This is a genomic window from Williamsia sp. Y853 (assembly GCF_056786495.1).
In genome coordinates this window covers 56822-112866 of the sequence record NZ_JBXCJC010000005.1, presented here as the reverse complement: position 1 = coordinate 112866, position 56045 = coordinate 56822, and the positions used below count along the sequence as shown (strand labels likewise).

Here is a 56045-nt window from a genome sequence, read left to right as displayed (position 1 = left end):
GTGACCCGACAATTCTGCCGGACAACGAACTCGCGGCACACATAGGTGGGTTGAACGCCGGAGCGCAACGACGGTTCGCGGCGGCCGATGCACTGCTCACCGCATTCAACGGAGAGCCACCAGAAGATGATGCCCGAGCGCAGGCCGCGCTGGCCGAAGTGATCTCGCAGGTATTCGACGACAAGCTGCCGGTATTGCCGGTGATCGAGCAGGGCCCCGACCCGGTTGCAGTGAGCCTCGCCGCCGGAGTCCGTGTGCTGCAGGAGAATCGTGAGGTATCCGACGGCCGAGACGTGCGGCCCTGGCTCACCCGGATCGCCCGGGTGCGACCCGCAGTGGCCCGCTACACCGAGACCTTGCTCCTACGAGAAGCATTGGGGCAGCGGGTACCGCTGCGCGTGGGACAACTACCGGACGGCGCCTTCGGCACCTGGATCGGCCTCCCGTTCGGCAAAGATACTCTGCCTCCGGATGTTTCAGTGACCGGGTTTGTTGTCGAGACGACTGCGGATGCGGTACCGGGACGGCTTGCCGGGTTTGTCGTCGACGAATGGACCGACGTGGTGCCCCGACGAGTATCCGTGCGCGACCAGGCCACCGGAGAGCCGACCGGTGCGCTGCAGGAAGTCGGCACCGCCGGACTCGCGGTCAATGCCAACGGCCCCAACGCCCGTGCGCCGCAAGTCCTGTTGCTCGCGGTGAGTCCGGACGACGCGCCGTGGTCGCCGGAAAAGGTGATCGATCTGCTGCGCGATACCTACGCGCTCGCACAGGAACGCGCGGTCACCCTGGAACGGCTTCCGCTGGCCGGCCGGCTGCTTCCGGCCGCCTACGTGCAGGACTGGTCGCTGCAGGGCGAACCGGTGCTGGACGTCGCCCGGCTGGTGATGAACGCGGGCGTCAAAGAAGCCATACTGACCCACGTCGCAGAAAAGAGCTGAGATGGCCGATCTGATCGCAACGAAGGCCTGGACCGCGACGATGGCGCCGCTGCTTCTGCGACCACCATCCTGGACTCGGCTCGAACCGCAGTCATTCTCGGGTGATCCCGGGCCGGGTTTGTCTGCGGCCGTGAGTGATCCGCTGTGGTTGTTGACGCGACAGTGGCAGTTCGGCGAGTTCGCGGGCGAGGATGCGGGAACCCCGCTGGCCGTACGCGTGGACGCGACAATTGCACCGGTGACGCGGTGGCAACCCGGCGATTGGACGGCAACCGAACCACAAGCCGTGCGGGACCTGACCAACGAACCGCTGGACGTGTCGGTCGAACGCGAGCCGATCGCCGGCCGCCCGGGCCTGCGAGTTCTTGCCCAAGCAGGTGCAGCCCTGCTCACCGCCCTGCGCGACGCCGGGCTGTCCGCAAGCGCCGACAGTCTGATTCGTGAGGCGCCCCTGCCGTTCGGTGACAAGACGGGTCCCGGCTGGACCGGCCCCGGCCTCCTCCTGCGTGGACGGGCCGTCGACGCCGAAATTGCCGCCGTCGCACTCGAACAAGCAAGTCCGAACCTGCCCGCCTGGCTCGACGGACCGCAGCGCACGGAGATCCTCGAGGTCACCAACCGATGGCGGCAGTGGTACCGCAGCGAGATCGCACCCTCCACCGACGCGTCGTCCTGGGTCGGCCGTCGACTCGAACACCGTTACAGCGTGGGCATTTCGACCGGTACAGCCCTGCGCGCCCCGGAAGCCGCCGGCGGCACCGCCGACTGGTGGACATTTGACAGCGACCCCACCGACCTCGGCCCACGCACCGACCCACAGTCGTTCACCCACCGCTCGGTGGCAACTCCACTGCGGTTCCCTGGCATGCCCGCCGACCGATTCTGGGAATTCGAAGACGCCCAGATCGACATCGGCGCACTCGAATCCGACCCGCACGACCTGGCCCGCCTGCTCGTCGCCGAATGCGCACTCATTTTCGGCTGCGACTGGCTCGTCGTTCCGATCGACCTGCCCACCAGGTCGCTGGCCACAGTCACAACAGTGACCTACCGCAACACCTTTGGCGAAACGTATCTCGCGGCGAACGCGCCGGACCGCGATCGGATCCTTCCCGAGGATCCATGGCGGATGTTCACGATCACCGGACCGGACAAGGCTTGGGAGAACCGCAGCGGTACACCCGGGTTCGACGGTCTGTTCGTCCCGCCCGCCTCGATCAGCTGCCTAGAGGGGCCGGCTGTCGAAGAGGTCCTTTTCCTGCGTGACGAAGCCGCCAACCTGGTCTGGGGTGTAGAGCGGATCGTCGAAGATCTCGCGGGCGACCCCCACCTCCGAGAAGCCGACCACCATACCGTCGAACCCCCTCTCTCCGGGCGTATCCCCGATGCCGAACTCGACTATCTGCTGCAGACGTCGGTCCCCGAATGGTGGATTCCTTATGTCGCCCGCATCGAAGTCGACGGACCGGTCCGACTGGCCCTTGTTCGTTCCGCGCTGCTGCGATTCGGTGAAGGTCTACCGCCCGATGGTGTGCCGATACGCGGAATCGGTCGTCTGCTCAACGAACCCGGTCACGCTGTACTCGATGATGCCGAGGTGCCCCGCGAAGGTGTACGAGTACAGCGAGTGCCCGTTCTCGCACGCCGGTCTGACGGGTCCTATGACAACTGGACTGCTCGCCGAGTTTCTGTGGGACGCGGCGAAGGGCGCAGTGGGCTTGAATACGACTCAGCCATTCCACGACGAAATGTGTGACCCCGGAACGGTTTACAGGGTCCTCGTGGCGAACATTGTTTCTTCCAGCTGCCAGCTGTGTCCGTCGTCCACTGAAACTTCGCCAGTCCATGTGAACGAGCGGGCGGTGATCTCGGTGAATCGCCACCGCAGCAACGGATCTTCATCGCGGCTGATGAGTTCGATGCTGCCGCAATCGTCGTTGTGTCCGATGAACTTTCGCACTCGCGAGTTGATTGGCTCTACCCAGGTGGATCGCCACGCATCGATCGCTGGATCGTAGAACCGGATCGTGGAACCGTGGAACGCACGGACACGCCCAGTCATCACCGGCGTCCCGGTTCCAGGCACGATCCATACATCCTGAATCGCTCGACCGCCCAGCACCCAACCGAAGTGCAGCTCCCCGTCGAGGGTGTCCAGCTCAGTCGCCGCCGAGACCCACCGCAAGTGCCACGAGCCGATAAATTGCCCGAACGTTTGCAGCTTGTCAGCGAGATCTTCCTCGGGCGCAGGCGCATACAGGTTCGTTCTCAACGCATCCACATTTGTCAACATGCTGACAGAGTGTCATGGTGGTGACGAATTGTCACCCGATTGACATACTTTTGTGTACCATCGCCTGGTGGACCGGGCCGAGATGTACCGACTATTGATCGCCGACGTGTACGAATTGGCCGGTACATCTCGTCGCACCAGCGAGTCGATCGCGCGGGACGCGAACCAGACGGTTGCCCGGTGGCATGCCTTGAGCGTGTTGTCCGAACCGGCCACCGCGGCCGGCGCGGCCCGGCGTCTGGGACTGTCTCGTCAGAGCGTGCACCGGGTCTGCGGCGACCTGATCCGAGACGGCCTCGTGGAGACCGTGGACAATCCCGACCACCAGACTTCGCCGCTCCTTCGGCTCACGTCCGAAGGTCGCCGGGTGCTTGAGCAATTGGTCGAGCGGGCAGACACTGATCGGGCGCGCCTCCTTGACCGCGCAGCTATCACGGCTGGACAACTCGCCAGTGCACGCGCTGTGATCCAGGCTGCAATTTCGGCCCTCGACGAAACCTGAGATCACCGACCCAACGAGTCGCACCATCAGAGCGCAAAGGTCCTGTGAGCGGACCCACTATCCGGTTGCGCTCAGAGCGTCTGCACCGCGACCGATATTTCCGCCAGGAGTTCGGCTTTACGGGCATCGTTCGCGAACGAACCTGTGACCGAATTTCTTGCCAACGTCGCGAGATCTTCAGCATTGAGGTCGAGCGCGTCGCGGACCCCGTTCAGGTTGTCGTCGACGTATCCGCCGAAATAGGCGGGATCGTCAGAGTTGACGGACACATTGAGGCCCTTGCGGAGCATTGTCCGCAGCGGATGGTCGGACAGCTGATCAACCGCTTTCAAGCTGACATTGGACAGCGGGCATACGGTCAACGGAACACGTTCCTGCACCAGGCGTTTGACGAGCCTCTCGTCCTCGAGGCACCTTATTCCATGGTCGATGCGTTCGACGCCGAGCAGGTCCAAAGCCTCCCAAATGTATGCAGGCGGGCCCTCTTCACCTGCATGCGCGACGAGGTGCAAACCTTCGGCGCGCGCCTTCGCGTACACATCCACGAACTTCGACGGCGGGTATCCGACCTCCGCGGAGTCGAGTCCGATCCCGAGCATCGGAGTTCCGAGCGCAAGCACGTCGTCGAGGACGGTCATGGCCGACGCCGCACTATGGTCACGCAGCATCGAAACGATCAGGCCGGTGCTGACACCGTGATTTTCAATGGAGCTACTGAGCGCCGAGGTGACTCCCTCCATCACTTCTTCGAGTGCAACACCCCGAACCAGGTGGGCCTGTGGGTCAAGGAACACCTCCGCATGTCGTACACCGGCGAGCGCTGCTCGCGCCAGGTAGGCATTCGTCATCTCGGCGAAGTCGGCCGCGGTCCGCAACGTCGACATGTTGGCGTAATACAGATCAAGAAATGACTGCAGATCCGCAAACTGGAACCGGCTCCTCAGTTCATCGACGTCGGCGTAGGGCAGGGTGATCTTGTTTCGTTCGGCGAGACTGAAGATGGTCTCGGGCTCGAGGGTTCCCTCGAGGTGGAGGTGAAGTTCGGCAACCGGTAGGGACGTCATTTGCGGTCCAATCATGTTGTGCAGGTGTCGAAGTGGCTCAGTGAGCGAAGTCCAGGGCGTTCGGTCATCGCATTCCTACTCGGACCCGACGAACGGTCCACACTACCATTCGTGGTGTCGCCGGCCGGCCGGCCGGCTCGCACATGGACTGCTCCCCGATACGTCGCCTACTAACACGACGAATTCTGTCGAAAGGGGCGTTCTCGCCCTGTCAGTGTCACGGGGCACTCGGCGACCCAGACGGGGCCTCTATGCTGGCCTTGTGTTCTTCATCTTCGGTTACGGCATCAAGCGGCAACACATCGGCCCGGGTCAAACCCGAACGTGCCCGCACTGCCACAACACCACGCAATGGACACGCATCCAGCAATTCAAACAATTCACGCTGTTTTTTCTTCCGATCGCACGTTGGAAGCGTCGTCAACTCGAGCAATGTGGCATCTGCGGCACCATCACCGAGGTTTGAGCGCCTGGCCCGCGCTCTGCACGACCGACAGAGTCGAACGCGTACACGGCGCTCTCCTGTACAACTTGACCATGACAAGCCGCCGCGTATTCCCGCTCGCGCGCATCACGGGCCATGTCGCGTGGTGGATCTTTGTGGTCGCAACACTGTTCGCCGGCGGCATCAGCTGGACGGGCGCAAGCAATCGCTTGAACGGCAGCTTTATTGACGCCTCTTTCACCGCGCGATCAAGTCGGTGGACCGCCTACACCCCGCTGACCGACTCGCCGGTGGGCATTGCCAACTTCAGCGCTTCGGCGCCATATGACCGATGGACCGATCCGGAGTTCTGGTCGATGGTTGCGTTTGTTGTGGTGCTCATCGCCGCTGTGGCCGAAGCAATTTCGGCTCGTCGGTTGCTACCGGGGCTAGTTACGGTAGCCGCCCCGTGTGTGGCGTTGGGGCTACTGCTGCTGGCTACCCCAGGCATCCTCGACAGCGTCGAACTCGACACCATGTCCGCGATGGGTGTTGTGCTGGTCGCGATCGCGGCCCGAGAAGTATGGGCACGCCAATTCGCGCCCCGCCCACCGCTACCCGACTGAACGAGTTGTCTCAAGCTTCATCTGGCAGGGGCATCTCAACTCGATAGACGAATGACCGTCGGATAGTCGATTGCGGCCCAGAAATTTACGTCACCACCGAAGGATCGCAGTTCTGGTCAAATGTCCAGGCATCGGTAAGCTTGCGCGATGGATCTGGTCACGCTTGTTCTGGCGTCACCTCGGGGGCGTTCTTTCTGCGCCGCCATCGCGTACTTGTGCAGCTCAGATCAGCGAGTTGCGCCCAGACGCCGACCCCAGACTGCGGCGGACGTTCGCGAAGTCATCGAGGCGGTTGATCTTCAAGCGATCCCCAAACTGTCCGAACTCGAGTTGATCGAGGCTCTGGAGTTCGCCGCGAACTGCGCTCACTACTGGCAAGAACCAGACGATGAAGATGTGATCTTCGCCCGCCCGGAAATAACTGCCGCTCTACGCCCGGTAGCCGCCACTGTCTTGGCCGCGGCGCATACCGCTTGGTGGGGGGATGCTCCCCACTTAGTCAAGGAGTGCTGTCATGGCCGCTGCGCAGGGTGCTGCCCCGAAGTCGCCCCGTCCCATGCGCGCCGATGCCCGGCGAAACCGCGACGCCATCCTCAACGCCGCCCGCAAACATTCGATGACGAGGGTGTTCTCGCATCTCTCGATGGCATAGCCCTGCGCGCCGGTGTGGGCAATGCAACGCTCTATCGCAACTTCCCCACCCGCGATGATCTGCTCGCGGCCGTCATGGAGACGAACACGGAAGCAGCGCTCAACGAGCCAGAGGAGCTGTCTCGATCGTCCACTCCACGCGAGGCACTTGCCGAATGGCTGTTCCGTCTGACGTGGCAGATGCGCATCTGCCACGACCTGCCGTACTGCATTTCCACAGCCCGCGAAGACCCGTCATCATCGATGAACGGGGCCTGCAATCCCCTATTCACCCAGACAAGCACCCTTCTCGATGCAGCGAAATCCGCCGGCGATGCGGTCGAGTCCATCACTGCGGACGAGGTGTTCGAGTTGATCACCGCACTGTCATGGGGTGTGGATCGCTTCCGTGACGACACCGAAGCCGCACGCCGCCGCGTTGCCATTGCGACAGCGGGCATCTTCACCCGACCTGGATAGTGGCGATGTTGCCTAACTGGGCCGGTGCGTAACGTGTGTTACGGTCACACATAACGCATGTTACGTATCACCGGGACGGGATCATCTATGACCGACGGGCCGACACAAGCTGTAGTCGACCGGATCTCCGCCGCTGTGTGGGCTGTGGCGGCCGACTGCGGCTTGGAGAACGTTTCGCTGCGTGCGGTCGCTGTCCGCGCAGACTGCACCACCGGCCTGATTATGCACCACTTCGGCTCGCGCACAGACGTTTTGGTTCACGCCTGTCGGACGATGTACAGCCGCGTCGTCACACGCGCCGACGCAATCCAGGAAGGCCGCAAGCCGAGCATCGACGTGCTTGTGGACGTCCTATCGGCCGTGCTGCCACTGGATCACGACCGGGTCGACGAGGTCCGCGTGTGGGCAGGCTTCGCCGCGACCGCCCTGGCGGAGCCGCAACTCAAAGAGGTCCACATCAACCACCACCGCCAGTGGGTCACGCGCATCACCGCCCTGGTCCAGGACCTGCGTTCAGACGCCACCGAAAACGACGTCGAAGATATCGCGAAGTCGCTGTCCGCCACCGTCAATGGTCTCGCCTTGACGGCCATCTTGGACACCGAGACATATCCGCCGCGAACGCAGCTACGCCTACTCACAATGTGTGCCGCCGAGGCGCTCAACTCGCTGACAACAACGGACTGATCCACATCCGAAAAGCCCGGCGAAGCAGAACCATTCCGCGTTTCGCCCTCCGATCGAAAAACGAGTTCAACGATGATTGACCCCCACTTCGTCCTGTTCGGCGCGCTGCTGAGCCTGGTCGGCTGTTCCTTCTACATCCGCGCAGTGCTGACAGGCTCGGCCAGTCCGAACAGGGTCTCGTGGTTCCTCTGGGCTGCAATGCCCGTCATCGCTTTCCTCGCGCAGATCGACGAAGGTGTCGGACTATCCTCAGTCCTCACCCTGTCCGTCGGCCTGGGACCGGCGTTCGTCTTTGCCTCGTCGTTTGTCAACCGGGAAAGCTACTGGCGCATCACGACGTTGGACGTAGTCTGCGGCGCGATCTCGGTGGCCGCCATCGCGGCATGGCTCCTACTGGACAGCGCCACGATGGCGCTCGTCATGGTCGTGATCGCAGATTCTGTCGCCGCACTGCCCACCATCGTGAAGAGCTGGAGGTCACCGCACACCGAGAGGTCGGACTACTACGTGCTCGCCGGACTCAACGGAGGGATCGCGTTGCTGACTCTGGACTCGTGGCGCATTGTCGACTGGCTGTTCCCCGTCTACGTTGTCGCCGTGACCACCACCATCGCTGCCACCATCGCGATCCGGCGCCGAGCGAACGCCACTCCGGTTGCTGTCACCAACTGACCGGCCCCGGGAGCACTCGCGGCAACAACACGATCAAAGGCGACCGGTCACCGTGGACCGAAGACTTCTACTCGTTCCACATCACATCCCCCGCTGCCGAGTGAATAGACCCTCGAGGAGGTGAGAGACAGAATCGGATAGTCCAGCGGCACACGCACCGAAGGCTGCTCGAGCTATTTCGGGATCGAAATGCTCACCGCGCCCGTACATTCTGCGGGGTATCCCACCCCGCGCCGGTCCCGTCCACGTGCTGCACGTCGGCTTCCCATGGCAAGCGGTACTCGCCCGCTACCAGATCCTGCATGAACGTGTAAGGACAATCTGTGGCCCCGCCGTCGACTGCTGTGTACCCGCGGTGCCCGAGTTGGTAGATGTTGTTCTCGACACCCCACCCCCGGCGCGCCTCATCTGCCCGGGCGGGGACGACCTCGGCGGTGACGACACGATCTGGCGATCCGTCACCCCGCACCAGCACGGTGCCATCGATGTCACACACCATCGCCTCACCCTGCGACCAGATGTTGTTCTCGTCCGGGCCGGCGAGCGCCACCGAGGCCGTATAGGCGAGGTTGTGAAAGGCGTTGGTCTGATTGGTGATTCGCCATGACTGCTGAATCGGGTAGGTGTATCCCGCCGTGCGCAGGATGACGTTGGCGCCCTTGTACGCTGCCTCCCGGGCCATCTCGGGCAACATTCCGTCGTGGCAGATGATGAGCGCGATCCGGGAACCGGACGGGCCGTCGCAGACCGGGATCCCTAGATCTCCGGGCGCCCATGGCTCGGCGGGCACCCACGGATGCATCTTCCGGTAGTAGAGAACCTCCTCGCCGTTGTCGTCGATGATGATGCCGCTGTTCCACGGCGCACCGGACGGGTTGCGTTCCATGATCGAAAAACACCCCCAGACCCCGGCCTGACGGCAGGCATCGGCGAGCAGCGCCATCTCGGGTCCGTCTCGGTCACAGAGCATCTCGTTGTCGAGCCAGGTGTCCGGGTCAAGACCGTTGATGCTGTACTCCGGCATCACGACCAGGTCGAGCGTCGGCATGCCCTTCTTCGCACCCTTGACGACACTGGCGAGTCGTTCGGCGGTCGTCTTCAGGTCTGCCGGGGTCTTGATGATCGGCACCCGGGCCTGCACCAGTCCCAGGACCAGCGCCCCGGGCGTCGGATTGAGTCCATCGAGTCCACTCATGGTTGTTAGTTCCTTACTGTCGCGGTGGAGAGCGACGACAGTTGTGGCCATCGCCCTCCGAATGGTCTGACACTCACGAAAGTTGCTGCAGCATCGCCCAGATGCGGGCATCTGCGCGGTGGTCAGCCTTCGGCGGACCATGGACTAGCGCAGCATCGACCGCAACGGCCTGGGCGCGAGCGGCGTCGTCGGTGCGTTCGACAAACGCGTGCAGATGATCGTCGAGCCTATTCATCTGTGCAAGTGCGGCTTCGGTGATCTCGACAGCGGTCACCGACCGGGAACGGACCGCTGCCGAGACCGCGGTGGCCGTCATTCGGGTCAGGTCGACGTCGGCCGGGAGCGTCATACAGCGACCTCGATCTCCGCCGCGACATCGTCATTCACCTTGGCAGGAGCAGCCGTCGGCACGAACTTGTCGATGATCAGATAAGCAATTGCGGCACAGACCATTCCGACGATCGCTTCGCTGAACTGCGGAGCCCAGTGATGCACGGCGTAGGCGCAAACGGCGCCGATGATCCACGCCGCGAAGGGTTGTACGCGGAACGCGGTGATGCCCCGTGTGGCGGCCCGGCGGGTGATGAGCTGATCCACGATCAGCACCGCACCGATCGACGGCACGAAGATGCCGAGCAGATTGAGCCAGGTCGAGAAGTGACTCCACACACCAGCCAAAGCGATGACCAGGCCGATTGCGCCGAGGATGAGCGTGAGCACCCGCATTTTCGAACCGGTGAGCTGGCTCCACCCCACTGCGCCGTTGTACAGGCAGTGTGAGCACACCGAACCGAGGTTGACGAACACGAAGAACACCGCGAGCGCAGTCAGGACAGCGCCATGATCGACGAGGATGGGCATGAAGTCGCCACCGTCGGTTGCCGGGTTGAGTGCTCCCCCCGCGGCCACGATCACCGCCCCGGTCACCATCGCGATGAGGTTGGCGACCGGAAAGGCGCTGAAGGTGGCGATCACGGCTTCTCTGCCGCCGCGTGACCACCGCGTGAAGTCCGCCGCCATGGTGCCCGAGTCGATGAAGGTGGCCACGACGATCGTCACTGCCGCACCGATCGAGAGAACGGTCGCGTCACTGGCACCGCCCTCATAGGAGGTGATCGCACCCCACCCGTTGCTCCGGGCTACCAGGACGATCGACACGACGCCTAGTGCGATGAACAGTGGTGCGGCAATCATGCCGATGACGGTCAATGCGCGGATCCCGATGAAGGTCACACCGATGTACAGCAGCCCGCCGATCAACGCGACCAACGTTTCGTTCCAGCCCAGCGACGTGTTCAGGGTGGCGCCAGTCAAGCCGGTCTGGAAAGCGAACCAGCCGATGACGACGGTCGCGAGAAAGCCGGTGACAATTTTGGATCCGTGATGCCCGAACGTCTCAGCAGCGCTGAGTGCGAAGTTCTTCCCGGTTTTGCCTGCGATGAATGACAGTGCGCCGACGTATCCGAACAGGACGAGGTTGCCGATGATAATCGCCGCGATGCCCTTCCAGAACCCGAGGCCATAGACGATGGTGCCACCGAAGATGGCACAGGTGAGGACCATTGGGAACCCGAACCACACCGCGGAGACCGACAGCGTCGATCGACGGTGCGAGTCAGGAACTGGCGAGTTCTCGAACTCTGAGTCGAGATGCAGTGTGCCGTGGTCGGGCTCTGCATTGGATTTGGCGGAGGTTGTCATGAAGCACCTTCTGGCATGGTTGCCGGCAACTGTGAATGTGCCGTGATGGATTCCCTGGGCACCGATGACGAGGGAGAAGTGAATGAGTAGCCCGCATCGACGAGGGCTGTTCTCAATTCAGCGAGTAGTGTTGGCGCGCTGGGTGAATCGCTGTGTACGCATACCGATCGGATGCCATGATCGCTTGGCCTGGCCAGTTGCGCCAGCGTGCGGGCGATCACTTGATCGACACCACCTATGCGATCAGCCGTTCGTTCATACATCTGCACCTGGCCATCGCGATAGGGCCGGTCGGCGAAAGTCTCGCTGACTGTACCCAGACCGAGTTCTGCCGCCCGGGAATGCAATTCGGAACCGGGCAGCACATAAACGAGCAGTGACGGATTGAGTTCGGTAATCGCAGCGCACACCGCATCGGCCAGATGCGGATCACGATTGACCATCATGTAAAGCGACCCATGGAGTTTCACATGCTGCATGGTGCAGCCGCGGACCCGAACAAACGAGTCCAGCGCACCGACCTGGTACAGGCACAGGTCATACGCCTCCTGAGGCGTCGTCGGGATCTCGCGACGCCCGAACCCGATTCGATCCGGGAGACCGACATGGGCACCGATCGCAACTCCATGGCCTGCTGCCAGATCAACACTCCGCCGCATGACCGCGGGGTCGCCGCCGTGAGCACCGCACGCGATGTTCGCCGAGGTGATCATGGGCATCATCTCGGTGTCGGCGCCGTAGTCGTAGACGCCAAAACTCTCACCGAGGTCACAGTTGAGGTCCAGGACCGGCATTGATCATCCCTCCACGTCTGCGGTCAGAGCCGCAGGTCGCCGAGGGTTCACTGCCAGTTCCCACGCACGCGCGAACCTCAGCAGACTGCGCTCGGACAAGGGGCGGCCGAGTACTTCGAGTCCGACGGGAAGTCCACCGTCGGTGAAGCCTGCGGGGATGCTCATGGCGGGCAGCGACGTCTGTGAGGCGATGACGGTGTTGGTCGGGAAATCCAGTGCAGTCCAGCGCTTTGCTGCAAGCTCTTCGCGGGTGGGTGCCGGTACCTGGACCGTCGGGTAGATCAGGAAATCTACATCGGCATCGGCCATCATCGAGATCAATGTGCGTCGCCATTCGTCTTGACGCAGACGGCGCGGGAAGTAATCGGGATCCTCCTCGGGCACAGATGGACCATCGGCGATGTCGGCGATCAGGTCGGTGAGTGGATGGAATCCACCGTCAACGATCTCGCGGAGCTTGGTGACGGGCGCACCCGGCCGTGCCTGCAGAAACTCTTCGATGTCGGTTTTCGACTGGATCGTGTACAGCGAAGTACCTGCCACCCACGCCGGCAGATCACCGAGTTCCAAACCGTCGACCACGGCAACCCCCCGCTGATTGAGCTGGGTGATGGCGTCTCGCACAACCGAATTGGTGAGACCTTGATCTACACCCTCACCAAAACCGTCCGTGAGCACGCCGACCCGGAACGACGAGATGGAGTCGGCGTCGACGTCGGCGATCGCCTCGCGGTAGTTCCCGACATCCGAGGTTGTGGTGGCGATGGAGGTGTAGGCATCGGCCGGGTCGTACCCGACGATGACGTCAAGGATCGCGGCAAGGTCGGGCACATTGCGCGCCATGGGTCCTGGTGTGTCCTGGAAGTGCAACAGCGGGGAGAAACCAGTGCGCGGGATGAGCCCGGTGGTAACGCGGAGACCGAACAGATTGGTGAACGAGGACGGCAGGCGAATCGATCCACCGGTATCTTCCCCGATCCCGACGAGGCAGAGGTTTGCGGTCACGGCTGCGGCCGTCCCAGCACTCGATCCCCCGGTCTCGCGATCGAGATCGTAGGGGTTCTTGGTGTGCTCGGTCCGTGACGAGAACGAGAACCACCCCGCGGCAAAGTCGCACATCGCCGTTTTACCGAGGATCACCGCGCCGGCCTTACGGAGCCGATCGATGACCGTGGCGTCGGCCTCGGGGATGTACTCAGCGAATGCCTTGTTACCGAACGAGGTTGGGATACCTTTCGTTTCCCCTTGGTCTTTGACCAGAATCGGCACACCGTGCAATGGGCCGACCAGAGTACCGGTGCGTGCGTACTGGTCATCGATCCGTGCGGCGTCCTCGAGTGCCGCCGGGTTCAGTGTGACCACCGAATTGATCTGCGGTCCGTCGGGGTTATCGGCTGCGTCGAGGGCCGCGATCCGGTCGAGGTACCACGCGGTGAGACCGGCACTGGTCGCATCGCCCGTCTCGATCATTCCGTGGAACGAACTCACTGACAGCTCTTGGTATTTCACCTGTTTCTCCTTGCCCGTACCGGCATCTGTTCCCAGTGCTCCGACGATGGTTTCTGCCGTGTGTTCGAGGTGATCTCGGGTGGCATCGAGGAGTGCGTCGAGGTCGCGAGCAAGCATCAGTTGATACATACGCTCGTGCTGGCGGTCGGCTTCCTCGAAGTTGTGCATGGCTGTCGCATAGATCGCCATATAGGGCTGGATACGATCCCAGATGTTGTGGATGAGCTCCATCAGGTAGCGACTGTTGCCACCGGCATAGAAGGTCTGATGAAACTTGCGATTCAGCTCGCGCCACTCGTGAGGGGTGATGTCCGGATCGGTCATCTGATCGAGAACCGAACGCAGGGCCGCGATTCCGTCGTCGTCGAGTTCGTCTAGCGCCCACTCCGTGGCAAGGGACTCGAGTGCCAACCGGATGGTGAAGAGTCTCCTGATCTCGCTCGGCGTCAGCGTGGTGATCGTGACAGCTCGGCGATCGAACGCCACCAGACCCTCAAAGTTCAGCCGTTTCAGAGCTTCTCGTGCCGGCATGGTCGAAACCCCGACCGATTGGGCGAGTGAGCGGATGGACACACGTGTCCCCGGAGCTATTCGGCCTTCAACTATGTTGCGGCGGATCTGTTGATAGACGCTTTCCGCCAACGTCGTCGGCGGCAAGACCTCGACTGCCATGTGATATCAACTCCATCCCTGATCCAACTGTGATCACACATGAAGGTTTCCGGTTGCCGATGACGGCTACGTTGTTGATTTGTTGCGGCTGTATGACGTCATCGCGGTCTCGTTACGTCCTGATGACGAGGTCTCAAAAGAGGGAGAATGACTACGCAGTGCGTAGGTCTTCTCGGGCGGGAACCGAAGAATCATGGTCAGCCCTGAACTCGTGCTGGACGAGTTTCTCGGACGTATCCACCACCCAACCCTTGCAAATCGGTGAAGCTGCCGCCGAGACCATCGGGTACGCAGGAACTTCCCGACGTCGCCATCTGGCCGGGATACACGCCTACGAGTGCGACGAACACCGAACAGCACTGTGTGGGTCGCATGGCTGAGCTCAACGCCGTTACGTTCGGATATGAGCCTTGTCTCCATGCGGGCCGAACAGATGGAGTATCTCGATCACCTGATCGTCAGCAGGCCCAAACCAGTGCGGCTCATTGGTATCGAACTCCGCTACTTCACCGGGGCCTAGTAGAACTTCATTGGCGCCGAGAATGAGCCGCACGCTTCCCGCGAGAACGTAAAGCCATTCGTATCCGGCATGAGTGACCAGCTTCTGAGGGCGAGGACCGATCACCTGCTTGAAGACCTGCACGCGCCCCGGATAACGCGTCAATGGAACCACGGCGCTCCCGTTACCACTGCGCCGCGGCGTGAGATGGACTCGGGGATCGCCGGTGGCAGGTGCACCGACAAGTTGGTCGAGAGCCACTCGATGCGTTCGAGCCAGCGGCACAAGCAGATCGAGAGTTGGGCGGCGCTTCCCGGACTCCAACCGCGACAACGCGCTGACAGATAGACCAGTGGCGTCGGCCAGCGCCTCGAGCGTCATACCGCGATCACGACGAAGTGAGCGCAAACGCGGCCCTATGTCGGCGAGCATCTGTGCAAGTTCGGCGTCCATAGCGTCCATTTTTGCACTTTTCGCAAATTCTCTATCGGGTTCGGCGGAGCGACTGCGACTATTCGCCCGACGAAACAGCCCACGACGATAGGAATCGATCATGAGTCCGCCAATCCGGCAATCCAAAACCAGCACGGCGCCGATCGATTACGCGGGCAACACCCAACGCCGCTGGGGAGTGCTCGCAATCTGCGCCGTTGGCATTTTCGTGGTCGGTCTCGACACAACGATTGTGAATGTTGCCCTGCCGTCAATAGGCGAGGATTTCGACGTCGGAACCAGTGGTCTCGAATGGGTCGTCAACGCGTACACACTTGTACTCGCGAGTTTGTTGATTTCATCCGGTGCGATGGCCGACCGTTTCGGGCGGAGACGGATCTTCCAACTCGGGCTAGTCGTTTTCGGTGTGGCTTCGGCGGCCTGTGCACTCGCGCCGTCTATCGGCGTTCTGGTCGCAGCACGTGTAGTTCAAGGGATCGGTGGATCGATGCTGAGCCCGGTCGCACTCGCCATCGTGGTCAACGTGATGACCGAACCCAAGGAGCGGGCCAAGGCGATCGGCGTGTGGGCTGCGGTATTCGGAATCAGTATGGCCGCAGGGCCGGTCACCGGCGGCCTCCTCATCGAGAATTTCGGTTGGCGGTCCGTGTTGTGGATCAACGTGCCGGTGATCGTTGTAGTCCTGGCCCTTAGCAGAGCATTTGTTCCGGAATCGCGTGCCCCACAGCCGAGAAGACTCGACGTACCTGGTCAACTGTTGCTGACCATAGTGATCGGCGGGATGGTTGCGCTCCTCATCGAAGGACCACAAATCGGGTGGACATCACCGGGTTCACTGGCCGGATACCTCCTCACGGCCGTGGCGTTGGCGGCTTTCACGCGGATCGAGTCACGGCGTAGCGAACCGCTCATCGATCCCCAACTATTCCGGCACACAGCGTTCTCTGCCGCCGTTGCAGGCGCCGTGGTGGTGTTCGTGTCTCTCAATGCGACATTGCTTCTCGGCACTCTCTACCTACAACACGCGCGAGAAATGACCCCAATGGCCGCGGGCGCCATCACTCTCCCGATGGCGATCGGCGCAACCGTCTGCGCGCCGTTGTCCGGGATGCTCGTCGGTCGTGTCGGCGCGCGAAGGCCACTGTTGATCGCCGGTGGTTTCACCACCCTCGGCGGCCTGTGTCTGGTCTCGCTCGACAACACCACGAGCACAACGACATTGCTCGTCGCCTACCTGTTTCTCGGCATAGGATTCGGCTTCTCGAATGCACCCATCACCACTACCGCTGTCAACGGCCTACCGTCTTCGCGCGCGGGTCTAGCTGGTGGAATAACCTCCAGCGCCCGCCAATTGGGAGCAGCGCTAGGCATCGCATTGGCCGGCGCAATGATAGCCGGCAGTGCACCGACTGACCTGGCACAAGCATCTCGGTTGGGGTGGATGCTCGTCGTGGTGTGCGGACTACTGCTCCTCCTGATTGCCCGCATTTCACCAACATCCGGCACGCAGAACTGACCAGCCGTCGACCGCGCCGATCCGGGTGAACCACGTGTCCCCAGACGCTCACACTCGTCGTCCAACGAGAACCACTCGTGTCACCCAAATCCTTACAGGGCATGGGTTATGAACTCCGGATCGACGCCAATCCATCGCACTGTTGATGGTGACCAGGCTCGCGACGCCCAGCAGGTCACCGAATACCGGTCACAGCCAGCAACATCTGTTCCCAGTGCCGCAGCGGTAACAAGTGCCCTTCGTCCTTGTAGAGGACCAGTTTGGCATTCGACAACTGCTTTGCGAGCCATTCACCGTTGTTCTGAGGCGCCATTTCGTCTCGGTCGCCGTACCAAAGGTGGACCGGTGCAAAGACGTCGGCGGGGTCGAAACCCCATGGACCGACGAATGCAACGTTGTCCCAGGCAATCGCCATGGGGCCCTGCCGCAATGCCTCTTGAAAGGAAACGAAGATCGCTTGTCTCGCTGCGGGATCGGCGACCACCTCAGGATCACTGGCTCCCCACATCCAGTCGATCCACGGCGCCTTCTGGTCATCCCGTACCGACATCATGGCATCGAGGAACTTCTCGTTGCCGGCCAGGAACTGTTCGGCTGCACGGGTAGGTTCGGCAGGCAGGTAAGAAAGCGCAGAGAGGTCGTTCTCGGTTAGAGCATCCATCGCACCAGGCATCTGCTGCACGGGCCCGAGTCCACCCGACACACCGACCCGGGTCACACGATCGGGCATCGCGGCTGCCGTCGCCAAGGCGAACGGTCCGCCCCCCGACCAACCCAAGGTGGCGAACCGGTCCACTCCGAGTTCGTCAACGATGGCCTCGACGTCCGCTGCAACCCGCCCGAGGCTGCTCGCAGCGGCATCGGACCGGCCGTAGCCTGGGCGGTCGAAGCTGATCACGCGTATGCCCATCCGGTGGGCGCGGTCGGCTCCGAAATCGACCTCTAGCCGCGATCCAGGTGTGCCGTGGAAGTGCACAACAGGCGCACCCGTCGTATCCCCGGTGTCTCGAACCATGACCGAACGGCCACCGACTACGACTTCGAACTCCATCATGGTGGCAGCGTACGGTGCGTACCGGGCGCAGCAGAGAGTTGCTCAGCTTGTCGAACCGATAGCCGAGTCCGAAATCCGTTCTTCTCCAGGTGAAGTGAATGAGCGCCGGACACGTCAGATTCGATCCGCGCCTGCAGCGGGCGTTGTTCACTTGACCTTTGATTCGGCGACCATCAATATAGATCTATGTCGAAACAGAGGTTGCCAGTCACCGATGTCGCCAGCGAGGAGTGCTGCTCACCGTTGATTCGCGAACCGTTGTCCGCACCGTGGGCGGGTGATCTGGCGCGGATGTTCAAGGCGCTTGGCGATCCGGTGCGCCTGCGGTTGCTCAGTTTGGTCGCCAGCCACGCCGGCGGTGAAGCCTGCGTCTGTGACATTTCAGATTCGTTCGACTTGTCCCAGCCGACGATCTCCCATCACCTCAAGGTGCTGCGTGAGGCCGGCTTGCTCGATTGTCAAAGGCGCGGAACCTGGGTGTACTACTGGGTGATTCCAGCTGCCCTGCAGCAACTCTCATCAGTGCTCAGCGCAGCTGACCCCACCTGTGACGACGCCCCGCTGGTCACCGCGTGAGTACCGCCGCAAGTACCGCCGAGCATCCGGCAGTCGTCGGAAAACTATCCACTCTCGACCGTTTCCTACCGGTCTGGATCGGCGTGGCGATGGTTGCCGGCCTCCTGCTCGGACGATTGATCCCCGGCCTGAACGACACTCTGTCGGCAATCTCTGTCGACGGCGTTTCCCTACCCATCGCGATCGGGCTGCTGATCATGATGTACCCGGTGCTGGCGAAGGTCCGGTACGACCGCCTCGACACCGTCACCGGCGACAAGAAGCTGCTCATCGGGTCGCTGGTACTCAACTGGGTGCTGGGGCCTGCTCTGATGTTTGCCCTGGCGTGGATCTTCCTGGCTGACCTTCCGGAGTACCGGACCGGTCTGATCATCGTGGGTCTTGCCCGCTGCATCGCGATGGTCATCATCTGGAACGACCTCGCCTGCGGCGATCGCGAAGCGGCTGCGGTCCTGGTGGCCATCAATTCGGTGTTCCAGGTGATCATGTTCGCCGTCCTCGGCTGGTTCTACCTGTCAGTGTTGCCGGGCTGGCTTGGCCTCGAGCAGACCGAAATCGACGCCTCTCCATGGCAGATCGCCAAGTCCGTCCTGATCTTCCTCGGCATCCCTCTGGTCGCCGGATTCTTGTCGCGCTATTTCGGTGAGCGTTCCAAGGGTCGCGACTGGTATGAAGCGAAGTTCATCCCAAAGATCAGTCCGTGGGCGCTCTACGGTTTGCTGTTCACCATCGTCATTCTCTTTGCGCTACAGGGTGATCAGATCACCTCCCAGCCCCTCGACGTGGTCCGCATCGCGATTCCGCTTCTGATTTACTTCGCGGTGATGTGGGGCGGTGGGTACGGCCTCGGCGCGGCAATGGGGTTGGGCTACGAACGCACCACCACCCTCGCGTTCACCGCGGCCGGAAACAACTTCGAACTCGCCATCGCCGTCGCCATCGCCACCTACGGTGCCACGTCCGGCCAAGCACTCGCCGGCGTCGTCGGTCCGCTCATCGAAGTACCGGTCCTGGTCGGCCTTGTCTATGTATCTCTAGCCCTGCGTAAACGGTTCACCCCACAACCATCGGTGACGGCAGCGACAAAGGGGTCTTGATGTCCGAATATCCCGGGCGGGTACACGTCAGGTCTGCCGGGTCTGCACCGACACACGAGATCAATCCCACCGTCGTCCACGCGATGGCCGAGATCGGTCTCGATCTCGGTGCGGAGTATCCCAAACCGCTCACCGACGATGTGGTCGCTGCCGCTGATGTAGTGGTGTCAATGGGTTGCGGCGACGCATGCATCAGCCGACTCCTCACCGAGTTGACCTCCACCATTTCCGCCTGACTACCCGCCTCCGACTCACGAAGGGCCTTCATGTCCACCACTCCCAGCGTGCTGTTTGTCTGCGTCCACAACGCCGGACGATCGCAGATGGCTGCCGGTTTCCTCTCTCACCTCGCCGGCGACACCATCGAGGTCCGCTCTGCGGGCAGCGCGCCGGCCGCGACGATCAATTCCGCCGCAGTCGAAGCGATGGCCGAAGAGGGCATTGACATTTCGGCCCAATCACCGAAGATTTTGACTCCCGCTGCAGTGGAAAGCTCGGATGTCGTCATCACCATGGGATGCGGCGACGCATGCCCGGTCTTTCCTGGCATCAGCTACCGCGACTGGGCACTGCCTGATCCAGCAGGCAAGGGCGTCGAGGCAGTACGCCCGATCCGGGACCAGATCAAGATTCTCGTCAAAGACCTGATCGCCGAACTCGTTCAAGCACGATCAGATACCAGCCGATGAGCACACCAAGCGTGTTGTTCGTGTGCGTGAAGAACGGCGGCAAATCGCAGATGGCTGCCGGTCTTATGCGCAAGGCAGCCGCAGACGCAGTCGAAGTCCACTCGGCGGGAACCCGGCCCGGCGGCTCGCTCAACGCATTGTCGGCACAATCACTGATCGAGGTCGGCGTCGACATCACCGCCGAACAGCCCAAACCTATTGATCCCGCCCTGCTGGCCCGGATGGACTATGTGATCACTTTGGGCCGCGAAGCCACCGTCGACCGGATTGATGGTCCGAGGTTCGAGAACTGGGACACCGACGAGCCTTTCGAGCGCGGTATTGACGGTATCGAGCGGATGCGTCTGGTCAGAGATGATATCGCTGCCCGCGTCGACGAACTCGTAGCGAGACTGCGTCGCTGATCCGTTGAGCGCAAGCAACATCGAGGTTCCAATCTCCACCACCTCGACCGATGTGGTCGTCGTCGGTGGCGGTCAAGCTGGATTGGCCGCCGGGTATTACCTGCGCCGAACCAGGCGCGACTTCGTCATCCTCGATGACCAACCTCGGCCCGGTGGTTCATGGCAACAGTATTGGCCGTCGTTGCATCTGTTCTCCCCCGCCGAGTACGCACGGCTGCCAGGCTGGCCGATGCCGCCCTGGCCCGACGGCTTTCCACCAGCATCACACGTCGTGAACTACCTCACCACGTACGAAAAAAGGTACGCGCTGCCCGTGCAGCGTCCTGTCACCGTGACCGGCGTCCACCGCACCGCCAACGGATACCGTGTGGACAGTGCCACCGAATCCTGGACCGCCGCAGCGATTATCAACACCACCGGAACATGGTCACGACCGTTTTGGCCCAGCTATCCCGGAATGCGCGACTACCGGGGTACTCAACTGCATGCCAGCAACTACCGCACCCCCACTCCGTTCGCCGGCCAACGCGTGGGCATCGTCGGCGGCGGCAATTCCGCCGCACAGATTCTCGCCGAAGTCTCCACCGTGGCCGACACCGTGTGGTTCACCGCGCATCCACCAAAGTTCCTACCCGACGACGTCGATGGACGGGTCTTGTTCAAAGTCGCCACCGAGCGAGCCCGTACCCTCGCCGCCGGCGGCACCGATTCCGGTGGCGTCGCCGGGCTCGGCGACATTGTCATGGTCCCGCCGGTCAAAGAAGCCCGCGATCGCGGCGTGCTACACGCACGGCCGATCTTCACCACCCTGACCGCTGACGGGGTCAGCGACGGTACCAGCACCGAAAAACTCGATGCGATCATCTGGTGCACCGGCTTTCGTCCCGCACTGCGTCATCTCCAGCCGATGCATCTGCGCTCGGACGGCTCAGCAGGCATCACACTGGATGGCAATCACGCGCACGGCGAGCCGTCGTTGGTGTTCCTGGGCTATGGCGATTGGACCGGCCCGGGGTCTGCCACGCTCATCGGAGTGGGACGCACCGCCCGCGCCGCCGTCATCGACCTGGTACACGATGTCCTCAAGTGACCATCGTCGGTGGTACGAACAGATACCGAAACGGTCACGACCACGCTATATCGATGACTGTCAATGTTGCTTATATTGATAACTGTCGATACAGTGGGCCGCAAGTACTGATCCTCGTCAATGGAAGGTTTCCCATGAGTTCCGAGTACCCCGTCGCAGTGGTAGGAGCCGGCCCCATCGGCCTGGCCGCCGCCGCACATCTGACCGAAACCGGTTCTGACGTCATCGTTCTCGAACGTGGACAGTCCGCCGGCAGCGCTGTCGCGGAGTGGAACCACGTGCGTCTGTTCTCCCCGTGGTCCGAAGTCACCGATCCCGCCGCAGCCCGCCTGCTCGCTCCCACCGGATGGACCCCACCCGAGGGTGAAACCTATGCGACTGGCCGGGAATGGGCTCGCGACTACCTCGAGCCACTCGCCGCGGCCCTTGGTGAGCGTGTCCGGTTCGATTCCGAGGTCATCGGCGTCGCCCGCCGCGGTCGCGACCGTGTCGTAGACGCCGGCCGCGATACCGAACCCCTTTCGGTCCACGTCCGCCACTCCGACGGCAGCGAGGAACGCATCCTGGCCCGTGCGGTCATCGACGCCTCGGGAACGTGGGGTTCACCCAATCCACTGGGCAGCGAAGGACTTCCAGCAATCGGCGAACGTGATGCGGCCGACCGGATCAGCTACCGCGTCCCCGACCTCACCGATGAGGCGACCCGGGCCCGGTACGCGGGCAAGCACACCGTCATTGCCGGCAGCGGGCACTCAGCCCTGACCGCCATCATCACCTTCGCCGAGCTGGCCGCCGAACATCCGGGCACCACGTTGACCTGGGCAGTACGCCGGCCCGTCACCGAATCTGTCTTCGGTGGCGGCGCCTCCGATGAACTCGCGGCGCGCGGAGCGCTGGGTCTGCGGGCCAAGAAGGCCGTCGATGACGGATACCTGCAGATCGTGTCCGGATTCCGGACCGAAGCCGTTGATCGTCAGGGTGAGCAGCTCACCCTTGTCGGGGACACCGGGGCCCGTATCGACGGCGTTGATCAGGTGATCGCCCTGACCGGTTTCCGGCCCGACCTGTCCTGGCTGTCCGAGGTGCGGCTCGATCTTGATCCCACGCTGCAGGCACCCAAGTTCTTGGCGGAGTTGATCGATCCGAACATGCATTCCTGTGGAACCGTCTACCCCCACGGCGTCGATGAGCTCACCCAACCCGAACCTGGCCTCTACCTGGTCGGAATGAAAAGCTATGGCCGTGCACCGACGTTCCTGGCGATGACCGGCTACGAGCAAGTGCGTAGCATCGCTGCAGAACTCGCCGGAGACCACGACGGCGCGCGCAAGGTCGAGCTGACCCTGCCCGACACCGGAGTCTGCGGCGGCGCCGGACTGTTCGACGATCCGAACGCCGAAAGCTCTGCCGGCGGCGGCTGCTGCGCCGCGCCCTCCGCCGAGCCGGAACTGATCAGCCTGAGCTCGCCCACCTCGAGTGACTGAGTCGATCACCGATCCAGCGTCACTACGGGAAATACCTCACCCCGGGCGACGCCGGGTCCTGTCGGTTCTGTGTGTCACCGAGATCACCAGCTGGGGCATTCTCTACTACGCGTTTCCTGTTCTGTCCCCATCGATTTCGGCCGATACCGGGTGGTCGACAAGTGCCGTCGTGGCCGCGTTTTCGATCAGCCAACTCATCGCGGCCCTGGTCGGTATCCCGGTTGGACGGATCCTCGACCGGCACGGCCCGCGCTGGGTCATGACCGCTGGCTCGGCCATCGCCGTCCCCGCGGTGGTCATCATCGCCACCGCCGAACACCTGGCCACCTTCTATTTCGGTTGGATCATCGCCGGAATAGCCATGGGCGCAGTGTTGTACCCACCGGCGTTTGCAGCATTGACCCGATGGTGGGGCTCCGAACGTGTCCGCGCGCTCATGATCCTCACCCTCGCCGCAGGATTGGCCAGCACCGTTTTCGCGCCGCTGACCGCACTATTGGTCGATCACTTTGATTGGCGGCGAACCTATGTCATCCTTGCCGCAATCCTGCTCGCCATCACGGTCCCAGCCCACTACCGCGGCCTCCGCGGCAGCTGGCCCCTCATCCCACACCAAGATCCCGCCACCTCCCCCGCCGACACAAATGACACCACCCGCAGCCGGCCGTTCATCGCACTCACCGTCGCCCTGAGCCTGGCCGCATTCGTCGCGTTCGCCGGGGTCTTCAACCTGGTACCGCTACTCCTCGAGCACGGTGCCGATCCCACCGTCGCTGCCACCGCACTCGGCCTCGGCGGTGTCGGACAAGTCCTGGGCAGAGTCGGATACCTTCCGTTGCAACGCCTCACCGGAACCAAGGGACGAACCGTCGGCGTCATCGCGGCCGTCGCGACCACCACGATCGCCCTGGGATCTACCACCTCGGTATTCGCGCTGGTACTGGTTGCCGTCGGCGCTGGACTCGCGCGCGGCATCTTCACTCTCATCCAGGCCACCGCCATCACCGACCGGTGGGGGCCGGCGCGCTACGGGCACCTCAACGGCGTCATGTCCGCGCCCATTGTCATCACCATGGCCTTCGCACCATGGGCAGGGGCACTACTTGCAGACTGGACAGGAAGCTACTCAGGCGCTTACCTCATCCTCGGCATTCTCGCCCTGGCAGCCGCCGCTCTCTCCGCAGCAAGCATGCCCCGCCGATCCAACGACCAAGTCACCGCGAAATAGACCAACAATCGTGCACACTCGCCGTCAACTCGGCTTCGCGCGATACTCGCCACCAGGCTCGTCGACAACCCCACCGCGACATTCACCGACGACCGCACAGTCGCCTGGTGACAGGCGAAGATTCAAACCATCCACGCCTATCGCTAACTGCCCTCCTCGGCAGTGTCGAACTTCAAGCGAGCTCGTTCGATGTCCGGCATGTGCGCAGTAGCCCATTGAAGGATCACGTCGACCGGTGGCCGGAGCGTCTTTCCCAGCGGGGTAATCCGGTACTCAACCGCGACCGGACGTGACCTGAGTAGGTTCCTTTCGATGATTCCGTTCCGCTCGAGCTTGCGCAATGTGGCGGTGAGCGACTTCTGAGTCACGGTCGGGATTGCCCGCCGCAGTTCGTTGAAACGGCAGGGGCGCTCACAGAGTTCGTTGAGGACCGCCAACGACCACTTGTCGAGCACCTGATCCAGCAATTCGCGGTGTGGTGCGCTGACCGTGAGCTCGGCCGGCGTCCTATGGGTTTCGGTCATGAAACCTAGTCTCCTTGAAGTGTCCTTGATATACCAGGTATCAGTTATATACCCACTCGAATTCATTTGAAGGAGACCATCTTGTCCGTCAACTACTCCACCCCCGAAGGCATGATGCAACCCACGCCCTACCACCACGTCGCGGTGGGTACGGGGTCGCGCCACGTCCACGTCAGTGGCCAGATTGCGCGATTGGCCGATGGAACACCTGTGGCCCCAGACGACCTGGCCGGACAGGTCGCGCAGGCTCTGCGCAACACTTCGACCGGTCTGGCCAGCGCAGGTGCCACGTTCGCCGATGTACTCAGACTGACGTTCTATGTCACCGACTGGACGCCGGAAAAGATCACCCAGCTCATGGTCGGCATCGAACGCGTGGCTGCTGACATCGGACTGCCACTTCCGATGCCACCCGCCTCATTGATCGGCGTCGACTACCTCTTCGAACCCGACGTACTCGTGGAAGTCGAGGCCACAGCGATCCTCGACTGACCGGGTTCACCCCGCGCTCTACGCGCGGGGTGAACCAACCGGACGCTTCCCCTCGAAGGACAGTTGGCTCCCGCACCGCTCACTTGTCGGGCGGCTACTTTTCGATTTCGACGACGAAGCAATACGACAATGGTTCGGAGCCGGCATGCTCGCCAATGTCGTCACCGCACTTAACCTCTCCGAGGTTGACGAGCCGTGGGCACGAACTATGAGCGGTGCGTGATCGGGAGACCGACTCGGTCTTGACTCAAGGCTAACTGCGTTTTTCGCGGTGGCGTTGGCGCAGATGCGTTCGTTATCACCCGGCTGCAACCCTCACTCGTGAAATCAGTTTTGGAGGATGTGGCTCACCAAGGCAATTCGCCCGCCTCGTGCTGGAACGTCCCGGTAGGGCCTTCCGGTCCGAGTGTCGCCCAACGCACGACGACCCGTGCGCTCTCGTCAGCAGGCCGGCCGATCCCGAAGGCGGCGGTCAAGTCCGTTGCGGTGGGTCCCGGCTCGACGGCATTGAACTTGATGCCCGGCTGCGACTTGGCGTACTGCACTGTCAGCATGGTCGCGGCAGATTTGGACGCCGAGTAAAGCGCGAGAGGCAGGTTGAACTCCGCCCGCTCGGGGTTGTTCACCGCCCAGAACGATCCAGCGCTGCTGGATACGGTGACCACGGTGGGATTGGACGACTTGCGAAGTAGCGGCAAGGCCGCCTCGGTTACTCGCACGATGCCGACCGCGTTCGTGTCGAACGATCGTAGCGCCGCAGGTCCGTCGAGCTCGGTCTCCAGGATGCCCGCATTGTTCACCAGAACGTCAAGGCTGCCTTCGGCCTCGTCGATCACCGCCAGTGCGCTGCGCACCGAGCTTTCGTCAGTCACATCGAGCTGAACGAATCGTGCGCCGATCGATTCCGCCGCCTTTTCTCCTCGCTCGACATCACGCGCGCCGATGTAGACGACGTGTCCGAGGTCGAGAAGCTGCTTGGCGGTTTCGAACCCAATGCCCTTGTTGGCGCCGGTAATCAAAGTGACGGTCATGATTTTCCCTTTTTCGAGATCAGTTGCGTGGGGTGGTCAGGCGGCGAGCTGGGTGCTCAAGGCGTCGGCATCGTGCAGCGCCGACATGTGCAGAAACTTCCCGTCTCGGATTGTGTAGATCGCGAACTCGGCAAGTTCGATGGACTTTCCGGTGGGTGCGACACCGAGCCATTCCTTCACAGGTGTGCCCGTGTTGGTCAGACGTGCAGCCGGCCGATCGCCATAGGCAACGAGTTCTTGTACCTCCCACTGGAAGTCAGGAACCGCGTCAACTATTCCGTTCAGGTCGGCGACGAGAGCGTCTCGGGAGCCCGGTTCGCTCTGCAACGTGACGTGATCGTGAACGAACTCGTGCATGCGGTCGAACCGATGAGCGTTGAGCGCCTCGATATAGCTCGTATAGAACTCGCGGGAGTCAAAAGACATTGGATTCCTTTCTGGGCGAGGCAAAGCCGGGCAACCCGCCCGAGCCGACTCTCCGAAAGTTATGCGCGGACAAGTCCTTCGACCAGAGTCCCGTCGTGCCCAGGGTGTGACAGGACCCCCTCTGACTGTGTCGCAGCGACCTATGCTGATCCGTATGAGTGAAACGACAAATGCTCTCGGTGCGTACCTGCGTGCTCGACGCGAGTTGGTGACGCCGCAGCAGGCGGGTATTCCCGACGGCGGTGTGCGACGCGTGCCAGGGCTGCGGCGTGAGGAAGTCGCCATGCTTGCCGGCATCAGCGCCGACTACTACCTGCGACTGGAACGAGGACGCGACCGCAACCCCTCACTACAAGTGCTCGAGTCGATCGCACGCGTACTGCAACTCGACGACGAGCATCTGGCCCACCTGATGACGCTGGTGGCGGAGGTTCCCCGTCGCCGCAAGCGCCGCAAGCGTTCGGTGACGCCGCCGGCCGGTGCACTCAAACTGCTGCATTCACTGGTGCAGCCCGCATTCATCGAGGATCGGTACTTCGACATCGTCGCCGCGAACAGCCTTGCGCAAGCCCTCTCGCCCGGTCTGAGCGTCGGAGGAAATCAGTTGCGAGGCATGTTCCTCGACCCCGCCGAGCAGGCCCTCTACCCGGAATGGGAGGCCGTCACAGAATGCTTCATCGCGAACCTGCGGCAGGCCGTCGGCAACGACGTCGATGATTCTCGGTTCATCGAGCTCACCGGCGAGCTGTCGCTGGCGAGCCCAAGGTTCCGACAGCTCTGGGCTCGGCACGAAGTCCGGGGACAGCGTGGGGTGCCCGTCCGGTTCGATCACCCCCAGGTCGGTGAGATGACGCTCAACCGTGAACGGCTCGCCATCAGCGGAACCGAGGACCTCATGCTGGTCGTATATCACCCGGACACCGGTTCCACTGCTGCGGAGAAGCTTTCACTACTGGCTTCAGCCGGGCTGCCCGCTTCGGGGGCGGTACACACTGTAACGAGCCAGCTGTGACGACCATAGGGATCATCGGCGCAGGAGAAGTCGGAAGCCAGATCGCCCGCGCCGCAATCGCTCACGGCTACACGATCGTCATCGCCAATTCGCGTGGACCGGAAACGCTCGCGAGCCTTGTCGCCGATCTGGGACCAGCGGCCCGCGCCGCACGCGCGGATGAAGCCGCAGCAGCAGGCGATTTCGCCGTCATTGACGTGCCGCTCACGCTGGTGAACAACATGCCCGTCGACGCACTCGCCGGAAAGATCGTGCTGGACACGAACAACTACATGGCCTGGCGCGACGGCCACTTCCCCGTCATCGATTCCGGCCAGAAGACGATTCACGAGCTGCGGCAGGAACAACTGCCCACATCGAAAGTCGCGAAAGCCTTCACCCACATCCAAGCACCGAGCCTGTTGAAGTTCGCACGCCCCACCGGCGCCCCCGACCGTATGGCATTGGCCGTCTCCAGCGACTACCCCGAAGCCATTGAGCTCGTCGCGCGGCTGTACGACGAGTTCGGCTTCGACACTGTTGACAACAGCCCACTGCGCGAATCCTGGCGATCCGCACCCGGAACACCCATGTGGAACTTTCACGACACAGGGCAGACCCGCGAAGAGCTCGTGCTCAATCTGGCCCGAGCGCAGCACGTCAACAACTCGTGACGCCGGCGGTCATCCAGGGAGCATCAAAACATCTGTTGTTGAGTGTATTTCAACACTTGTGACATCCACAGCCTCAACGCAGGTCGCTCATGTCGAGTACGAAGCGATACCGAACGTCGCCGCTTTCGAGACGTTGAAGAGCGGTCTGCACCGCGGCCGATGGCATCACCTCGATGTCGGCGGTGAGGTCGTGCTCACCGCAAAAGTCGAGCATGTCCTGGGTATACCGGTGTCCCCCGCTGCCGGCCGAACTCAGCGACTTGCGACCACCGAGAAGTTCGAGCGTGTCTACTGAGATGGGTCCCAGGAAACCAACCGAGCACAACGTTCCGTCCAGCGCGAGGCATCTGAGGTAGGGAGCAAGTTCGTGCGTGACGGGTATGCAGTCGATGATCAGGTCGAGCGTCCCGAGTTGTGCATCCATGGCGCTCTGGTCGGTAGACAAGACTGTGGAATCCGCACCCAGCGCCTTGGCCTGATCTGCTTTCTCTGCCGACGTCGTGAACACCGTCACCTCTGCGCCGAGTGCGTGCGCGAACTTCACAGCGAGGTGACCGAGACCGCCGATTCCAGCGACGCCCACGCGCACTCCCGGTCCGACGTCCCAGCGCCGCAACGGTTCCCAGACCGTGATCCCCGCACACATCAGCGGCGCGACCGCAGCGGGATCGAGACCGGGCGGGCGGTGGTAGACGAAGTGATCGTCGACGACGTACTCACTCGAAAATGCCCCGAGTGTCGTCGTTCCATCGATGCGATCGCGTCCGCCGTAGGTAAGTGTCGGGAACTCGCGACAAAAGTTCTCTTGACCTGCCCCGCACATATCGCACCGACCGCAGGAGTCGACAATGTTGCCGACAGCCACGGGGTCGTCTATCGCGAACCCGGTGACGGCATCGCCGACAGCGGTCACCACGCCGACAAACTCGTGGCCGGGCGTGACAGGGAAACTACCCGCCGGGTCCTTCATCGCGTGCAGATCGCTGTGGCACACCCCGCAGTGCGTTACCTGCACCGCGACGTCATGTGCACGTAGATCGCGCCGCTCAAAGTCCCACCGTTCCAGTGTCGATCCGGCGGAAAGTGCTCGATATCCGGTTGTCGGCCTCATGTGTCTCCTTCACCCTTCATTTTCCAACCAACTAGTTGGATACTGACTGTAGACGATGTGGGACGAGATGCAACCAACTGGTTGGTTTGCCGATATGCTGGGCCGATGGGAGACGCAGCGGCCACAAAAGTGCGGATACTGGCAGCAGGAACGACCGAGTTCGCTCAGTACGGCATCGCCGGAGCCCGGGTGGACCGGATCGCAGCACGTGCTTCAATCAACAAAGCCCAGATCTATAGCTATTTCGGCAGCAAGGAGCAACTGTTCGACGCAGTTTTCGACCATCGGGTCGACGTCGACGTTTCCACCGTCCCCTTGGACGCAACCGATCTCCCCGGCTATGTGACAGCGCTGTACGACATGTACCTCGGTGACCCGGACTTGGTCCGCTTGCTGACGTGGGCACGATTGGAGCGCACTCCGACCGGCGCCCTGTTCGGCCAACGAGGTGACCACGATCGAGACAACCTCGCAGCGCTCGCGGACGCACAAGAACGCGGTCTAGTGGTCAATGACATTGCGCCACAGGATATGTGGGCAATGATCATCTCCCTCGCCGCGACCTGGGCGCAGGCCGCGATCGTTCATGTCGCCGACGCGGACGAACCGGCTGCGGTCCACGAACGACGGAAAGCCGCCCTCGCCGCCGCGGCTCGGCGTGCTTTCTGCCTACCGTGACCGTCCGCCTCGCACAGCAGCTGACCGCATCGCGCTAACTTCGGGGTTCTCGGTGTTCCCGGCCACACGGCACGGCAAGAGGTTTCCGTTCTCGACCAACTGGCTATGCCTACCGGCGACGAACACCTGAAAGCACGGCCGATCCTCACCGAGAGTGACCAGCAGTGCTTTCGGGCCTGCAACCAGGAGACGTGAATGACGGCCGACGCCGATTCGGGAACACAAGCAACAGGCGATGAGCCCGCATCAAAACTGAAGCGAAAGATCACCGGCCCTCTGCTCTTCTTCTTCATCTTGGGCGACGTGCTCGGGGCGGGCATCTACGCACTGATGGGGGTGCTCTCTGAAGAGGTCGGTGGCGCACTCTGGGCACCGCTCCTCGTCGCACTCCTGCTCGCACTACTCACCGCGGGTTCTTACGCCGAATTGGTGACCAAATATCCGCGGGCAGGCGGCGCCGCCATCTTCGCCGAGCGGGCATTCAAACGACCGATCGTGTCGTTCCTCGTGGGCTATTGCATGCTGGCCGCTGGGGTGACCAGTGCGGCCGGACTTGCCCTCGCGTTCTCCGGCGAATATCTCAGTACGTTCATCGATGTGCCGGCCGTCCCGGCCGCCATAGTATTTCTTGCGCTGGTGGCCTGCCTCAACGCCAGGGGTATCAGCGAGTCGGTGAAGAGCAACGTCGCGATGACGATCATCGAGCTCAGCGGACTGGTCATCGTCATCGTCGTCGTCGCGATCATGCTCGGCGACGGAAACGGGGACATATCCAGGGTGGGCGACTTCCCGGACGGATCAACCCCCGCAATGGCCGTCCTCAGCGGGGCCATCATCGCCTACTACTCGTTCGTCGGGTTCGAGACCTCCGCCAACGTCGCCGAGGAGATCCGCAACCCGAGCCGGGTGTATCCGTTGGCACTCTTCGGCTCGTTGGCCACGGCCGGAGTTGTCTATGTCCTGGTCGGGCTCGCGAGCTCGATCGCCCTGCCGGCGAGTGACCTATCCGCTTCGTCTGGTCCTCTACTCGCCGTGGTCGGGGAATCCGGCGTCGGCATCCCGGACTGGGTTTTCAGCCTGATCGCGCTCATAGCAGTGGCCAACGGCGCTCTGCTCACGATGATTATGGCGAGCCGATTGGCTTTCGGCATGGCCGAACACAAGCTTCTGCCGGGCGTGCTGGGAAAGGTGTTGCCCAACCGCGGCACTCCATGGGTGGCAATCGCCGCGACAACGCTGGTCGCCATGTTGCTCACGCTCACCGGCGACCTGTCGACATTGGCCGAGACAGTGGTGTTGTTGCTGCTCTTCGTCTTCATCTCGACAAATATCGCCGTACTGGTCCTCCGGCGTGATCGAGTGGAACACAAACACTTTCGTATCCCTACGGTCGTGCCGGTACTCGGGGTGGCGTCATGCGTGCTACTGCTCACCCAGCAGAGCGGTGAAGTATGGCTGTTCGGCGGCATTCTCCTTGCGGTGGGCGTGGTACTGCACTACGCCGCAACGTGGGTACGTCACCGCGCGTCCTAACCTTTTCGCCGAAGGCCCCTACCCAATTCTGCGGATGGCAAACGTTGCCGCATTGCCGAACTTCCGGCAGTGTCGAGGTATGAGCGACAACACGAAGGTCACAGTTGAACGCACCATCGAGGCGCCCGTCGACGCAGTTTTCGATGTCCTCTCCAACCCCGAGCGACACCAGGAACTCGACGGCTCCGGGTTCATCCGCGGCGTGGAGCACGCCGATCGGATCCAGAAGGTCGGCGAGGTGTTCACGATGAACATGCAAGGCGACCACATGGGTGGCGAGTACAAAACCGACAACCACGTGTCCGGTTACGCCAAGGACAAGCTCCTGGCCTGGAAGACCGCCCCCGCGGGCACCGAACCTCCCGGGTGGGAATGGTTGTGGGAGTTGGAGTCTCAGGGTCCCAATGAGACGTTGGTTCGCCACACCTACGACTGGTCGAAGGTCACCGACAAGAAACTGCTCGAACAGTTGAAGTTCCCGCTCGTCACCAAAGATCAACTGGAAGCTACGCTCGGCCGGCTTGCCGCGGCGTCTGCTTCCTGATCAACCTGTCGACTCCACCGGCATCGCGAGTCCACCACGGCCCTTGACGTGATCGGATGAAACGCGGTGCCGGCGGAGGGACGCTGCCACAGTGAAAGATCGTCGGGATTCTGGCGATTGCTGACGACGTGACCGTCACCAGCCGTCGTTATGCCGGCTCTCTCATCACACCGAAATGGCGCACCTTCCCGGAAAGGCCGGGAAGCACTTGCACGGGCGACCAGGTGCGCAGCCCGTCGCTGCTGTCGGAATAGAGATATTTTCCTTCGCGATAGGCGTCGAGATATAGCCGCCAGGAACCGTTTGGCAACTGAACCACGGCTGGGCCCTCCACCAGCGAGCCCCAATTACCAGGTGGGACAAATGAATAGGGTCCCGTCACCGACGGCGCGACCGCATGCTCGACGACCTTCTTCGTCTCGTTCTTCGTAAACGCATGATAGGCCGATCCCACCTTGACCACGGTGGTGTCGATGTGGTCCGCACCGATTCCGGCGAGCGGAGTAGGCAGGCCCCACAACCGCAGCGATGGTTCCAGCGCCGTCATCAGATACGGCACAAATCCCCCACCGGTCGACATCGACAGGATGACGTTGACGCGGCCCCCGTCCACAAACCATTCAGGCGCCCAGGCTTTCGTGGTAAACGGCGACAACGACGGTCCGTCCTCGAATCCGGCCGACCCCGAGGAGCCCGGCGGGCTCGCAGGACCTGTACCAGCACCGGTGCCTGGCATGAAGGCGCAACAAAACGGGACCGGGTAGGACGCCAGGAACGTCCAGTTGCTGCGGTCACTGCTGCGCGCGAAGCCGATATTCGCCCCGTCGGCCGTTGTGTAGGTGAGGTAATACAACCCGTCTGTATGCCGAAAGATGCTCGGGTCACGTACAACCCCGGACGGGGGCCGATAGGCCGAAAACCGGACGGGTTCGAATTGAGTGGCGTCCCCCGATTCGTACACGTCCATGTCCCGGTCGCTGGTGTTGCTGAACGCCACCATCGTGTATCGCCAGGCGGGCGGTGCGGCACCACTGCTCCCCGGGACAGCGACCAGCAAACCCGCGACCGCGAGCATCACCATCGACATGGCCGAATAGCAGGTTCGTCTGGTCGGCATCATTGATGCGTCTTTCCGATGAAACCAAATCCTGCGAGAACAGCCACTGAATACCTCTCCCCCACTGCGTGATTCACAAACCCCAACAAGCACTCGATCGGCAGACGTTCACGACCGAAATTTCAAGAGCCGTCCACTGTCAGTTCCGAACCTTGAAACGAAACCATCTGCTCATCGAGGTACCGGCCCCTGCACGTCTGACACCGGCAGGACGATCATCTCGACGAGGCCATCACCGAGGTCCGACAGAGCCTTCTGCACATCGGTGAGCGACTGTGCGGGAGTCAAGATCTCGAGGCGGACCCGCGGCGTCATCGTCACCCTGCGGGATTGCCCCCGGACCTTATGGTCGACCGGGGTCGCTGAGGTGATGAACACCTCTGACACCACGGCGCGACGGGCTCCGGCGGCGAGTACCTCCTGCTCCGCACCTTCGGTACCCGCAGAAGTGATGACTGCGGTAACGAGATAGAGCCCCTCACCGGTAACGACCGGTCGCGCTGCGACGGGGGTGGCGGCGGGGTCACCGGTGGGGATCGGCAGAACCGGGTCATCGGTGTACGCCGACATCCCCTGCTGGACCTCATCGAGGTGTTCTTCGTCGTCGGGGTTCACGCGAAGTCCGATCGTCTTCTCGATCGCGATTGCGATCACGAGAGTGAGCACAAACGCGTAGGCGATGACCGAGGCAAGGGCGATGACCTGTTCGCCCAGCAACCCCCACCCTCCGCCGTGGAAGACGCCGTCACGGCCGATCGAATTGATCGCTTTCTCACCGAAGAATCCGACGAGGAGAGTACCCAGGATGCCGCCGATGAAATGAACTGCGAGAACGTCGAGTGCATCGTCGAGACGGGCGAGGTCCTTGAGTCCGAGCGCGCTTTGACAGATTATTGCGGCGAGAACCCCGATGATGACAGCCGCGTATGTGTCTACGTAACCGGCTGCGGGAGTAATGGTCGCCAGGCCCGCCACCGCGCCGGTCACCCCGCCGAGCACGGTCGCATGCCCCTCGCGGAAGCGCTCGATCACCAGCCACACCACCATCGCACCTGCCGCCGCCACCTGAGTGTTGACCAACGCCTGAGCCGCAACTCCGTTGGCCTGCAGACTATCTCCGGCATTGAACCCGAACCAACCGAACCAAAGAATGCCCGCACCGACGATGACGAGTGGGATCGAGTGTGGCAACGGCGCCCTGTCGGGCCACACCTTGCGTCGTCCGAGAACGATCAGCAGCGCCAGCGCGGCCGCGCCTGCTGTTGAGTGAACGACAATTCCGCCGGCCCAGTCCTGAGCTCCGCGCTCTGTCAACCATCCCGTCGGCGCCCACAACCAATGGGTGACCGGTGCGTACACGATCACCGACCAGATCGCGATCAACACCGCCCAGCCGAAAGGCTTGAGCCGGCTGGCGACAGCACCGGTGGCCAATATGGGGGTGATGATCGCGAACATCAACTGATACGCGAAGAATGCCAGTGTCGGTATCGCGACCGTCCCGGTCACCGCATGGAGGTTCGGGTCAGGTGCCTCGGCGATGTCCTTGAGTGCGACAAAGCTGAAGTCGGCGATGAATCCATTGGCCCGATCGTTGCCGTACGCGAAGGTGTAACCGAAGAAGAACCAGGTCAGAGTAATGACCCCGAGCGCCACCATGTTGTGCTGGAGCATTGCCAGGGTGTTGCGTCGGCTGACCATGCCGGCGTAGAAGAATGCGAGACCCGGTGTCATGAACAACACAAGGGCCGCACATACCAGTACCCACGCGGTGTCGCCGCTGTTGATCGTTGCCGTTTCGGCCAGCGTCGTCGATGTCATCGGACTTACCTCCGTGTGCCTACTGTGGATCGGCTTTCGTGGGAACCTCTGGTTCGCGGGGGAAGATACGGATACGCCGGAATTGTTCGTGCGGTATCAGGAAGAGCCACGTCGCGTGCATGATGACCGTGAAACCCGCTCAGGGCGCTGCGAACCCGGCAATTCGCCACCCTGGCGAATAGAAGACGATGCCCAGCGCCACCACGATGAGCTCGCGCAGAACCCGAAGAGCCCGCCTGTCCGGAGCCACTGCACTCGGTCTCGACAAAGCGCAGGGGACCGTGGTTGGAAATCAGCGAGGACCACGACCTCGCAGGGTCAACACGCATCGCGACCTCCGATCGTGACGCCGATCCGGTCCACTGTCGTTCGCTGCACGCAAGGCAGTCTCGGCTCGTTGCTGAAAGGCGACTGTTGCGATCCGAATCGACACTACGCGCACGATTAACCATCGGTTGCGGAATTGCGAGACTTGCTTGGTGGCTGAACTCGAGCCTTTATCGAAGTCGGCTCGGGATGTTGAACCTCCACACGCCAAAGAGGGCTCCGCTAAGTGCCTGTGGTCTATCCGATCTCTATCTAAGCGAAGCTTTACGTTCTGGTTTCAGCGAGGGGCAAAGGTAGATGTGGAGATTCATTCAAGTGTTTGGTGCTGCAAAGTCCACCGCTCGGCACTGCTTCCCCACTCTGAAGCTGAAAACCACAGCGAGCAAACCTGATTCGGCCACTTTCATTCACTAGCGACGCCTTCGGGACCCTTTCGTACTCGAACCCGAGACGATCAACCTCAATACAGGAGAACAGCCATGTCCGTGCCACCTGTTCTGCCGTCGCCGCCCGAGTACTCACAGCCTCAATATCTGCAGCCTGCGCCGAAGAAGGCGAAGAAGTGGCCGTGGATTATTGCTGGAGTCGTCGGGTTGCTGGCCATCGTAGGTATCGTCTGCGGAGGAGGCGAGGACGACTCGAAGGCCACCACCGCTGTCGCACCACCGGCAGCTCCCGCCCCGACATCCACCAAAGTGGCGGTACCGGCACCCGCACCTGTGGACACCCCAGAAGTCGCACCTGCCCCGGCCAGGCCGCAGATAAGTTCCAGTCAGCGGAACGCCGTCCGGTCCGCCGAGCAGTACATCGAGATGACGTCGTTCTCCAAGTCAGGCCTGGTCGAGCAACTGGAGTACGAAGGCTTCACGAGCCCTCAGGCCGAGTACGGTGCCAACGCAGCGTACTGATGGTCCGGCCCAAACGTCTCAGGCACTTGCTCCTCGTACATCCAATACAAGTGAATGCCGCGGGTTCTCCTCCTCGGTGTTCACAGAGCCGTCGCAACCTGCCACGCAGTGTGGATCGCACCCTCGATGTAGTCGACACTCACCGCGTCACCGACTACGTGCACGTCGGGTACAGAACCAATCAGAGCGTCGGCGAGTGGCGCCTTGGCCGATACGCCCGAGGCCACGACAACCATGTCAGCCGGTGCCGTCATCGACTTGTCGCCGACGCGGAATTCGACGTGCTCCTTCGTGATTCGCTGCACCGACGCGTTGCGGTGGATCTTCACACCCTTCTCGTTTGCGTGCCGGACAGCGGTCCAACGCCGAGGCATCGCCATCGGCACACCAAGTTGCTGCCCCTCCTCGAGCAACGTGACGTTGCGGCCCCGCTCGGCAAGGAACTCTGAAAGCTCCAGTCCGACAAGAGAACCACCGATCACAACGACATCTTTGCCCATCGGCAGGATCGTGCGGGTGACGGTCCTGATCGCCGCGGGGCTTTTGGTGATGCCGGACAGCTTGCCCAACCGGCCCATGGTCCGCAGGAACCACGGCACCTGGGAGACGTCACCGGACCCGGTCATCAACGCACGCAGGGTATCCCCCGTATGTACGTGCGGCAGATCGCCACCTGGAACACTGGGGCGGTCACGGACCGCGCCGGTGGCCAGGACGACGACGTCGGGATTGAGTGCCTTGATCGATGCAACCGTGGCTTCGGTCTTCAGTCGGATATCGACGCCGAGGCGCTCGACCTCCGCCTTCAGCCACCTCAGTAGTCGCTGGTTGTCGGGCGTCGTCAGGCTCGAGAACCACAAAGTGCCGCCGAGGCGATCAGACTTGTCCAACACAGTGACTCGGTGTCCACGTTCGGTGGCCACACGCGCGACCTCGAGGCCGCCCGGACCCGCTCCGACGACAACGACGTGCTTGGGGGCCACCGTTCGCACGAACGGGAGCAAGGTCTCGTTGCCCAGCGCAGGATTGACCGCGCACAGCGGCGTCGCGTCCCAGAAGTTCTCCTGAACGCAGACATAACAATTGATGCAGGGGCGGATGCGCTCAGGCTGTTGGGCTTTGAGCTTCGACACCAGTTCGGGGTCGGCCAGCAACTGTCGGCCCATCGCGACGAAATCAGCCTTGCCTTCGGCAATTGCCTTTTCACCGACCTCGGGGAGCACGCGGCCCACGGTGATCACCGGAACCGACACGGCCTTCTTCACCTCACCCGCCAGATCGATATATGCGCCGATCTTGTCCGGCAGCGGTCCATCGGTGAAGTTGGAGAACGGATTACGACCCCAGCCGGTGACGTGGATGGCGTCGGCGCCTGCCGCCTCGAACAACGCAGAAGCCTGGGCGGCTTCCTCGGTGGTGAGGCCGTCATCCTCACCGAATTCTCGGCCGGCCACGCGGACGAGAATCGCCAACGAGTCGCCGACCTCCGCCTTGACCGCCCGGATAACCTCGCACGTCAACCGCGCGCGGTTCTCGAGCGATCCGCCGTACCCGTCGGTGCGCTTGTTGTCAGCGCGGCTCAAGAAGCCACCGAGGACGTAGCCGTGAGCGCAGTGAATCTCGACAGCGTCGCCGCCGGCAGCCTTCACGCGTCCCGCGGCCTCCGCGAAGCAGCGCACCAACCAGTCGATGTCGTCCTGGGTGGCCTCGTGATAGGTGGCCTGCTTGCCGCCGGATACAGCAGCCATCTTCTTCAGTTCTTCAGGTGTGTTGTCGGCCAGCGCCGACATATCGCGCGCACCGCCCGGTGTCGAGGGGACCAGAAGCGGGCGCTCCTCAATCGTGTCGATGCGCGCCACCTTGCCGTGGTGTGTCATCTGCACACACAACTTGCTACCGGTCGCATGGACGGCATCGGCCAGTGCCTTCAGCCCCGGGATGAACCGATCTTCGGACAGACCGGGTTCCTTGGTGCTGGCGCATCCGACCGGATAGGCAACGGCGCAGCACCCGGTGATGATCAGCCCGGTGCCGCCGGCCGCGCGGGCCACGAAGTGGTCGATATCGCCCTTCTCGATTTCCCCGTCTTCACACAGGTTCATGTCCATGGCAGGCAGCACCACCCGGTTCGGAACCGTCATCGGGCCGATGGTGCCTGGTGCGAGCAGGTGCGGAAAGGTCTGGCTTCGGATCGTCACCCGAAGACAGTAGATCTCGAGGGCACTGGTTCGTCGCCGCGTTCCCAATCATCGAGACTTCGCGTGCACCCAAGTTGGCCGCGGACGCAGTTTCTACCGTGTGTAGTGCCCGACGAACAGTGTGAAAAACGTCGGCCCAACGCCGCACGATCGGTGATCACACGCCCAACCTGGGCGAGTAACTGCTCGATCAGCGGCATGAGCCTGGCACGGATCGCCTGTGTATTCAATGCGATACCGTATCGATTTGAGTTCCACATCTCACCAACTCGCGAGACTGATGCACGTCACACCGCGACGGTGGAAACGACAGGAGCGGCGCGGTGGCTGTAGAACGGCAAATCCGTTCCCGTGAGGTGCACATGACAATGCCCGACCAGTTCCCACAGCTCGCGTCCACCTCCGATACCAACGCAATGCGGTGTGCGTTCCTCGGCACGTCCAGCGTGGTGCTGCGCGACCAGCACACCACGGTGCTCACTGATGGGTTCGTGACCAGGCCGCGGATCGCCCGGGTGGCGCTCGGAGCGCTACGCCCTGATCGCCAGATCATCGCGAGCACCTTCGCCGGGCTCGGTATCGCAAATGCGGCATCGGTCGTGGTGACGCATTCCCACTACGACCACGCACTCGATGCGCCGACGGTCGCGACAATACTCAACGCTGACTTGGTCGGCTCACACTCCACACAGGAGATCGCCAGCGGTTACGGTTTCGACCTGGACCGTTTTAAACTTGCCAACCCCGAACTGCCGTTGAGTTACGGGGATTTCACCCTCTCGATCCGAGAAAGCGAACACAGTCCAGGCGACCGATGCCCGGGAGAGATCTCGGGGCCGTTGACTCCGCCTGCGAGGGCCGGCCGGTTCCGAACCGGAGAGACATACTCGGCGCATTTCGCCCACCCGGCCGGCGACGTGATCGTTCACGGTAGCGCCAACTATCGCCCGGATTGTCTGGCCGGACTACACGCGGATGTGATCTTCCTCGGCGTCGGGTTACTGGGCAGGCAAGACGATGCTTTTCGTCGGCGCTACTGGAATGAAACCGTCGTAGCCGTTGGCGCCCGCCGTGTGGTGCCAGTGCACTGGGACCGTTTCTGGCGACCGCTGACTGCGCCGATGCTGCCGATGCCACGTCTGGTCGACGACCTCCGATCGACCGCCCGATTCCTACGCGATCGTGCCGAGGCAGACGGCGTCGAAATCGCCGTCGCCCCCGCATCGACCTGGTGCGATCCGTTTGCGCCGCTACTCGACCCACGAGATGGCCCAGACCGTGGCCACCGGGAATGAGTCACCTGGGTGGATGCGGGCTCGGGCAGGTCCGAGCGCGAAGTGATTCGTCGGCGCGAGATAGGACGAAATCGACACACCGACAAAAGGACAGTGCCACAGTGAAACCATGGCCTCGACCCCTGCGACGCCGATCACGGTCCGTCAGCTGACCGCTGACGAGCGAAAGCTGATCATCAACTCAGACCCCTGGAAGTTCTGGAAGACGGTCAACGCAATCGAGTACACCGGCGGACGCGGCGAACATTTCTACGTCGAGCCAGGGTTTCAGACCGATTTCGCCTCCGTACCAAGAGTTTTCGCGTGGTTCCTGCCGCGCTACGGTCGCTACACCCGGGCAGCGATTCTGCATGATCATCTGGCGGCCCGCGCACGAAAGACCGACTTTTCTTGGCGAGACGCCGATGGAATCTTCCGCCGCGTGATGCGCGAGGACGGCGTCCCGTTTCTGCAACGTTGGGTGATGTGGGCCGGCGTGCGATGGGGTTCGGTCACCCAGTTCCGCACCGGCGGGCTGAAGGATTGGTGGCGCGATGCGCCCCTGGTACTGGTGACCTCAATCGTGGCGCTACCGGTATTATTGGGTCCCGTAATCGCTATTACCTTGTCCTACTTGCTATTTCTCATCTACGAGACAACGGCATGGGTCGTACTGCGTATCGGCCGACCCGCGAAAAGGGCCATTGGCCGCACTCCCGACAAACCACTGAACAGGCCACTATTCAGTAGTCATACCTGAGCTGCGGTCAGCGCGATACCCGATGCCCCCGCGCCGCATCGGCATCCGGGACCGCGACTAGTCGGGAGGTTCACTGGTGCCGGCACCTTCGTCAGCGATGTCGTCGGTCCCGTCGTGGGTCGCAGAGGCTGGGTCTATCTCTTGTGCGGGGTCCGGGACGCTGACGTGTTTGTCTTCGAGATCGTCGACTAGTTTTTCAAGATCTGTGCGACTTTCTGAACGATCCTTCTCAGACAATTATCCACCTTCCAGCGTCGACTGCCCACCGCGCCGAACAGCCGGTACCGCAAAAATTGCGGCGTATCTCCTGACTCATACCCAACTCGGCCCTGAGGGAAACCCCTGCGATGACGCGAGCGGATGCCTCAGTTCGTCCCGCACCGATACATCACGTACCGGCGCTGGTGATTGCGTGGTGGAGCTGCGCATGATCATCGAAATAGGCGGTATTCGCGCCGGACCGTTGAACGGTGTCGCTGCCACGGCCGGCCACCACCAGCACATCGCCCGGACCCGCGGCCGCCACCGCCAGGTCGAGGGCCGTCCGCCTATCGGGTTCTTCGACCACGCGAGCGTGGTGTGCCTGGCGGGCACCAGACAGGACCTCTGACCGGATGACGGCGGGGTCTTCATCTTCCGGGCTTTCATCAGTGATGATGAGCAGGTCCGCGTGGATCGCGGCGTACCGGCCCAGCGGCCGCCGTTTGCTGCGATCGCGGCCCCCGGTGGCGCCGGCCACCACGATCAGACGGCCACTCGCCAGTGACCTCAGATACGGCAGCAACGCTTGTTGACCGGCGGTGTTGTGCATGTAATCAACGATGGCGGTGAACGATTGCCCGGCGTGGACCGGTTCGCAACGACCGGGTATGGCGTGCAGTGATGAGATGCCCTCGACCGCAACAACAGTGTCCACACCGTCGGCGACAAGGGCGGTCAGTGCGACCAGCGCATTACTGACCTGATGCGGGCCCAGTACCTGCAACCGCACTGGTACCTGCCCATTCGGTGTATGCGCGACGAAACGGGAACCCGTCGCGGTCGATGACACGCCGTCGGCGTAGACATCGGCGGCCCGGTCGCCGGTCGAACACGTCCAGACCTCGGGGGTTGTTGTGGTGGCAGCCAGACGAGCACCGTAGGAATCGTCGATGTTCACCACCGCTTTGTCGGCGCGCTCGGGGATGAACATGGCCGCTTTGGTGCTGTAGTAATTTTCCATCGTGCCGTGGTAGTCGAGATGGTCACGACCGAGGTTGGTGAAAGCCATCGCCCGGTACCGGATGCCATCGACTCGCCGTTGATCGATGGCGTGAGAGGAGATTTCCATCGCGCACGCGGTCACACCCTCGCGCCGAAAGTGAGCCAGTGTTCGGTGCAGCGTCGTCGCCTCGGGTGTGGTGCGCTCGGGCACCAGATCACAGCCCGGTCCCCTGATTCTGGCGCCGGAGATCAGCCCCACCGCTTCCCCGGCGGCATCGAGCCCAGCGTCGAGAAAGTGTGCGGTGCTGGTCTTTCCGTTGGTGCCCGTGACCCCGAAGACCCGTAGTTCAGCGGTGCACGTGCGGTGAAACCAGGCACACAGCGGACCGACGACTGCTCGCGGATCGTCCACGATCACGCTCGGTAGCACCGCAGACGGCCGGTCGCTGACCACGACCACCGCACCGGCGGCCCGGGCTTCGAGTTCGAAATCCAGTCCATGCCAGCGCCCGCCGCGGAAAGCGACATAGGCATCACCCGCACATAACGTGCGTGAGTCGTCACCGACGTCCCGCACCACCGCGCGACCCGCACCCGGGTCGCCAACAAGCCTGGCACCCAGGAACCCGGCCAGAGCCGAAACCGTGATCTCTGCACCCGCGGCAGACGCTGCGGAGGGATGGCCGGTGAGCTCACTCATCGAATGCAGACCGGCTCGACCGTATTCGAAATGGACAGGGGGAAGGCGGCCACCACAGTCGCACTACGGCGCCGTGAGAAACCAAAAGCGAATGTTCGAGTCGCAAGGCCGATCAAAACTCCAGCGTCGATCCCGCCGCGTGCTCGCGGTGTCATCGGCTGTTTCATCAGCGAGCGTTACCCACCCTCGAATCATCGCAAACCAACCGGGGTCGGACACGTCACATATACAACCCGGTCCAGATGGAATACACGCCGCCCAGTGCAGGTTGCAAACACCGGCGGTGCCCGGTTCATTGCCCCGGGTCCTACACTCTGCCGCCACGAGCGGCCTACCGCCGAGAGGCGCATTGACGGGCACCGTCGTTCTGTACAAGAGCCGCTGACCTAAGGGTTAGCGGCTCGTGCCAGATCCGCGCGGGGTAATCCACTGATGGAATACATACCCGGCAGTCGCGGTTGTAGCAGTCGACGGTGCCCGGTTCATTGCCCCGGGTCCTACACTCTGCCGCCGCGAGCGGCCTATCGCCGAGAGGCGCTTTGACGGGCATCGTCCCTGTGTACAGAGCCGCTGACCTCACGGTCAGCGGCTCTGTCATTGGTGGAGGTACGGATCTATCCGAAGACCCATGGCAAATGCTGCGTTTCGCTCGGGCAACGACGCTGCAGGGTTGGCATCGACCCAGTGTGGCAACGTATCTCATGTCCAGCGTGTATTTCCGCTGACTCAATGTTCGTTCCTCGCTTGATACGCGTACCACCCGGCTGTGCGATCGCCGCCGCCTGGAATGTCGATGGTGCGCCAACCCCGGGCGTGGGCACGGTCGAGAATGAGCCGCTCACAGCGTGGCCGATCTGTCGGAGTCGACCTCCACTGATCAACGAACGCGGCAATCTGAGGCAGAACGGTCATATGCCGGCCGCCATCAGAGCCCGGACACGGCGCCGCGGGAATATCGCTCCACAGATGGCCCCCGACGACCGGATGAACGAAACCATCACCGATTCGCGCCGACATCATCTTGCTGTATGCCCTTGTGCCCGCGGCATTCACGCCGTCTCCGTGGTCGCCACCCAGCGCCAACATCAGTTCCTCACCGAGCAACTTTTGATACTCGGTGGTTTCTTGGCACCCCTCCAAGACCGGCTCGGCGCGCTCCTTCCTTCGGAATCGCGACATAACCTCCGCGACCAATTCGGATACGTCAGGCGGAATGAGCGGCGGCACCTCGCGTAAGCAACCGTCCATGATCCTCAGATACTGCCGACTTCCCAGGACGAATGTGTCCCAGGTGCCCTCACCAACCGCGCATTGGGTTGCCCGGCGGAGGAATTGGTCGAAAGCGTCGCGGCGAGAAGGAACAATGCGACGCATACTGTCCACCTGCGTAACGGTCATCGACCCAAATACGAACTGTTCGAGGATCGCGTCCTCAATAACGAGACTCACATGTATCCCCACGCGCTGGGAGAACCGACAGACGACGCCGTCGGGCGTGGGGTCACCGACAACGATTACAACACACCCTCGTGGGCAGGGGAAGAAAACCGGCGTGGGAAGCTGCGCAGCGACTATGAATCCGCTTGTCCTCCGGACGGTCATATGGCATCCTGCTCGTCGTGTACCTACCGATGTCGTCGCCCGATGGGCGTCAGGAGGTTGCCGGCGTGATCGTCGGCAACATCTGACTTCGTCGCCCCGCAGACGCGTGTGCCATTCCCAAGGCCCGCGTCGGCTCTGCCACACCCATCGGCGAATACACACTGACCAGGACACTCATGCAACCCTTGACCGACCAACAGGTCCGTAATTCTCTCGTGAACGCATCCGTGCGCGAACGCAAAGCTCTGACACTTCCTTCCAAGTTCGATGAGATCGACTGGAACGAAATAGATTTTCTCGGCTGGCGGGATCCGAAATTGATTCAGGCCGGCTATATGGTCATCCCGATTGACGATGAGATGGTTGGCATCATGCTCAGACTCGGTGGTCGCCAGCCGCACCGACGTCCGCTGTGTTCGTTCTGTCAGGACGTCCAGTTACCCAATGAAGTGGCGTTTTACAGTGCGAAGCTTGCCGGGACGTCCGGACGCAACGGCAACACCGTCGGAACTTTGGTCTGCACGCATTTTCAATGCTCCGCGAACGCCCGGGCACGTCAACCGAAGATGTTCAGCGGCGACGATCCAGAGATCGTGAAGCAACAGCGCATCACGACCCTCCGAATACACCTATCCGGTTTCGCCCGTCGAGTCCTCAAGGGGTAGAGCTCATCCCGGGGTGCTCGGGAACGGTGACGCGCCGGATCAGAGGTCGGGAATTCGGAGTATCTGGCCGACCTTGATGACGTCCGGATCGGGAATGTGATTCGCCGCCGCGATCGGCGCGGTCAGTCAGGCGGTCCCGCATGGGGGTGGTGGAGCGACGAACCATGGCCCCGAGTGGTCGGCGTCGGCAGCACGATCGGAGACACCGTGGTCAATCCGCCGCGACGGGGACATCCGGAAACGACGACAACTACGGCGGCGGACCCGCGCTGCGTGCACTGATCGGGTGGGCCCGGACAAACCACCCGTAAGCGTGGGGCCGAGCCCCACACCGGGTCAGCCGGGTCCCTCCACCAACTCCAAGGTGTTTCCGTCGGGATCGGAGAAGAACGCAAGTCGTTGCGCGGGACCGATCTCGATCGGTCCCATCTGCAACCGACCACCGGCGGCGATGCCACGTTCGACGAGTTCGTCGAGTCCGCCTGCGACGTAGAACGAGAGATATCGCAAACCGGTTGCAGCGAGGAACGAGCCCGCCGGTTCGACCGTCGTCGGCGGCTGCGCGGGCACCATCACCTTGAGGACCGTGCCGCCCGCCCCGAGCCGGTGCACCGTTCCCGAACCTGCTTCGGTGACTTCGAGCCTGTCCATCTCGAAGACGGTTGCATAGAAGTTCACGAGGGCGTCATCGGCGCTGACAAGCCCGATCTCGATCCGGTCCAACACCATGTGGCTCCAATCCCTGGCTCGCGCCGGCACGGAAGGAGCGACGCAAGAGCAACAGTTCCACAGTCGACAATGATATTCTGCAATTTCAGAACATGATTCTTGATGCTCGCCAAGCCGGAACAGTTACTCGGCCCCAGGGAGTTCGTCGGGACCCATCGAAAGCGAGAAGGCAATGGAGCGATTAGGAATCGAGATGCTCAGCGTCTTCGGGTTGCCGCCCGTCGAACACATCGAGCTGGCGGCAGACCTCGGCTGCCGTCACATCTCGTCGGCTTTGACGTCGTTCCCTTACGACCCACCCTTTTATCCACCGTTTTCACTGCGCGACGAGCCCGCTCTGCGGCGGGAGATGCGCGCAGCCATGCGGGACCGGGGGGTGACGATATCCCTCGGCGAGGGGATGTCGGTTCGTGGCGGCATGGACATCCGAGACAAATCCACTGACTTGGCGTTCATGGCCGAACTCGGGGTCGCCCGGGTCAACACCGTCTCGCTCGACCCAGATCTGAGCCGCAGTATCGATCAATTCGGCATCCTGGCGGAGATGGCAGCCGAGAGTGGGATCGAGACGACGGTCGAGTTCAGTCCAGGGACAACCATTGGTGATCTGAACACAGCCCTATACGCAGTCAAAGCTGTTGGCAGATCGGACTTCCGGATCCTTGTTGACACCATGCACCTCGTCAGGTCCGGGTCCGGCGCAGATGACCTCGCCGCAGTTGATCCAGACCTCATCGGCTACGTCCAACTCAGTGACGCACCGCTGGTCCCGGTCATCGGCAATTACATGGAGGAGTCCATGTTCGAGCGGATGTGTCCGGGAACCGGCGAGTTACCGCTCCGCGAAATCCTCGCCGCCCTGCCCCGCGACCTCGTCATCAGCCTCGAGTTGCCCATTCGCTCGGCGATGCAGGCGGGTGTGCCACTCTCTGCACAGCTCGGTAAGGCCCTGGAAGCAACCCGCAACATGCTCGCGCAGATCGATCACATCAAATGACGGAGAACACACAGATGACGCGTATCGGCGCCTCGGATCTCGATGTCTACCCACTGACTTTGGGCGGCAACACCTTCGGCTGGACCAGCGACCCTGCAACCTCCTTCGCCGTGCTCGACAGCTACGTAGCAGCAGGCGGTAACTTCATCGACACCTCGGACAGCTACACCCAGCCCGGCAAGACCGACGGTGACTCGGAAACGATTCTCGGGCAGTGGTTCCAGAAACGTGAACGGCGCGACGACGTTGTCCTCGCGACCAAGGTCGGCCTGCGGACGGAGACCTTTGGTCTGGCTCCAGAGAACGTGGCCCGGGCCGCGGAGGCCTCACTGATACGTCTGAACACCGATTACGTCGACCTCTATTACGCGCACTACGACGACCCGAAAACACCGCTGGTCGAAACGGTCGCCGCCTTTGATGCCCTGGTCCAGTCGGGGAAGATCCGACATGTCGGGATCTCGAACTACTCCGCAGACCGGGCAGCCGAGTGGCTGTCGGTGTGCGAGGACAACGGATTCGCCAAACCTATTGCCCTACAGCCCAACTATAGTTTGGTAGCGCGTGAAGGCTTCGAGGCAGAGATGCGGCCACTCGCCGAGAAGTTCGACCTCGCCGTGTTTCCGTACTGGGCATTGGCCAGCGGATTCCTCACCGGCAAGTACCGAACCGAAGCAGACCTCGAAGGGGTGGAACGCGGACCATTGGCAGGCCGGTTCTTCAGCGCCGACGGGCTCGCGGTGGTCGCCGAACTCGACACCATCGCACAGGCCCATGACGTCGCGATCGCGACCGTTGCCCTCGCGTGGACGAGGCAACAACCGACGATCGTCGCACCCATCGCCAGCGCCCGTATCCCGGAACAACTCGATGCCCTACTCGCCTCTGTCGATCTCACTTTGACCGCAGCCGAACTAGATCGGCTGGACAGCATCTCGTCGGTCGGCTGAAACCGACAACTCCGCCGACACCAGTCACCCACGAAACCTGAACTTCCACGACGTTCCCACCTTCGATAGCGGCAGTCTGAGTCGGGCTGGGGGTGCCCTCGGGCACCCCCGTACCCGGAGATTTCTGTGGGCCAGGCGATCCGTTCGCTGTTGACCAAGGCAGAAGTTGTACCCACACAACAAAAGTGGCCTGGTAGGTTGCTTCTCGACTGCAGCTTCCTCTCGATCTAGACCGCGAGTTAAGGACCAATACAGTGGCACCTACGGAATCCACGACCGACTTCACCGAGTCGTCCGTCGAGCGGATGCTCGACATCTTCGATGTCGAGGAGGCGGGGCCCGACCGGTTCACCGGCACCAGCGACGGCGGGGCGCGACAGGTGGCCGACGGCACGCAATTGCTCGCCCAGGCGATCGTGGCGACCGCCAAGCGTTTTCCCGGCAAGTCCATCAGGTCGGCCCGTGCGGTCTTCACCCGACCTGTCGATGCCGCAGTTCCAGCCGAGTTCGAGGTGGACGTGATCCACGAAGGCCGATCGATGGCGAGCGCCAATGTGGCGGTGTGCCAGGGCGGCCGGCGATGCGCGATGGTGTCGGTGCTCGCCGATGTACCGACAGAAGACATCATCCGACACTCGGCTCCCCGCCCGGATGTGGCGTCACCCGCCGAGTCCAACTGGCGTGACATGCCCATGACCGGACGCGAAGTCCGCCTCGTCGACGTCGCGGACGTCAACAGCCCCGACGAGGTGGGTCCACCCGAGTTATACGCGTGGCTCAAGTACGACCCAATCCCCGACCGCGACGACCTGGCGAAGGCATTGCTGGCGCACTTCACCGGCCATCTGTCGGTTGCCACGACCATGCGGGCGCACGCCGGGATCGGCACGAGCCAGGCGCATCAGACCGTATCCACGGGAGTGATGACCGTGACCATCGGCTTCCACGAGCCGGTGGCGTGGGACGGGTGGATTCTCTACTCACATGAGAGCACGCAGGTCGGTGCCGGGATGACCTACGTGCGCGGCCAGGTGCATACCGAAGCCGGCGAGTTGCTGGCCTCCTTCACCCAGGAAGCCATCATCCGGCCGATCAGATCTACGGACGCCGGCATTCCAGCGGCGAAGCGACTGTGAACCGCAGACACATTCGCAGATCCCGCCTGTGATCGGCATTGCCATTCCTTTCCCCAGGAGCCCATATGACAACGCAGCACATCAGCGCCTTCAAGGACAGACCCGACTATCGCGTGGACATCCTCGCCCGCCGAAATGTCGTGACGGCGTCTGTCGGTGGTCGACCGCTGGCGCAGACGTCCCGCTCTCTCCTCGTCGACGAGCAAGACCATGGTTTGGTCTTCTATTTCCCCCGCACCGACATTCACGTCGAGCTGACCCGCGACCCCGATACGAAGAGTCGCTGTCCGTTCAAAGGTGAAGCCACACACTGGCGTTTCGACGATGATGGCGATTCCGCGATCTGCTGGAGCTACGAGACCCCGTTCGAAGAGGTAATACGACTCCGCGGATACGTTGCGTTCTACCAGGATTCGGTCGACGTCCGCGTGGGGCAGGCGCATCCTGCGGTGTCGTGGCGTCCGCCGGCGACAGGCAAATAGCGGCTTTCCTACCGTCGTCCGGGCATCACCCGGAGCGGCGATCGTTGAACGCGATGAGGTTCACTGCCGTGAGATAGCCACCCTCGAGATGTCTGCGGGGTCGATGAGGTGGGAATGGTCGTCGTCGCCGACAACGATCTGAACCACATCGATGCGGCCGTTGAATTTGCTCGCGCCGGCGTAGGCAGCGCTGACGGGCAGACCGTAGTCGTCACCGATGTCGGTCGTCTCGTCAGCAGAGAAGATCAGCGGTTGGGTCTGTTCCACCCGGCCCTCGCCGACAGCGACACCGTCATAGAACAGGGTCACGCCTCCGCCCTTGGCGAGTCCGCCACCGTCATAGGCGAATTCGACGCGAATCTGATGACTCCCGGCGGGAAGTACCTTTTCGGCCACGACGGTGAACTCGGTCATTCCCAACAGGTTGTAGACAAATGCGGCGGACCCATCCTTGATATACAGCGCCCAGCCACCGAATCGGCCACCTTGCGCGATGATCACGCCGCTGGTGGTACCGGATGTCGCACTGTCGATCGCCGCGGTGACGCTGAACGACCGGTTCTTGATGTCGATAACGCTGTGTTCGCTGAGGCGTTTCATCCCCGGGAACAACACCTGGGTCGTGCCTTTGATCAGTTGCGGCCGGCCGGCGATTGTCGCGTTCAAGCGTTCGAAACGGCGGTCATCGATGGGCAGGACGTTGTACTTCACCGCCTCGATCAGCCATAACCGCTGCAGCGCGGCCAGTCGCTCCGGCTGCTCTTGTGCGAGGTCATGCGCCTGGGTCCAGTCGTTGGCACCGTCGTAGAGCTCCCATACGTCGTCGTCGAGAGCAACAAGCTCTTCGGCTGGAAGCCAGGGAGTGCTGTGACGGGTCACCGCGCTCCAGCCCTTGAAGTAGATCCCCCGGTTACCGGCCATCTCGAAATACTGCAGATCGTGGCGCTCGGGCACCTCGGCCGCATCGAACGTGTACGCCATGCTCACACCTTCGATCGGCGCCTGCTGGACGCCGTTGACGAACGTTGGTTCAGGCAGTCCTGCGGCCTCGAGAATTGTTGGTGCCACGTCGATCACGTGGGTGAACTGCGACCGAACCTCACCCTTGCTCGATATCCCGGCCGGCCAATGCACGATGGTTCCGTTGCGGGTGCCGCCCCAGTGTGAAGCAACCTGTTTGGTCCATTGCATCGGCGTACACATTGCCCATGCCCAGCCCACCGAGTAGTGGTTGTAGGAATCGACCCCGCCCAGTTTGTCTTTCATCTCGGCCATGAACTCTGGCGTTTCGATCGCGGCAAGACCGTTGAAGTTCGCCATTTCGTTGAACGCACCGTTGACTGTGCCTTCGGCTGAGGCACCATTGTCACCGATGATGTAGTAGATCAGTGTGTTATCCAGCGCGCCAACGGCTTCCACGGCGTCAATGACTCGGCCGACGTGAAAGTCGGTGTGTTCGAGGAAACCGGCATAGATCTCCATCTGCCGCTCCAAGACGGGTTTGAGATCATCACTCATCTCATCCCACGACGGGATCGCGTCCGGACGCGGCGTGAGCACGGCGTCGGCCGGGACCACTCCGAGTTCCTTCTGCCTCGCAATGATCGCCTCCCGCTGCGCATCCCAGCCGCCTGCAAACTTGCCGGCATATTTGTCGGCCCATTCCGGAGGCACGTGGTGGGGTGCATGAGTGGCGCCGGGCGCGAAGTAGACGAAGAAGGGTTTCTCGGGAGCAAGTGCCTTTTGGGTCCGCATCCAGTCGATCGCACGGTCGGCGAGATCTTCCGTGAGGTGATAGCCCTCTTCGGGGGTCTTGTCGGCCTCAACCGGTGTGATTCCTTCATATAGAGCCGGATAGTACTGATTGTTCTCACCGCCGATGAAGCCGTAGAAGTGCTCAAAGCCCCCACCTCCGGTCGGCCACGCATCGAACGGACCCACCGGCGAGGTTTGCCATGGCGGCACTTCGTGGCACTTCCCGAACTGAGCCGTCGAATACCCGTTGAGTTTCAACGTCATCGGCAGCGCTGCTTTGGTGTTGGGTCGCACCCCCGACGAACCCGGCGCCGCCGTGGCGGTCTCGGTGATCATCCCCATCCCGACCGAGTGATGGTTACGGCCACTGAGTAACGCGGCCCGAGTCGGCGCACATAGCGCGGTCGTATGAAACCTGTTGTAGGTCAGCCCACCGGCCTGAAGACGCTCGGCCGTCGGCGTGTTCGATGGACCGCCGAATGCGCTGCTGGCTCCGTAACCCACATCGTCGAGCAGGATGACCAGCACATTCGGTGCGCCCTCGGGTGGCAACAAGGGTTCGATCGGCGGAAAGCTGGTGTCGGGATCCTTCGCGTCGTACGTCACCAATCCCAGGTACTCGCGATCTGGAATCGGAAGATTCCCGCGGCCCGCACTCAACTTGTCCACCATCGTCGACTCCTCATCGTGGCCGATCACTGCACGGCTGCCGCTCAGGAATCGAGCCGCCGATACCTCACCGGAATGGAGATCCAACTCAACTACTCCTGCCGCCGCTCAAGTCTGCAAGGACATCCCACATCTGCGCCTCACCCGAGATGGGTGAGAAGCCCGTGCACCGGAGGTTGAGGCCAGGCGTCCAGGTTGCGGTCTTTCCGGTGATCACCGGAAAGACCGGAGACGGTGCAATCTTCGAGGGTGCAGCAGATTTCGATCTGGAGCTGATCGAGGCGCGAACACCAGATGGCAACACCAAGAGCTCATATACCGGCCTGATCCCGCACCATGCCATGCGAGATGTGCCGGGCGGCGGGGGTCTCAGAGGCGGAGGATTCCAAGTCTTCGATGGCTGAGAATGGGTAAAACAGCGATTCAAGGATCACACCGCCAGGACGGAATACGGTGAGTACATCCAACGGAGATCAGGAGCCCCGTATGCCAAAGCTGGAGATCAAAAAGACATCTACGCTTTCTCGCAAGCAGGCGTCAGAAAAGCTGATCGCGCTCGGCCGAGCATTGGCCGAGGGAGTCGAGGTCGAACTCGGCTCCGGCGGCGACTCCATCACTGTCGAAGTCGCGGACCAAGTCCAGTTCGAGCTCGAAGTCGAAGTTGACGGAGACAAAACCGAGATCGAAATCGAGATCAGCTGGCGTGACAGCGGCCCGAACAATTCGGAGAGCGCTCCCCCGGCAAAAGCGCCATCAAAGACGACTCGCCGCGCGGCCCCACGCAAAGCAACCAACAAGTAAGCCGCACTGCTGCAATCGGTGTAAGCGAAGGACATACCCTTGGCGCCCAACTACGGGTGACGACCAGTGGCCCAATGGCATCGGCAAATTGTTATTGGTAATCGCGCGAGGTGGGGTTGGTGGCGAACATCATGCGTAGGGTCACTGCCGGCAGTTTCCGCTGCGGCCAGGATCTAAGTGTCTAGGACCGCCTCTACACGTTCGTTCAACCCATCGAGCGCTGTCACGTCGATACCGAAACGTCGGTCGAGGAGCTCGATCACCTCGGCGGCGGACTCGAATCTGGTCCGGGTGGAGGTTCCATCCCGATGATGGACGGTCAGGTTTCGCCCCCGGAGATTCCACCGGGCGTCATCGGTCACTCGCGCGACGGTCATTCCTACGACGAATATCGAGCCGGGGTAGGTGGACACGTACCAGCTGCCGACCTGGAGATCGATCTGCGGCACCGCTTCTCGCGAGAACGTGTACAACGGATGCCAACTTCCACGGAGGAGTGCTTCGAGCCGGTATTCGTCTGCGGCCCTTGAGATCCGGTAAGGCTCGTGCCGCGTCGATTGGACCTCGTCGACCACCATCCGAATCGGGGACGACAACGTCTGGCCTCCAAAACCCACGTCCACGAGGTACTCGACACCGGTGTCGGGAACAGTCACCGACAACACGTGGTGTGTCCGGGCCGGTACGGGAGCATCGGTGCCGAGCATCCACACCACACGACCGGCCAGCGGCCGAACGTCGAAACCCACCGCCTCGAGGGCGTACCGCATGAGTCCGTTGTGTTCATAGCAATAGCCACCACGACGACGGAACACAAGCTTCTCGGTCAGCGCTCGCGCGCTCAGATCCACCACCGGTATGCCGAGCAGTGGGTCTAGATTCTCGAAGGGAATGGTGCGGGTGTGGGCTGCGACCAGCGCGTGCAAGGTCTCAGGTGTCGGAGCAACCGGCTTGTGGACGTCGATGCGAGCGAGGTAGGCGTCGATGTCGACGGACGGTTCAGCGGTGTCGAGCTTCCCGGATATGGCCATCTCTCGATGATTCGCCCTCAACCCCACTTGAAGTCAAGCCCCTGCGAGCCACATATTCGATGGGGCGAATACTCAATTGCCGACATCGGGAACGATCTGCACACCGGGTCACTGGCAATCCGCGCATCTCTCCTTTCGGATGAACGTTTGCTACGCCGCGGGAAACTCGAGATTCACCTTCGGGTGGTGGCGGCCGCGAGGCTGCAATGCCCCGACCCAGAGCCCGTCGATCACACTCGCGACGAAGATACTGCTGTCGACTTGGATAGTGGTGCCTAGATGCAGTCGCCCGTTGACGACCATGCGGCCACGGCCACGGCCACGGCCAAGTATCGGCAAATATTCTTCTGGCGGTACAGGATTGGATACCACGTCTGCCACATCCCATGGGAACGGATCACCATCAGTTGCGTCTCGGACCGCTCGCACCGAGTTCTCCAGTAGCAGCGCGGGGTACAGCCGGCGCTCTGCGGGATCGGCATCGGGTCGGGCCGAGGAGTGCGTGGAGACCGTCGTCATACTCCTCTCACTCTCGATTGACCGCACCAACAACCAGTTCGATCAACACGACGCCGGCCGTTGTTCATGGCGATTGTCCAGGGTGGTGCCGCCCAGGAATATCACTGGGCGGCACCACCTGCGAAAAGGGTTTCAGTCGCCTCTCGGCGACTCAGTGTGGGTGGTGCTCTCCAAAGGTCGCCAACCCGCGAATCGGGTGGGGACCACGGATTCCATCAGCTAACTCGATAGGCACCTCCTCGACATCATTCGGACATGAAGGTCGGGAACACCGCAGGGCCGGGCACGAGCTCGATGACTGCGCGTAGCGCGGGTCAGCGCTCGCTCGTCAGCCGGATACGGGTTCGATGGATCTGGCGATATCCGAAGGCTCGATCTCGATAAGCCACCTCCTACATCACTCGCGGGCCACCACCCTGGCGGGCGACCAATCTGTGCAAGATCTTTTTTAGCACTCTGATCCACTGACCGCAACAATCCCCTCAAGAGACTTGCCGCACACGAAAGTTGTTGGTGTACAGGACCACTGATCCCAGATTAGAGACTGAGCGCCGGGACGCTCAAGTAGCAACCGATGATGAGGACGCCGTATACAGCTCGAGACGTCGGTCGTCGAACACATGATTAACGGTGGAGATCTGTCTGTCGCGAGCTGTTGTCAGCGAAAGTTGAGCGCCCGCGAACCCATCGGCGTCCGGTCTGTCGAGCACCCATCCGGCCGTGTCGATGACGGCCGAGCCGCCGGTGAAGTCCTGGTCTCGCTCGCGTCCGGCGCGGTCGGCACAGGCGATGTAGACGTGATTGATTCGGGCTGCGGCCCGAGCCAGCATGATCTGTGGGGGTTCGTCGCCGTAGGGTCGGGTTTCGAGCGCCCAGTTGGTCGGCACGGTGATCAGGTCGGCACCCCGCATGGCAAGGCTCCTGGCCATTTCCGGGAACTCCAGGTCGTAACAGATGAGCACACCCACTCGGCCGAACTCGGTGTCGACGATCGGTGGCGCGTCGACGCCCGCAGTGAAGAATCGCTTCTCGAGGTTCCAGAGATGCGTCTTTCTGTAGACCGCTTGGACGCCGTCCGCGCTGACCATCGCCGCGCTGATATAGACGTTGTCACCCGACTTCTCGGCGAACCCGCCGACAACCAGTCCCGGTGAGCCCGCGAGCGCCTGCGCCCATCGCGCAAAGACCGGATGCTTAGCCGTGATGGCACACGAGTGGACCTCGTCCATCGAGTCAAACATATAGCCGCTCAGAGACAATTCGGGGACGACGATAATGTCGGCACACCGCTCACGGGCGGCCTCGATCGCATTCACGGTGAGCTCGATGTTCGCATCGAGATCGAGCAGCCGAGGTGCCACCTGCACCACGGCCACCTGCGCAGGCGGGGTCATGCGTTCCGTCCCAGCGGGAATCGCTCGTCGCCACGCAGCGCCAGGAGGTCTTCGAGTTCTTTCGCGGCATTCTTCAGATCTGCCACGGCCTGGTCGATCTTCGGCTCCAGACGGAAGGTCGGCCCGGAAACACCGAGAGAGGCGATCAGCACTCCCCGGTAGTCGCGCACCGGCACCCCGACCGCCGCCAGTCCTGCCTCGAACTCGTCGACGACGATTGCATGCCCGTCGTCGCGGGCGCGGGCAACTGCCTCGATGAGGTCGTCGACAGTCTGGACGCCGCCCGCGGTCGCACTGCGCAGGTCATGTCCGGCGTACATCTCGCGGATTTCGACAGACGTCCGGTCGGTGAGCAGCACTCGGCCAACGGACGTCGAGTACAGAAACCAGTGCGTGGACATCGCTTGAATCGAGTGATTGGCGGTCCGCTCGGCCACCGACGGCGCCTCGAGACCAGAGCGGACAGAGAGGTACACCGACTCGTCCAGGCGAACAAGTAGGCCGTCGAGCACTTCGCCCGCGCATTCCAGCAACCGCTGGTCGCCGCTCACTTGCGCCATGTTGAAGATTCGCCACCCCAACCGGAAGGCACGAGTTTTGGGATCCCTGTCGACCATCCCGTACTCCATGAGCACCTTGAGGCTGCGCGAGATCTGACTCTTGTCCATATCGAGGATCTCGGCGATCTCCGTGACGCCGAGCCCGCCACCCTCACGGGCACGG

55 protein-coding genes and 2 pseudogenes (2 of these 57 running past the window's edge) are annotated in these 56045 nt (G+C 62.3%); 34 read left to right on the top strand and 23 right to left on the bottom strand.

What is annotated here, in order from left to right; translation table 11 throughout:
- Both AC1TPF_RS25130 and AC1TPF_RS25125 read left to right on the top strand, forming a co-directional pair.
- Window positions 1-941, top strand: partial view of a hypothetical protein gene (locus AC1TPF_RS25130; RefSeq protein WP_482145633.1) — the 3' end only. Its footprint begins 3496 nt before the window's first position; the window shows 941 of its 4437 coding nt (coding positions 3497-4437); its start codon lies beyond the left edge, outside the window; it ends in the stop codon at window positions 939-941.
- Window position 942: 1 nt separating this feature from the next.
- Window positions 943-2697, top strand: coding sequence for a hypothetical protein (locus AC1TPF_RS25125; RefSeq protein WP_482141704.1), 1755 nt, complete (start codon window positions 943-945; stop codon window positions 2695-2697).
- Between the two features lie 12 nt (window positions 2698-2709).
- Here AC1TPF_RS25125 and AC1TPF_RS25120 read toward each other — a convergent pair whose 3' ends face one another.
- A complete protein-coding gene (locus tag AC1TPF_RS25120; protein WP_482141702.1) occupies window positions 2710-3234 on the bottom strand; it encodes a hypothetical protein in 525 nt (174 codons plus the stop codon).
- 67 nt (window positions 3235-3301) lie between these two features.
- On the opposite strand from AC1TPF_RS25120, the gene AC1TPF_RS25115 reads away from it, so the two are divergent.
- On the top strand, window positions 3302-3736 hold the full coding sequence (locus AC1TPF_RS25115; protein WP_482141700.1) for a MarR family winged helix-turn-helix transcriptional regulator: 435 nt from the start codon (window positions 3302-3304) through the stop codon (window positions 3734-3736).
- Window positions 3737-3807: 71 nt separating this feature from the next.
- Here the strand turns inward: AC1TPF_RS25115 and AC1TPF_RS25110 are convergent, their stop codons facing one another.
- A complete protein-coding gene (locus AC1TPF_RS25110; protein WP_482141698.1) occupies window positions 3808-4800 on the bottom strand; it encodes an adenosine deaminase in 993 nt (330 codons plus the stop codon).
- 262 nt (window positions 4801-5062) lie between these two features.
- On the opposite strand from AC1TPF_RS25110, the gene AC1TPF_RS25105 reads away from it, so the two are divergent.
- Entirely contained in the window at window positions 5063-5266 is a 204-nt protein-coding gene (locus tag AC1TPF_RS25105) for a zinc-ribbon domain-containing protein (protein WP_482141696.1), read from the top strand.
- 71 nt (window positions 5267-5337) lie between these two features.
- Window positions 5338-5850, top strand: coding sequence for a hypothetical protein (locus AC1TPF_RS25100; protein ID WP_482141694.1), 513 nt, complete (start codon window positions 5338-5340; stop codon window positions 5848-5850).
- Window positions 5851-6072: 222 nt separating this feature from the next.
- On the opposite strand, the gene AC1TPF_RS25095 is transcribed toward AC1TPF_RS25100, so the two are convergent.
- Window positions 6073-6219 carry a hypothetical protein gene (locus tag AC1TPF_RS25095; RefSeq protein WP_482141692.1) on the bottom strand — a complete coding sequence of 49 codons (147 nt, stop codon included), beginning with the start codon at window positions 6217-6219 and terminating at the stop codon, window positions 6073-6075.
- A 145-nt stretch (window positions 6220-6364) separates the two neighbouring features.
- On the opposite strand from AC1TPF_RS25095, the gene AC1TPF_RS25090 reads away from it, so the two are divergent.
- From AC1TPF_RS25090 to AC1TPF_RS25075, 4 genes are all read left to right on the top strand, one after another.
- Window positions 6365-6502: a hypothetical protein gene (locus tag AC1TPF_RS25090; protein ID WP_482145632.1), complete on the top strand. Its 138-nt coding sequence runs from the start codon at window positions 6365-6367 to the stop codon at window positions 6500-6502.
- Window positions 6503-6516: 14 nt separating this feature from the next.
- Window positions 6517-6960, top strand: coding sequence for a TetR/AcrR family transcriptional regulator (locus AC1TPF_RS25085; RefSeq protein WP_482145631.1), 444 nt, complete (start codon window positions 6517-6519; stop codon window positions 6958-6960).
- An 87-nt stretch (window positions 6961-7047) separates the two neighbouring features.
- Entirely contained in the window at window positions 7048-7647 is a 600-nt protein-coding gene (locus AC1TPF_RS25080) for a TetR/AcrR family transcriptional regulator (protein ID WP_482141688.1), read from the top strand.
- A gap of 72 nt (window positions 7648-7719) precedes the next feature.
- Entirely contained in the window at window positions 7720-8319 is a 600-nt protein-coding gene (locus AC1TPF_RS25075; protein ID WP_482141686.1) for a hypothetical protein, read from the top strand.
- A gap of 193 nt (window positions 8320-8512) precedes the next feature.
- Here the strand turns inward: AC1TPF_RS25075 and AC1TPF_RS25070 are convergent, their stop codons facing one another.
- The 6 genes from AC1TPF_RS25070 to AC1TPF_RS25045 all read right to left on the bottom strand — a co-directional run bounded on the left by AC1TPF_RS25070 (window position 8513) and on the right by AC1TPF_RS25045 (window position 15142).
- Complete coding sequence (locus AC1TPF_RS25070; protein WP_482141684.1) at window positions 8513-9514, bottom strand: formamidase; 1002 nt, start codon at window positions 9512-9514, stop codon at window positions 8513-8515.
- Between the two features lie 73 nt (window positions 9515-9587).
- On the bottom strand, window positions 9588-9863 hold the full coding sequence (locus AC1TPF_RS25065) for a hypothetical protein (protein ID WP_482141682.1): 276 nt from the start codon (window positions 9861-9863) through the stop codon (window positions 9588-9590).
- Window positions 9860-11215, bottom strand: coding sequence for a cytosine permease (locus tag AC1TPF_RS25060; protein ID WP_482141680.1), 1356 nt, complete (start codon window positions 11213-11215; stop codon window positions 9860-9862). Before AC1TPF_RS25060 ends, AC1TPF_RS25065 begins: the two co-directional genes overlap by 4 nt.
- On the bottom strand, window positions 11212-12009 hold the full coding sequence (locus AC1TPF_RS25055) for a 5-oxoprolinase subunit PxpA (RefSeq protein ID WP_482141678.1): 798 nt from the start codon (window positions 12007-12009) through the stop codon (window positions 11212-11214). Before AC1TPF_RS25055 ends, AC1TPF_RS25060 begins: the two co-directional genes overlap by 4 nt.
- A gap of 3 nt (window positions 12010-12012) precedes the next feature.
- Window positions 12013-14190 (bottom strand): amidase family protein, encoded by a 2178-nt coding sequence (locus AC1TPF_RS25050; protein WP_482145630.1) that lies wholly within the window; start codon window positions 14188-14190, stop codon window positions 12013-12015.
- Between the two features lie 391 nt (window positions 14191-14581).
- Complete coding sequence (locus AC1TPF_RS25045) at window positions 14582-15142, bottom strand: helix-turn-helix domain-containing protein (protein ID WP_482141932.1); 561 nt, start codon at window positions 15140-15142, stop codon at window positions 14582-14584.
- 100 nt (window positions 15143-15242) lie between these two features.
- On the opposite strand from AC1TPF_RS25045, the gene AC1TPF_RS25040 reads away from it, so the two are divergent.
- Window positions 15243-16658: an MFS transporter gene (locus AC1TPF_RS25040; RefSeq protein ID WP_482141674.1), complete on the top strand. Its 1416-nt coding sequence runs from the start codon at window positions 15243-15245 to the stop codon at window positions 16656-16658.
- 175 nt (window positions 16659-16833) lie between these two features.
- Here AC1TPF_RS25040 and AC1TPF_RS25035 read toward each other — a convergent pair whose 3' ends face one another.
- Window positions 16834-17712, bottom strand: coding sequence for an alpha/beta fold hydrolase (locus AC1TPF_RS25035; RefSeq protein WP_482141672.1), 879 nt, complete (start codon window positions 17710-17712; stop codon window positions 16834-16836).
- 186 nt (window positions 17713-17898) lie between these two features.
- On the opposite strand from AC1TPF_RS25035, the gene AC1TPF_RS25030 reads away from it, so the two are divergent.
- The 8 genes and pseudogenes from AC1TPF_RS25030 (at window position 17899) to AC1TPF_RS24995 (ending at window position 24280) form a co-directional block, all read left to right on the top strand.
- A complete protein-coding gene (locus AC1TPF_RS25030) occupies window positions 17899-18288 on the top strand; it encodes an ArsR/SmtB family transcription factor (protein ID WP_482141670.1) in 390 nt (129 codons plus the stop codon).
- Entirely contained in the window at window positions 18285-19385 is a 1101-nt protein-coding gene (gene arsB / locus AC1TPF_RS25025; RefSeq protein WP_482141668.1) for an ACR3 family arsenite efflux transporter, read from the top strand. The genes AC1TPF_RS25030 and arsB overlap by 4 nt, the downstream gene beginning before the upstream one ends.
- A gap of 14 nt (window positions 19386-19399) precedes the next feature.
- A pseudogene (locus tag AC1TPF_RS25020) lies at window positions 19400-19576 on the top strand (arsenate reductase/protein-tyrosine-phosphatase family protein); the annotation flags it as partial.
- Window positions 19577-19651: 75 nt separating this feature from the next.
- Window positions 19652-20074 carry an arsenate reductase ArsC gene (locus AC1TPF_RS25015; RefSeq protein ID WP_482141666.1) on the top strand — a complete coding sequence of 141 codons (423 nt, stop codon included), beginning with the start codon at window positions 19652-19654 and terminating at the stop codon, window positions 20072-20074.
- The gene (locus tag AC1TPF_RS25010; protein WP_482141664.1) at window positions 20071-20478 is read left to right on the top strand and encodes an arsenate-mycothiol transferase ArsC; all 408 of its coding nucleotides are present in this window, start codon (window positions 20071-20073) and stop codon (window positions 20476-20478) included. Before AC1TPF_RS25015 ends, AC1TPF_RS25010 begins: the two co-directional genes overlap by 4 nt.
- 31 nt (window positions 20479-20509) lie before the next feature.
- Window positions 20510-21568, top strand: a complete 1059-nt coding sequence (locus tag AC1TPF_RS25005; protein ID WP_482141931.1) for an ArsO family NAD(P)H-dependent flavin-containing monooxygenase — start codon at window positions 20510-20512, stop codon at window positions 21566-21568.
- Window positions 21569-21702: 134 nt separating this feature from the next.
- Window positions 21703-23052: an FAD-dependent oxidoreductase gene (locus AC1TPF_RS25000; RefSeq protein WP_482141662.1), complete on the top strand. Its 1350-nt coding sequence runs from the start codon at window positions 21703-21705 to the stop codon at window positions 23050-23052.
- Window positions 23045-24280: an MFS transporter gene (locus AC1TPF_RS24995; protein ID WP_482141660.1), complete on the top strand. Its 1236-nt coding sequence runs from the start codon at window positions 23045-23047 to the stop codon at window positions 24278-24280. Before AC1TPF_RS25000 ends, AC1TPF_RS24995 begins: the two co-directional genes overlap by 8 nt.
- A 143-nt stretch (window positions 24281-24423) precedes the next feature.
- On the opposite strand, the gene AC1TPF_RS24990 is transcribed toward AC1TPF_RS24995, so the two are convergent.
- A complete protein-coding gene (locus AC1TPF_RS24990; RefSeq protein ID WP_482141658.1) occupies window positions 24424-24804 on the bottom strand; it encodes a winged helix-turn-helix transcriptional regulator in 381 nt (126 codons plus the stop codon).
- Between the two features lie 81 nt (window positions 24805-24885).
- Between AC1TPF_RS24990 and AC1TPF_RS24985 the strand changes: the two genes are divergently transcribed.
- Window positions 24886-25296 carry a RidA family protein gene (locus AC1TPF_RS24985; protein ID WP_482145629.1) on the top strand — a complete coding sequence of 137 codons (411 nt, stop codon included), beginning with the start codon at window positions 24886-24888 and terminating at the stop codon, window positions 25294-25296.
- A gap of 347 nt (window positions 25297-25643) precedes the next feature.
- Here the strand turns inward: AC1TPF_RS24985 and AC1TPF_RS24980 are convergent, their stop codons facing one another.
- Window positions 25644-26327, bottom strand: coding sequence for an SDR family NAD(P)-dependent oxidoreductase (locus AC1TPF_RS24980; RefSeq protein WP_482141654.1), 684 nt, complete (start codon window positions 26325-26327; stop codon window positions 25644-25646).
- 36 nt (window positions 26328-26363) lie between these two features.
- Window positions 26364-26753 (bottom strand): ester cyclase, encoded by a 390-nt coding sequence (locus AC1TPF_RS24975; protein ID WP_482145628.1) that lies wholly within the window; start codon window positions 26751-26753, stop codon window positions 26364-26366.
- Between the two features lie 154 nt (window positions 26754-26907).
- Between AC1TPF_RS24975 and AC1TPF_RS24970 the strand changes: the two genes are divergently transcribed.
- Complete coding sequence (locus AC1TPF_RS24970; protein ID WP_482141650.1) at window positions 26908-27765, top strand: helix-turn-helix domain-containing protein; 858 nt, start codon at window positions 26908-26910, stop codon at window positions 27763-27765.
- Window positions 27762-28418, top strand: coding sequence for an NADPH-dependent F420 reductase (locus tag AC1TPF_RS24965; protein WP_482145627.1), 657 nt, complete (start codon window positions 27762-27764; stop codon window positions 28416-28418). Before AC1TPF_RS24970 ends, AC1TPF_RS24965 begins: the two co-directional genes overlap by 4 nt.
- Before the next feature lie 73 nt (window positions 28419-28491).
- On the opposite strand, the gene AC1TPF_RS24960 is transcribed toward AC1TPF_RS24965, so the two are convergent.
- Window positions 28492-29529, bottom strand: coding sequence for an NAD(P)-dependent alcohol dehydrogenase (locus AC1TPF_RS24960; RefSeq protein WP_482141646.1), 1038 nt, complete (start codon window positions 29527-29529; stop codon window positions 28492-28494).
- A gap of 105 nt (window positions 29530-29634) precedes the next feature.
- Here AC1TPF_RS24960 and AC1TPF_RS24955 point away from each other — a divergent pair, with 105 nt between their 5' ends.
- The 3 genes from AC1TPF_RS24955 to AC1TPF_RS24945 all read left to right on the top strand — a co-directional run bounded on the left by AC1TPF_RS24955 (window position 29635) and on the right by AC1TPF_RS24945 (window position 32284).
- Entirely contained in the window at window positions 29635-30207 is a 573-nt protein-coding gene (locus tag AC1TPF_RS24955) for a TetR/AcrR family transcriptional regulator (protein WP_482141645.1), read from the top strand.
- A gap of 195 nt (window positions 30208-30402) precedes the next feature.
- Entirely contained in the window at window positions 30403-31740 is a 1338-nt protein-coding gene (locus tag AC1TPF_RS24950) for an APC family permease (protein ID WP_482145626.1), read from the top strand.
- A 79-nt stretch (window positions 31741-31819) separates the two neighbouring features.
- Entirely contained in the window at window positions 31820-32284 is a 465-nt protein-coding gene (locus tag AC1TPF_RS24945; RefSeq protein ID WP_482141641.1) for an SRPBCC family protein, read from the top strand.
- Window positions 32285-32432: 148 nt separating this feature from the next.
- Here AC1TPF_RS24945 and AC1TPF_RS24940 read toward each other — a convergent pair whose 3' ends face one another.
- Together AC1TPF_RS24940 and AC1TPF_RS24935 are read right to left on the bottom strand one after the other, a co-directional pair.
- Window positions 32433-33404, bottom strand: a complete 972-nt coding sequence (locus AC1TPF_RS24940; protein WP_482141639.1) for a glycoside hydrolase family protein — start codon at window positions 33402-33404, stop codon at window positions 32433-32435.
- Between the two features lie 168 nt (window positions 33405-33572).
- Window positions 33573-35222: an ammonium transporter gene (locus AC1TPF_RS24935; RefSeq protein WP_482141637.1), complete on the bottom strand. Its 1650-nt coding sequence runs from the start codon at window positions 35220-35222 to the stop codon at window positions 33573-33575.
- A gap of 806 nt (window positions 35223-36028) precedes the next feature.
- On the opposite strand from AC1TPF_RS24935, the gene AC1TPF_RS24930 reads away from it, so the two are divergent.
- The gene (locus AC1TPF_RS24930) at window positions 36029-36457 is read left to right on the top strand and encodes an Ltp family lipoprotein (RefSeq protein WP_482141635.1); all 429 of its coding nucleotides are present in this window, start codon (window positions 36029-36031) and stop codon (window positions 36455-36457) included.
- A gap of 80 nt (window positions 36458-36537) precedes the next feature.
- Here the strand turns inward: AC1TPF_RS24930 and AC1TPF_RS24925 are convergent, their stop codons facing one another.
- Entirely contained in the window at window positions 36538-38655 is a 2118-nt protein-coding gene (locus AC1TPF_RS24925; RefSeq protein WP_482141634.1) for an oxidoreductase, read from the bottom strand.
- A 362-nt stretch (window positions 38656-39017) separates the two neighbouring features.
- Here AC1TPF_RS24925 and AC1TPF_RS24920 point away from each other — a divergent pair, with 362 nt between their 5' ends.
- Together AC1TPF_RS24920 and AC1TPF_RS24915 are read left to right on the top strand one after the other, a co-directional pair.
- Window positions 39018-39950, top strand: a complete 933-nt coding sequence (locus AC1TPF_RS24920) for an MBL fold metallo-hydrolase (RefSeq protein ID WP_482141632.1) — start codon at window positions 39018-39020, stop codon at window positions 39948-39950.
- Between the two features lie 109 nt (window positions 39951-40059).
- On the top strand, window positions 40060-40689 hold the full coding sequence (locus AC1TPF_RS24915; RefSeq protein ID WP_482145625.1) for a DUF1353 domain-containing protein: 630 nt from the start codon (window positions 40060-40062) through the stop codon (window positions 40687-40689).
- A 388-nt stretch (window positions 40690-41077) separates the two neighbouring features.
- On the opposite strand, the gene AC1TPF_RS24910 is transcribed toward AC1TPF_RS24915, so the two are convergent.
- Window positions 41078-42592: a Mur ligase family protein gene (locus AC1TPF_RS24910; protein WP_482145624.1), complete on the bottom strand. Its 1515-nt coding sequence runs from the start codon at window positions 42590-42592 to the stop codon at window positions 41078-41080.
- A gap of 1778 nt (window positions 42593-44370) precedes the next feature.
- Here AC1TPF_RS24910 and AC1TPF_RS24905 point away from each other — a divergent pair.
- Window positions 44371-44859: an FBP domain-containing protein gene (locus tag AC1TPF_RS24905; protein WP_482141624.1), complete on the top strand. Its 489-nt coding sequence runs from the start codon at window positions 44371-44373 to the stop codon at window positions 44857-44859.
- A gap of 336 nt (window positions 44860-45195) precedes the next feature.
- Here the strand turns inward: AC1TPF_RS24905 and AC1TPF_RS24900 are convergent, their stop codons facing one another.
- The gene (locus tag AC1TPF_RS24900; RefSeq protein WP_482145623.1) at window positions 45196-45588 is read right to left on the bottom strand and encodes a VOC family protein; all 393 of its coding nucleotides are present in this window, start codon (window positions 45586-45588) and stop codon (window positions 45196-45198) included.
- Window positions 45589-45760: 172 nt separating this feature from the next.
- Between AC1TPF_RS24900 and AC1TPF_RS24895 the strand changes: the two genes are divergently transcribed.
- The 4 genes from AC1TPF_RS24895 (at window position 45761) to AC1TPF_RS24880 (ending at window position 49153) form a co-directional block, all read left to right on the top strand.
- A complete protein-coding gene (locus AC1TPF_RS24895) occupies window positions 45761-46585 on the top strand; it encodes a sugar phosphate isomerase/epimerase family protein (protein WP_482145622.1) in 825 nt (274 codons plus the stop codon).
- A gap of 14 nt (window positions 46586-46599) precedes the next feature.
- Window positions 46600-47535 carry an aldo/keto reductase gene (locus AC1TPF_RS24890; RefSeq protein WP_482145621.1) on the top strand — a complete coding sequence of 312 codons (936 nt, stop codon included), beginning with the start codon at window positions 46600-46602 and terminating at the stop codon, window positions 47533-47535.
- A gap of 305 nt (window positions 47536-47840) precedes the next feature.
- The gene (locus AC1TPF_RS24885; RefSeq protein WP_482145709.1) at window positions 47841-48671 is read left to right on the top strand and encodes an acyl-CoA thioesterase; all 831 of its coding nucleotides are present in this window, start codon (window positions 47841-47843) and stop codon (window positions 48669-48671) included.
- A gap of 65 nt (window positions 48672-48736) precedes the next feature.
- Entirely contained in the window at window positions 48737-49153 is a 417-nt protein-coding gene (locus tag AC1TPF_RS24880) for a DUF427 domain-containing protein (protein WP_482145620.1), read from the top strand.
- Window positions 49154-49213: 60 nt separating this feature from the next.
- Here the strand turns inward: AC1TPF_RS24880 and AC1TPF_RS24875 are convergent, their stop codons facing one another.
- The gene (locus tag AC1TPF_RS24875) at window positions 49214-51568 is read right to left on the bottom strand and encodes an arylsulfatase (RefSeq protein WP_482145708.1); all 2355 of its coding nucleotides are present in this window, start codon (window positions 51566-51568) and stop codon (window positions 49214-49216) included.
- Between the two features lie 197 nt (window positions 51569-51765).
- On the opposite strand from AC1TPF_RS24875, the pseudogene AC1TPF_RS24870 reads away from it, so the two are divergent.
- Together AC1TPF_RS24870 and AC1TPF_RS24865 are read left to right on the top strand one after the other, a co-directional pair.
- A pseudogene (locus AC1TPF_RS24870) lies at window positions 51766-51902 on the top strand (dihydrofolate reductase family protein); the annotation flags it as partial.
- Window positions 51903-52063: 161 nt separating this feature from the next.
- Window positions 52064-52378 carry an amphi-Trp domain-containing protein gene (locus tag AC1TPF_RS24865; protein WP_482145619.1) on the top strand — a complete coding sequence of 105 codons (315 nt, stop codon included), beginning with the start codon at window positions 52064-52066 and terminating at the stop codon, window positions 52376-52378.
- 173 nt (window positions 52379-52551) lie between these two features.
- On the opposite strand, the gene AC1TPF_RS24860 is transcribed toward AC1TPF_RS24865, so the two are convergent.
- The 3 genes from AC1TPF_RS24860 to AC1TPF_RS24850 form a co-directional block, all read right to left on the bottom strand.
- Window positions 52552-53409 (bottom strand): arylamine N-acetyltransferase family protein, encoded by an 858-nt coding sequence (locus AC1TPF_RS24860; protein ID WP_482145618.1) that lies wholly within the window; start codon window positions 53407-53409, stop codon window positions 52552-52554.
- A 1079-nt stretch (window positions 53410-54488) separates the two neighbouring features.
- Complete coding sequence (locus tag AC1TPF_RS24855; protein WP_482145617.1) at window positions 54489-55322, bottom strand: nitrilase-related carbon-nitrogen hydrolase; 834 nt, start codon at window positions 55320-55322, stop codon at window positions 54489-54491.
- Window positions 55319-56045: the 3' portion of an IclR family transcriptional regulator gene (locus tag AC1TPF_RS24850; protein WP_482145616.1), read on the bottom strand. Its footprint extends 65 nt past the window's final position; 727 of the gene's 792 nt are visible here — the last part of the coding sequence; its start codon lies off the right edge, out of view; it ends in the stop codon at window positions 55319-55321. Before AC1TPF_RS24850 ends, AC1TPF_RS24855 begins: the two co-directional genes overlap by 4 nt.

What these genes read in the sequence shown, in the direction of transcription:
- AC1TPF_RS25125 (WP_482141704.1), top strand. Translation starts at nt 943, where the DNA reads ATGGCCGATCTGATCGCAACGAAGGCCTGGACCGCGACGATGGCGCCG.
- AC1TPF_RS25120 (WP_482141702.1), bottom strand. Translation starts at nt 3,234, where the DNA reads ATGTTGACAAATGTGGATGCGTTGAGAACGAACCTGTATGCGCCTGCG.
- AC1TPF_RS25110 (WP_482141698.1), bottom strand. Translation starts at nt 4,800, where the DNA reads ATGACGTCCCTACCGGTTGCCGAACTTCACCTCCACCTCGAGGGAACC.
- AC1TPF_RS25100 (WP_482141694.1), top strand. Translation starts at nt 5,338, where the DNA reads ATGACAAGCCGCCGCGTATTCCCGCTCGCGCGCATCACGGGCCATGTC.
- AC1TPF_RS25090 (WP_482145632.1), top strand. Translation starts at nt 6,365, where the DNA reads ATGGCCGCTGCGCAGGGTGCTGCCCCGAAGTCGCCCCGTCCCATGCGC.
- AC1TPF_RS25080 (WP_482141688.1), top strand. Translation starts at nt 7,048, where the DNA reads ATGACCGACGGGCCGACACAAGCTGTAGTCGACCGGATCTCCGCCGCT.
- AC1TPF_RS25075 (WP_482141686.1), top strand. Translation starts at nt 7,720, where the DNA reads ATGATTGACCCCCACTTCGTCCTGTTCGGCGCGCTGCTGAGCCTGGTC.
- AC1TPF_RS25070 (WP_482141684.1), bottom strand. Translation starts at nt 9,514, where the DNA reads ATGAGTGGACTCGATGGACTCAATCCGACGCCCGGGGCGCTGGTCCTG.
- AC1TPF_RS25065 (WP_482141682.1), bottom strand. Translation starts at nt 9,863, where the DNA reads ATGACGCTCCCGGCCGACGTCGACCTGACCCGAATGACGGCCACCGCG.
- AC1TPF_RS25060 (WP_482141680.1), bottom strand. Translation starts at nt 11,215, where the DNA reads ATGACAACCTCCGCCAAATCCAATGCAGAGCCCGACCACGGCACACTG.
- AC1TPF_RS25055 (WP_482141678.1), bottom strand. Translation starts at nt 12,009, where the DNA reads ATGCCGGTCCTGGACCTCAACTGTGACCTCGGTGAGAGTTTTGGCGTC.
- AC1TPF_RS25050 (WP_482145630.1), bottom strand. Translation starts at nt 14,190, where the DNA reads ATGGCAGTCGAGGTCTTGCCGCCGACGACGTTGGCGGAAAGCGTCTAT.
- AC1TPF_RS25045 (WP_482141932.1), bottom strand. Translation starts at nt 15,142, where the DNA reads ATGGACGCCGAACTTGCACAGATGCTCGCCGACATAGGGCCGCGTTTG.
- AC1TPF_RS25040 (WP_482141674.1), top strand. Translation starts at nt 15,243, where the DNA reads ATGAGTCCGCCAATCCGGCAATCCAAAACCAGCACGGCGCCGATCGAT.
- AC1TPF_RS25035 (WP_482141672.1), bottom strand. Translation starts at nt 17,712, where the DNA reads ATGATGGAGTTCGAAGTCGTAGTCGGTGGCCGTTCGGTCATGGTTCGA.
- AC1TPF_RS25030 (WP_482141670.1), top strand. Translation starts at nt 17,899, where the DNA reads ATGTCGAAACAGAGGTTGCCAGTCACCGATGTCGCCAGCGAGGAGTGC.
- AC1TPF_RS25015 (WP_482141666.1), top strand. Translation starts at nt 19,652, where the DNA reads ATGTCCACCACTCCCAGCGTGCTGTTTGTCTGCGTCCACAACGCCGGA.
- AC1TPF_RS25010 (WP_482141664.1), top strand. Translation starts at nt 20,071, where the DNA reads ATGAGCACACCAAGCGTGTTGTTCGTGTGCGTGAAGAACGGCGGCAAA.
- AC1TPF_RS25000 (WP_482141662.1), top strand. Translation starts at nt 21,703, where the DNA reads ATGAGTTCCGAGTACCCCGTCGCAGTGGTAGGAGCCGGCCCCATCGGC.
- AC1TPF_RS24990 (WP_482141658.1), bottom strand. Translation starts at nt 24,804, where the DNA reads ATGACCGAAACCCATAGGACGCCGGCCGAGCTCACGGTCAGCGCACCA.
- AC1TPF_RS24980 (WP_482141654.1), bottom strand. Translation starts at nt 26,327, where the DNA reads ATGACCGTCACTTTGATTACCGGCGCCAACAAGGGCATTGGGTTCGAA.
- AC1TPF_RS24975 (WP_482145628.1), bottom strand. Translation starts at nt 26,753, where the DNA reads ATGTCTTTTGACTCCCGCGAGTTCTATACGAGCTATATCGAGGCGCTC.
- AC1TPF_RS24970 (WP_482141650.1), top strand. Translation starts at nt 26,908, where the DNA reads ATGAGTGAAACGACAAATGCTCTCGGTGCGTACCTGCGTGCTCGACGC.
- AC1TPF_RS24960 (WP_482141646.1), bottom strand. Translation starts at nt 29,529, where the DNA reads ATGAGGCCGACAACCGGATATCGAGCACTTTCCGCCGGATCGACACTG.
- AC1TPF_RS24955 (WP_482141645.1), top strand. Translation starts at nt 29,635, where the DNA reads ATGGGAGACGCAGCGGCCACAAAAGTGCGGATACTGGCAGCAGGAACG.
- AC1TPF_RS24950 (WP_482145626.1), top strand. Translation starts at nt 30,403, where the DNA reads ATGACGGCCGACGCCGATTCGGGAACACAAGCAACAGGCGATGAGCCC.
- AC1TPF_RS24945 (WP_482141641.1), top strand. Translation starts at nt 31,820, where the DNA reads ATGAGCGACAACACGAAGGTCACAGTTGAACGCACCATCGAGGCGCCC.
- AC1TPF_RS24940 (WP_482141639.1), bottom strand. Translation starts at nt 33,404, where the DNA reads ATGATGCCGACCAGACGAACCTGCTATTCGGCCATGTCGATGGTGATG.
- AC1TPF_RS24935 (WP_482141637.1), bottom strand. Translation starts at nt 35,222, where the DNA reads ATGACATCGACGACGCTGGCCGAAACGGCAACGATCAACAGCGGCGAC.
- AC1TPF_RS24930 (WP_482141635.1), top strand. Translation starts at nt 36,029, where the DNA reads ATGTCCGTGCCACCTGTTCTGCCGTCGCCGCCCGAGTACTCACAGCCT.
- AC1TPF_RS24920 (WP_482141632.1), top strand. Translation starts at nt 39,018, where the DNA reads ATGACAATGCCCGACCAGTTCCCACAGCTCGCGTCCACCTCCGATACC.
- AC1TPF_RS24915 (WP_482145625.1), top strand. Translation starts at nt 40,060, where the DNA reads ATGGCCTCGACCCCTGCGACGCCGATCACGGTCCGTCAGCTGACCGCT.
- AC1TPF_RS24910 (WP_482145624.1), bottom strand. Translation starts at nt 42,592, where the DNA reads ATGAGTGAGCTCACCGGCCATCCCTCCGCAGCGTCTGCCGCGGGTGCA.
- AC1TPF_RS24905 (WP_482141624.1), top strand. Translation starts at nt 44,371, where the DNA reads ATGCAACCCTTGACCGACCAACAGGTCCGTAATTCTCTCGTGAACGCA.
- AC1TPF_RS24900 (WP_482145623.1), bottom strand. Translation starts at nt 45,588, where the DNA reads ATGGTGTTGGACCGGATCGAGATCGGGCTTGTCAGCGCCGATGACGCC.
- AC1TPF_RS24895 (WP_482145622.1), top strand. Translation starts at nt 45,761, where the DNA reads ATGGAGCGATTAGGAATCGAGATGCTCAGCGTCTTCGGGTTGCCGCCC.
- AC1TPF_RS24890 (WP_482145621.1), top strand. Translation starts at nt 46,600, where the DNA reads ATGACGCGTATCGGCGCCTCGGATCTCGATGTCTACCCACTGACTTTG.
- AC1TPF_RS24885 (WP_482145709.1), top strand. Translation starts at nt 47,841, where the DNA reads ATGCTCGACATCTTCGATGTCGAGGAGGCGGGGCCCGACCGGTTCACC.
- AC1TPF_RS24880 (WP_482145620.1), top strand. Translation starts at nt 48,737, where the DNA reads ATGACAACGCAGCACATCAGCGCCTTCAAGGACAGACCCGACTATCGC.
- AC1TPF_RS24865 (WP_482145619.1), top strand. Translation starts at nt 52,064, where the DNA reads ATGCCAAAGCTGGAGATCAAAAAGACATCTACGCTTTCTCGCAAGCAG.
- AC1TPF_RS24860 (WP_482145618.1), bottom strand. Translation starts at nt 53,409, where the DNA reads ATGGCCATATCCGGGAAGCTCGACACCGCTGAACCGTCCGTCGACATC.
- AC1TPF_RS24855 (WP_482145617.1), bottom strand. Translation starts at nt 55,322, where the DNA reads ATGACCCCGCCTGCGCAGGTGGCCGTGGTGCAGGTGGCACCTCGGCTG.